The following is a 54,902-nucleotide window of genomic DNA, read 5'->3' on the forward strand; positions in this document are numbered from 1 at the left end:
GGCCGGCGCGGCGGCCGGCGACGCGGACCGGCGCGGCGCCTCCGGCTCGGAGAAGCGGTCGTGCGGCGCCTCGTCCAGCACCGCGTCGACGCCGGCCTCGACGTGGAAGTCGAGGTAGGAGAGGAGGTCGCGGCTGTCGGGAGCGTCGTGCGTCATCAGCCCGATGTGGCGGTTCCCGCGCCTGTGGACAACCACCGCGACACTGCGCGCGGCCCGCCCGCCCGGGCCGGCCACGCGCGCCGGCTTGCGCCCGGAGACACCTTGCGCCCGGAGACACGGCGTCGCACGGTCCCCAGATTGGAACGGCTTGAGGCCGCTCTAGATCGTTTATATGTGAACGATCACGCCGGGGCGAGGTCCCGCGGGCCGCAGGGGAGGATGTCGGGATGGAGTTGCCGGATCGCGAGGCGATGGACTTCGACGTGGTGGTCGTCGGGGCCGGCCCGGCGGGGTTGGCTGCCGCCATCCACCTGAAGCAGCTCGCCGCGGAGGCGGGTTCGGAGGTCTCCGTGGTGGTGGTGGAGAAGGGCGGCGAGGTCGGCGCCCACATCCTGTCGGGCGCGGTGATCGACCCGAGCGGCCTCGACCGGCTGCTGCCCGAGTGGCGCGAGGACCCGGACCGTCCGCTCAAGACCGAGGTGGTCAAGGACGAGTTCATGTTCCTCGGCCCGGCCGGCGGCATCGCCCTGCCGAACATCGCCTTCCCGAAGCTGATGAGCAACCACGGCAACTTCGTCGGCTCTCTCTCCAACGTCGCCAAGTACCTCGGCCGGAAGGCGGAGGAGCTCGGCGTCGAGATCTATCCGGGCTTCCCGGCGGCCGAGATCCTGTACGACGAGGCCGGCGCCGTGGCGGGCGTCGCCACGGGCGACCTCGGCATCGGCCGGGGCGGCGACCCGCGGGACGACTTCACCCGCGGCATGGAGCTGCGCGCCAAGTACACGGTGTTCGGCGAGGGCGCCCGCGGCTCGCTCACCAAGCGCCTGATCGACCGCTACCGGCTCAACCAGCACTCCGACCACCAGAAGTACGGCCTCGGCGTGAAGGAGCTGTGGCAGGTCAGGCCGGACGCGTTCCGGCCCGGGCTCGTGCAGCACACCATGGGCTGGCCGCTGCCGAACCGGGCCGGCGGCGGCTCCTGGCTCTACCACTTCGACGACCACCTCGTGTCGGTGGGCTTCGTCACGCACCTGAACTACGAGAACCCGACCCTGTCGCCGTTCGAGGAGTTCCAGCGCTTCAAGACCCACCCGATGATCCGGGAGGTGTTCGAGGGGGCCAAGCGCATCGGCTACGGCGCCCGGGCGATCATGGAGGGCGGCTGGCAGTCGGTGCCCAAGCTCGTCTTCCCGGGCGGCTGCCTCGTCGGCGACTCGGCGGGCTTCGTCAACGTGCCGCGCATCAAGGGCTCGCACAACGCGGTCCTGTCCGGCATCCAGGCCGCCGCGGCGATCCACGGGGCGCTCAGGGACGGGCGCGCGCAGGACGAGCTCTCGGATTACGAGCACGGCTGGCGCGCGAGCCCGATCGGCTACGACCTGAAGCGGGTGCGCAACGTCAAGCCGCTGTGGTCGCGCTACGGCACGCTGGTCGGCATCGGCCTCGGCGGCGTCGACATGTGGCTGAACGAGCTCGCCGGCCTGTCGCTGTTCGGCACGATGAGCCACGGCAAGCCGGACTACGCCTGCACCAAGCCCCTGAAGGACGTGAGGCCGATCAAGTACCCCAAGCCCGACGGGGTGCTGACCTTCGACCGGCTGTCCTCGGTCTACCTCTCGAACACCAACCACGAGGAGGACCAGCCGCCCCACCTCCAGGTCAAGGACGCTGCGCTCCAGAAGCGCTCGGAGCACGACGTCTTCGGCGGTCCCTCGGCCCGCTACTGCCCGGCCGGGGTCTACGAGTGGATCGAGGAGGGCGCCGAGCCCCGCTACCAGATCAACGCCCAGAACTGCGTCCACTGCAAGACGTGCGACATCAAGGACCCGAACCAGAACATCAACTGGGTCACCCCGGAGGGGCCGGGCGGGCCGAACTACATCAACATGTGAGCGCGGTCCCCGGAGTGCCGCGGGCGCTCCGGGGCCGGGCCGCCGGGAGCCGGGCCCGCGCGCCCTACCCGGCCGGCCGCGGCCCGTCGGGCTGGGCGTTGCGCGCCTCGGCGCATTTCGGGCAGAGCTGACGCTTGGCCGGGTAGGCCGCGACCGCCATGGCGCCGCCGAAGCTCACCACGTGGCCGCATTCCAGCACGTTCGCGACGCGCTGGTCGGGATCGTCCCGGTCGCCGGCCGGATAGCAGCGCACCGCCACCACGCGGCGCATCGGTATGTCGGAGGTCATGTCCGGGCCTCGTCGCCTCAGCGGGTTTCGGGAAGAGCGGTGCCCCGCGGCGGCCCGCCGGCCGCCCGCGACCCCGCGCGCGTCGCGGCGCCGTCCCCTAGCACGGGGACGGCCGCCGGGCCGGCCCGCATCGTGTCGCACGGCCTCACCGGCCCGCGAACCGGGCCGGGCGCTTGGCCAGGAACGCGTCGACGCCCTCGCGGAAATCGGCCGTGGCGGCGCAGGCCTGGAAGCTCTCGGCCTCGGCCGCGAGCTGCTCCGGCAGGGTCCGGTCGAGGGAGCCGCGCAGGAGCCGCTTCATCGCCCCGAGCGCGACCGTCGGCCCGTCGGCGAGGCGGTCGGCCAGCCGCTCGGTCTCGGCGGCGAGGTCGGCCGCCGGCACCACCCGGTTGACGAGGGACAGGCGCAGGGCCTCCGCGGCGTCGTAGGTGCCGCTCAGGAGGGCGATCTCCATCGCCTTGCGCAGGCCCACCACCCGCGGCAGCGACCAGCTCGCGCCGCCGTCCGCGCTGGTGCCGAGGCGGGTGTAGGCGAGCGTCACCGCGATGTCGTCGGCCGCGATGGCGAGGTCGGCCGCGAGCATCAGGCTCACGCCCGCCCCCGCGACCGCGCCGTGGACGCTGGCCAGGAGGGGCTTGTCCATGGTGGCGAGGACCTGGAGCGTCTCGTGGAACGGCGCGATCAGCCGGCCGATCACCGCCGGGGCATCGCCGCCCGCGCGCTGGAACGAGCCGATGTCCCCGCCCGCCATGAAGGCCCGGCCGCTCCCGGCCAGCACCACGGCGCGCACGCCGGCATCCGCCGCCACGTCCCGGGCGGCGGCCAGGAACTCCCCGACCATCGTCTGGTCGAGGGCGTTCAGCACGGCGGGCCGGTTCAGCGTCAGGGTCGCGACGGCCCCGCGGCGGGCGACCCGGAGGGTCGGCGCGTCAGGCGGCATGGGTGGCCTCCCGGTCCTCGGCGTACTCGGCGCGCAGCGCGCGCTTGAGGAGCTTGCCGGCGGTGTTGCGCGGCAGGTCGTCCCGGAACAGGATGCGCTTGGGCACCTTGAACGGCGCCAGGCCCTGCCGGCAATGGGCGATCAGGCCCTCGGCGTCGGCCTCGTGGCCGGGGCGCAGGACCACGACGGCCGTCACCGCCTCGATCCATTTCGGGTCCGGCAGGGCGATCACCGCCACCTCCGACACGGCCGGGTGGGTGAACAGCGCCTCCTCCACCTCCCGGCTCGCCACCATGGTGCCGCCGGTCTTGATCACGTCCTTCATCCGGTCGACCACGTAGAGGTAGCCCTCGGCATCCATCACCCCGACGTCGCCGGAGTGGAACCAGCCGCCCTCGAACGCCTCCCGGGTCTCCTCCGGCTTGTCCCAGTAGCCGACCATCAGCTGGGGCGAGCGGTGGACGATCTCGCCCTGCTCGCCGGGGGCGACGTCGCGCATCGCGGCGTCGACGACCCGGGTCTCGACGTTGAGCACGGGCCGCCCGGCCGAGGAGGGCCGGGCGTCGTGCTCCTCGGGCCGCAGCACCGTGGCGAGGGGGGCGATCTCGCTCTGGCCGTAGCAGTTGAAGGCCTGCGCCCCCGGCAGGCGCCGGCGCAGCTCCTCGAGCACCGGGACCGGCATGATCGAGGCGCCGTAATAGACGTGGCGCAGGGAGGCGAGGTCCCGCCGGGCGAAGTCGGGATGGCGCAGGAGGCTGATCCAGACCGTCGGGGGCGCGAAGAACGAGGTGATGCGGTGCTGCTCGATCAAGGCGAGGCACGCCTCGGGCGCCGGCGCCTCGATCAGGATCGTCGCGGCCCCGACCAGCATCTGGGGCATGGTGAAGCAGTGCATCTGCGCCGAGTGGTAGAGCGGCAGGGCGGCGAGGGCCCGGTCGTGGGGCCCGAAGCCGAGCTCGACGGTGCAGCTCAGGTACTCGGCGATCAGGCCCCGGTGGGTCATCATGGCGCCCTTGGGCGCCGCCGTGGTGCCGGAGGTGTAGAGGAGCTGCGCCAGGTCCTCGTCGCCGGCGGGCGCGTCGGCCGGCTCGGCCGCGGGAGCGCCGGCCGCCGTCGCGAGGGCGAGCACGTCGAGCCCCTCCCCGCCCGCGAAGGTCGCGCTCGCGAGCGCGCCGCAGGCCTCCGCCACGGTGCCGGCGAGGGCCGGGTCGTGGACCAGCAGGCGGGCGCCGGACTGCTCGACGATGTAGCGCAGCTCGCGCCCGGTCAGCGCGTAGTTGATCGGCACGTGGACGAGGCCGGCGCGGGTGCAGGCGAGCCAGAGCAGGACGTAGGCGTCCGAGTTGCGGCCGTAGGCGCCGACCCGGTCCCCCGGCGCGAGGCCGGACGCCGCGAGCCCGGCGGCGACCCGGTCGGCGGCGCGGTCGAGCTCGGCGAAGCTCCAGGCGCGGTCGCCGAAGGCCAGGGCCGGCCGCGCCCCGTGCCGTCGCGCCGTCCGCCGGAAGGCGTCCGCGATGGTGTTGCGGCGCGCCCGCGCGCCGACCGCCTCCCTGGCGACTTCGTGCCGTCCCATCCCGTCGATCCCTCCCGCCGCGCCGTTCGCCGCGGCGCTGCCGCCCGCGCGGTCCGGGCGGCAGCCTCGTGCAGAGACCGGCCGGATGCAAGCGGGGTCGTGATCGGCTCCCCCGGGGTCGTCATCCGGCCCCCGGGGTCGTCATCCGGCCCCCAGGGTGGCATCCTGGCGCCGCACAAGGGGGGAGCCCGCCATGACACCGGACGAGAACCTCGCGCGCCTCGGCCTCGCCCTGCCGGCAGTGCCCGTGCCGGTCGCCAACTACGTGCCCTACCGGCTCGTCGGGGACCTGCTCTACCTCTCGGGCCAGGGCCCGAAGCGGCCGGACGGCACGTACAGGCGGGGCCGGCTCGGCCGCGACGCCACGATCGAGGAGGGCTACGCCGACGCCCGCCTCGCGGGCCTGCAGCTCCTCGCGGTGGCGAAGGCGGCGCTGGGCGACCTCGGCCGGATCAGGGCCGTGGTGAAGCTCCTCGGGATGGTCAACGCCGAGCCCGACTTCGCCGACCACCCGAAGGTGATCAACGGCTGCTCGGACCTCCTGGTCGAGGTGCTGGGCGAGGCCGGCCGCCACGCGCGCTCGGCCGTCGGCATGGGCTCGCTGCCGAACGCCATGACGGTCGAGGTCGAGGCCATCCTCCAGGTGGGGCCGGGCTGAGCCGGAGACGCGCCCGTCGCGACGGCCGCGGCGGTCGAGCCTCCGGTCCGGCCGCGCCGGAACGAAGACCCGCGAGCGGCACCCGGGGGCCGCGCGGTCGGGTCTTGCCCCGGGCGCGCCCTCACGCGGCGGCGGCCGGGACCGCCGCCTCCCATTCGGGCCCCCAGACCTGCACGGCGTGGCCGGGGGAGACCTCGCGGTAGAGGCGCTCGGGCGGGACGTAGCCGACCGGCCGGATCGGGCTCTTGATCTCGTCGCTGCGCACCGCGTGCATCTGCCGGCGCCGGCCCGGGTCGGGCACCGGGACGGCGGCGAGGAGCTTGCGCGTGTAGGGGTGCTGGGGCGCGCCGAAGATCGCCGCGCGGGGGCCGATCTCGACGATCTCGCCGAGATACATCACGGCGACCCGGTGGCTCACCCGCTCCACCACCGCCATGTCGTGGGAGATGAACAGGTAGGCGAGGCCGAGGCTCGCCTGGAGGTCCAGCATCAGGTTGACGACCTGCGCCTTCACCGAGACGTCGAGGGCCGAGACCGACTCGTCGGCCACGATCAGCCGCGGCTCCACGGCGAGCGCCCGGGCGATGCAGATGCGCTGGCGCTGCCCGCCCGAGAACTCGTGGGGGTAGCGCCCCGCCATCTCGGGCTTGAGGCCGACCCGGCGCAGGAGGTCGGCGGCCCGGTCGCCGGCCTCGCGGCGGGAGGCGAGCCGGTTGATCAGGAGCGGCTCGGCGATGGCCGCCCCGACGCTCATGCGCGGGTCCAGGCTCGCGAACGGGTCCTGGAAGATCATCTGCATGCGCCGGCGCCGCTCGCGCAGGTCGGCCGGGGCGAGCGCGAGGATGTCCTCGCCGTCGAGGAGCACCGAGCCCGAGAGCGGCTCGATCAGCCGGAGCACCGAGCGGCCGGTGGTGGACTTTCCGCAGCCCGACTCGCCGACGAGCGCCAGGGTCTCGCCGGCGCGCAGGGAGAAGGACACGTTCTCGACGGCGTGCACCCGGCCGCGCACCCGCGACAGCAGGCCGCCGCGGATCTCGAAGCGCGTGGTCAGGTCGCGCACCTCGAGCACCGGGCGCCCCTCCGGCGCCACGGTGTCGGGCATGTCGGGCACCACCTCGGGCTCCCCGGTGACCCGGTCGACGATCGGGAAGCGCGTCGGGTGCGGGCGGCCCCGCATGGAGCCGAGGCGCGGCACGGCGGCGAGCAGGGCCCGGCTGTAGGGGTGGGTCGGGCGGCGGAAGATGTCGTCCGTCGGCCCGCTCTCCACCGCCCGCCCGTCGACCATCACGACGGTGCGGTCGGCGATCTCCGCCACCACGCCCATGTCGTGGGTGATGAAGAGGACCGACATGTCCTCCTCGTCCTGGAGCAGCTTGATCAGGTCGAGGATCTGGGCCTGGATGGTGACGTCGAGGGCGGTCGTCGGCTCGTCCGCGATGAGGAGCTTCGGCCGGCAGGCGAGCGCCATCGCGATCATCACCCGCTGGCGCATGCCCCCCGAGAAGCGGTGGGGGTAGTCGTGGACCCGCGAGGCCGCGCCCGGAATGCGGACCTTGTCGAACAGCCGCACCGTCTCGGCCTCGGCCGCGGCCCGCGACAGGCCGCGGTGCAGCATCAGGGCCTCGGCGATCTGGAAGCCGACGGTGAGCACCGGGTTGAGGCTCGTCATCGGCTCCTGGAAGATCATCGCGACGTCGTCGCCCCGGATGCGCCGCATCGCGGGCTCGGGCAGGCCCAGGAGGTCGCGGCCCTCGAGCAGGACGCGGCCGCCGATCCGGCTCGAGTCCCGCGGCGTCAGCCGCATGATCGAGAGGGCGGTCACGCTCTTGCCGGAGCCCGACTCGCCCACGAGGGCCACGGTCTCCCTCGGGCCGATCTCGAAGGAGACGCCGTGCACCACCGGGCGCCAGGCGCGCTCGACGCGGAACGCGACCGTGAGGTCCTGGACCGAGAGGATCGGGGTCATGGGGCGCTCGCTCACAGGACGCGGCGCGGGTCGAGGGCGTCGCGCAGCCCGTCACCGATGAAGTTGATCGACAGGACCGTCAGGAAGATCGCGGCGCCCGGGAAGAGCGCCCAGTGGGGGGCGACGTCGAGGTGGTCCTTGGCGTCGAAGAGCAGGCGGCCCCAGGTCGGGATGTCGGGCGGGAAGCCGAGGCCGAGGAAGGACAGGGTCGATTCCGCGATGATCGCGGCCGAGACCTCGATCGTCGCCGCGACGATCACCGGCCCGATCGCGTTCGGCAGGATGTGGCGCGTGACGAGGTGCCAGGCGCCGGCGCCCTGCGAGCGGGCGGCCTCGATGAACTCCTTCTCGCGCAGGGACAGGAACTGGGCCCGCACGAGCCGGGCCACCGGCATCCAGCGCAGGCCCCCGATCACCACGACGATCATCACGAACACCCCGCCCTCGAGGCCGAAGACCTGCTTCAGGCGGTCGCGGAACAGGTAGATCACGAGGAGCAGGAGCGGCAGCTGCGGCAGCGACAGGAACAGGTCGGTGAGCCACATCAGCGCCGGGTCGAGGAAGCGGCGCGACATGCCGGCGACGGCGCCCACCGCGACGCCGACGACCGTCGCCACCGCCATCGCGGCGAAGCCCACCGCCAGCGAGATGCGCCCGCCGGAGATCATCCGGGCGAGCAGGTCCTGGCCGAGATCGTCGGTGCCGAACGGGTGCTGCCAGGACGGTCCCTGCAGCATGGCCGAGAAGTCGATGTCGTCGATGGCGACCGGCCAGAGCAGGCCGCCGACGAGCACCCCCATGACCAGGACCGCGAGGACGAGCACGCTCACGACCGCGAGCCGGTGACGCCGGAAGCGCCGCCAGGTGTCCCGGCCCGACGCCGCCGGGGCCGCGACCGGGGCCGCCTCAGCGGAAGGAGATGCGAGGGTCGAGCCAGCCATACAACAGGTCCGCGACGAGGTTGAACAGGACGACGAGGCAGGCGAACACGAAGGTCACCGCCATCACGACCGGCGTGTCGTTGGCCAGCATGGCGTTGATGAGGAGCGAGCCGATGCCCGGCACGCGGAAGATCTGCTCGGTCACGATGGCGCCGCCGAACACCGCCGGGATCTGGAGCGCCACCAGGGTGACGACCGGGATCAGGGCGTTGCGGGCGATGTGGCGCAGGGTCACGGCCCCGTCGCTCAGCCCCTTGGCGCGGGCCGTGGTGACGTAGTCGAGGCGCGCCACGTCGAGGACCGAGGCGCGCACGTAGCGGGTGTAGGAGGCGGCCTGGAAGAAGCCCAGCACCGCCACCGGCATGATCGCCTGCCGGACGTGCTCCCAGTACCAGTGCCAGCCCGTCGCCGCGACGTCGGCCTGGTAGACGAAGGGCAGCCAGTCGAGCTTGATGCTGAACAGGAGGATGAACAGGAGGCCGGTGAAGAAGGTCGGCAGCGAGAAGCCCACGAAGGCCAGCGTGTTGGCGACCTGGTCGAAGACCGAGTAGGGCCGGATCGCCGCCAGGATGCCGACCGGCACCGCGATCAGGAGCGCCAGCACCTGGGACGAGCCGACGACGAAGAGCGTGGTCGGCAGGCGCTGCAGGATCAGGTCGTCGACGTCGATCCGGCTGGCGAAGGAGAAGCCCCAGTCGCCGTGCAGCATCGCCACGAGCCAGCGCAGGTAGCGCACGAGGAGCGGATCATCGAGGCCGAACTTGAGCCTGAGCGCGGCCCGGACCTCCGGCGGCACGTTGGGATTGCTCGCCAGCTCCCCGAACGGGTCGCCCGGCGCGAGCGCCAGGACGGTGAACAGGATCAGGCTGATCCCGACGAGGCTCGGGATCGCGATCAGGAGCCGCCGCAGCAGGTAGGCGCCCATCCCCTGTCCTCACGCCTCCTTGTACCAGTCGGAGAGCAGCCAGAGGGAATTGTCCCAGCCGCTGAGCGGCGCCTGCAACTTGGCGTTCAGCGCCGAGACCTGCGCCCGGTGGAGGAGCGGCAGGACGTACTCGGAGACCACGACGTCGTTCATCTTGATGAACAGGGCGGCCCGCTTCGTCAGGTCGAGCTCGGTCTGGGTGGCCCGGTAGAGGGCGTCGGCCTCGGGGTTGCGCATGCGGCAGATGTTGCGGCCCTGCCACTTGTTCTCCTTGGTGGCGGCCTCCCACGAGACGAATTGCAGCATGAACACGGCCGGATCGGCCTGGGTCATGTTGACCGTGTACATCTCCATGTCGGCGTAGAAGTGCGGGAAGGTGTCGGGGTTCGCGACGTCCGAGGAGAAGAAGACCGAGCCGGGGACCGACTTCAGCTCCATGTCGATGCCGGCCTTCTGGGCAGCCTGCTTGACGATGGCCTGGGTCTTCTGCCGGGGGGCGTTGATGGAGGTCTGAAAGACGAACTTCAGCGCCTTGCCGTCCTTCGCCCGGATGCCGTCGGCGCCCTTCTTCCAGCCGGCCGCCTCGAGGATCTGGGCCGCCTTGTCGACGTCGAAGGCGAACGTGGTGTTGGGCGAGCGGAAGCGCTCGGGGCCGTTGAGGATGTTGGCGGTCGCCCGCGCGGTGCGGCCGTAGATGAACTGCTGGGTCGCGGCGCGGTTGACGATCAGGTTCATGGCCTGGCGCACCGCCGGGTCCGCGAAGGCGAAGTGCTTGGTCTTGAGCGAGGCGCGCTCGCCGTCGACCTCGGCCGTGGGATCGGTGGCGTTGAGCAGGATGAACTCGACGTTGCCGCCGTACGAGATCGCGATGCGCCCGCGCCCCCCGGCCTCGAACCGCTTCAGGATCTCGTCCTCGACCTGCATGTTCCAGGCGTAGTCGTACTCGCCGGTCTGGAGCACGGCGCGGGCCGCCGAGACCGCGTCGCCGCCGCCCTTCATCTCGACGGAATCGAAGAACGGGCGGCTGGGCACGTGGTAGTCGGGGTTGCGCTCGCCGCGCAGGATGTCGCCCGGGCGGAATTCCTGGAACCGGTAGGGGCCGGTGCCCACGGGCGCGAGGTTCGCGGGCGCGTCGCGGGACTTCTCGCCCGCGTAGGCGGAGAAGAGGTGCTTGGGGATGATCATGCCGGCCGTCGACACGAAGGCGTCGGCCCAGAACGGCGTCGGCTTGTCGAACACGACCTTGACGGTGAGGTCGTCGACCTTCTCGACCTTGATGTCCTTGTAGGTGCCGAGCGTGACCGCGGCGGTGGCGGGGTTGCCGGCGTACTCCCAGTTGAACACCACGTCGTCGGCCGTGAAGGGCTTGCCGTCGTGCCACTTCACCCCGGGCTTGAGCTTCCAGGTCACCGAGCGGCCGTCCGCCGCGACGCCGCCGTTCTCCGTCGAGGGCACCTCGGCGGCGAGGATCGGCAGCAGGTTGCCGTCGTCGTCCCAGGCCGCGAGCGGCTCGTAGAAGATGCGCGAGCCTTCCTGGTCCTTGGTACCGACGGCGAAGTGCGGGTTGATCAGGGTGGCGGCCTGCCAGAACAGCAGCTTCAGCGGCCCCCCGCCCCCCGCCTTGACGGGCTTGTAGGCGGTGCGGACATCCGCCGCCATGGCGACGCCGTTCTGGGCCAGCATCATGCCGGCCATGGGGGCCGTGAGGCCGAGGGCGAGCATGCGCCGGACGAAGCCCCGGCGGGACATCCGGCCGTCCTTCACGTCGGCGATGAGCGTCCGCAGGTCCCGCTCTGTCATGTCCTGCTTCCTCATGGGAAAATTCCCCTCTCGCCTGCCGTGCCGCGCCGCCAGCATCGCTGCGGGTGCGGGCGTCCGCAAGCCATCTCCGCGCGGCGGGCGAGGTATTCGCAAGTTGCGCGCCACGCCCGCGCCGGCCGCCTGGGCAAACCGGCCCGCGCCCTGCATACCCTCGGGCCCGGCGGAGCGCCCCGGCACGCCGTCGCGCAGGGCCGGCCGGCCGCGCCCGAGAGCCCGGAGAGGAGCCCGAGATGGACAACCGCAACGCGCTGTGGCGGCACGTCGACGCCCACACGGACAGGCTGGTCGCGCTCAGCGACCGGGTCTGGGGCATGCCGGAGGTCTGCTACACCGAGGCCCGCTCGGCCGCCGAGCACGGCGCCGAGCTGCGCCACCAGGGCTTCCGGGTGACGGAAGGGCTCGCCGGCATCCCGACGGCCCTCGTGGGCGAGGCCGGCGAGGGCGGGCCGGTGATCGCGTTCCTGGGCGAGTACGACGCGCTCCCGGGCCTGAGCCAGGAGGCCGGCGTGGCCGAGCACCGCCCCGTCGAGGCCGGCGGCCACGGCCACGGCTGCGGGCACAACCTGCTCGGATCGGCGGCACTGCTCGCCGCGACCGCCGTGAAGGACTGGCTCGCCGAGACCGGCCTGCCCGGGCGCGTGCGCTACTACGGCTGCCCGGCCGAGGAGGGGGGCGCGGCCAAGGCCTTCATGGTGCGGGAGGGCGCCTTCGCGGACGCGGACGCCGCGATCTCGTGGCACCCGTCGAGCTTCTGGGAGGTGACGCCGCCGCTCTCCCTCGCCAACACCCGGGCCGACTTCGTGTTCGCCGGCCGCGCCGCCCACGCGGCGGCCGCCCCCCACCTGGGGCGCAGCGCTCTCGACGCCGTCGAGCTCATGAACGTCGGCGTCAACTACATGCGCGAGCACATGCCGAGCGACGCGCGCGTGCACTACGCGCTCCTCGACGCCGGCGGCATCGCGCCGAACGTCGTCCAGGCCCGCGCCCGGGTGCGCTACTCGATCCGCGCCCGCGACCTGCCGGGGATGCTCGAGCTCGTGGAGCGGGTGCGCAAGATCGCGGAGGGCGCCGCGCTCATGACCGAGACCCGCGTGGAGATGCGCATCGTGAGCGCGGTCTCGAACGTGGTCGGCAACACGCCGCTGGAGCAGGCCCTGCACGGCGTGATGGAGGAGCTCGGGCCCCCCCACTTCGGCGACGGGGACCGGGCCTTCGCCCGGGCGATCCAGGAGACCCTCTCGCCGCAGGACATCGCGGCGGTCTACCGCACGATCGGGCGGCCGCCCTCCGACGCCCCCCTCGCCGACTTCCTGGTGCCCCTCGACGCGCGGCGCAACCCGGCGATCGGCTCGACGGATGTCGGCGACGTGAGCTGGGTCGTCCCCACGGTCCAGGCGCACGCCCCGACGGTCGCGGCAGGGACGCCCTTCCACACCTGGCAGGTGGTGGCGCAGGGCAAGGCGCCGGCCGCCCACAAGGCGATGGTGCAGGTCGCCAAGGCCATGGCGGCGACGGGGGCGGCCGTGCTCACCGATCCGGCGCTCCTGGCCGCCGCGAAGGCGGACCTGAGGGCGCGCACGGAGGGCGGCTACGTCTCCCCGCTGCCGCCCGAGGTGAGCCCGCCGCTGACGATGTCCCTCGGGTGAGGGCCGCCTTCCGTCCCCGCGCCGGGCCGCCCTGTCCCCGCCCCGTCGCCGCGCCGGGCGGCCCAGGCCCTCAGAGCGTCGCCAGGACGCCGCCGTCGACGTAGAGGATCTGCCCGTTGACGAAGTCGGAGGCCGCGGAGGCGAGGAAGATCGCGGCCCCTTGCAGCTCCTCGACCCGGCCCCAGCGGCCGGCCGGGGTGCGCGCCTTGAGCCAGGCGTCGAAGTCGGGGTTGTCGATCAACGCCTGGTTGAGGGGCGTCGCGAAGTAGCCGGGGCCGATCCCGTTCACCTGGAGCCCGTGGCGGGCCCAGTCGGTGCACATGCCCTTGGTCAGGTTCTTCACGGCGCCCTTGGAGGCGGTGTAGGGCGCGATCCCGGCCCGGGCGGCCTCGCTCTGGAGGCTCGCGATGTTGATGATCTTGCCGCGCCGGCGCCGGATCATGTGCCGCGCCACCGCCTGCCCGACGTAGAACACGCTGTCGAGGTTGATCCGCATCAGCTCGCGCCAGGTCTCCACCGGGAAGTCCTCGAGCGGCATGCGGCGCTGGATGCCGGCGTTGTTGACGAGGATGTCGAGGGGGCCGATCTCCGCCTCGATCCGCGCGACGCCGGCCGCGACGGCGGCGGGATCGGACACGTCGAACGCGGCCGCCCGGGCGTCGAGGCCCTGCCGCCGCAGGCCGTCCACCGCCGCCTCGAGCTTCGTCGCGTCGCGGCCGTTCAGCACCAGGGCGGCACCGGCGCGCCCGAGCCCCAGGGCGAGGGAGAGCCCGATGCCCTGGCTGGACCCCGTGACGAGGGCGCGCCGGCCCGTCAGATCGAACAGTGCAACCGACACGGCGTCCCTCCCGGCAGCGCCCGCCGAGCCGTCGCCGGACCCGTGCGATTGCGCTTCTGCCGGGAAGGAAGCAGGCTACCGATCCAGAAGCAAGAGGACGGCCCCGGCCGGGCGCGCCCCGGAATCCGGGGCCCGGGAGGAGCATTCCGATGACGCTCGCAGCGCGCATCCACGCCGCCAGGGACCTGCGGATCGAGCCGGTCGTCCTCCGCGAGCCGGAGCCCGACGAGGTCGTGGTCGCGCTCGGCGCCGGCGGCATCTGCGGCTCGGACCTGTCCTACTACGGCAAGGGCCGGGTCGGCGACTTCTCCCTGCGCGAGCCCATGGTGCTCGGCCACGAGGTCGCCGGCACCGTGGCCCGGGTCGGGGCGGCGGTCACGGCCGTCAGGCCCGGGGAGCGGGTCGCGGTCGACCCGAGCCGCCCGTGCCGGGCCTGCGACTTCTGCCGGGCCGGCCGCTCGAACCTCTGCCGCTCCATGCGGTTCTTCGGCTCTGCGGCGGTCTTCCCGCATGTCCAGGGTGCCTTCAGCGAGGAGTTCCTCGCCCGGGCCGACCAGTGCGTGGCGGTCCCGGACGCCATGCCGATGCGGGTGGCGGCCTGCGGCGAGCCCCTGGCGGTGGCGCTGCACGGGGTGCGCCGGGCGGGCGAGCTGCTCGGCCGCCACGTCGTGATCGCGGGCGCGGGCCCGATCGGGCTCCTCTGCCTGATGGCCGCGCGCCTCGCCGGCGCCCGGCGGGTCGTCTGCACCGACCTCGCCGCGGCCCCCCTCGCCATCGCCCGCGAGATCGGCGCCGCCGAGACCGTCAACGTCGCGGAGGCGCCCGAGCGCCTCGCCGCCTACGAGGCCGACAAGGGCACGTTCGACGTGGCCCTGGAGGCGACGGGCTCGCCCGCGGCGCTCGCCTCCCTGTTCCGGGTGGTGCGGCCGGGCGGGCGCGTGGTGCAGCTCGGCATGATGCCGCCGGGCGACATCCCGGTCCCGGCCAACCTCCTGATGGCCCGCGAGATCGACTTCGTCGGCGCCTTCCGGTTCCACGAGGAGTTCCGCACCGCCGTGTCGCTCCTCGCGGCCGGGCGCCTCGACGTCGGCCCGATCCTCTCGGCCGAGCTGCCCATGGGCCGGGCCGGCGAGGCCTTCGCGCTCGCGGGCGACCGGAGCCGGGCGATCAAGGTCCACCTCACCCTCTGAGAGGGAGGGTGATCGGCTTCAGGCTGGCCCTGCGGGAGACGGCCGCGCCTCCCGCGCGGGCGGGTCCGGCGCCCGGGGGCGAGGCGCGGCGCGCCCGGGCGGCGCGGTGCTCTCGGGAAGCGCGCGGGCGCGAGGTGACCGCGCGGTGACGCAGGGTAGCGCGCCGGCGCGCGGTGCCCTATGAGCGCAGCGCCCCCGCCCGGCACCCCCAGAGGCCTCCCGTTCCCTCCCGCATGGCCATCGTCTTCGACAGGGTGCGCGCGTCGCGCCACGGCCGGCCGGTCCTGCACGAGACCGCCCTGACCCTGCGCGAGCGGCGCATCGGCGTCGTCGGCCCGAACGGGTCGGGCAAGAGCAGCCTCGCCCGGCTGATCAACGGCCTCCTGCTGCCGGATGCCGGAAGCGTGCGGGTCGACGGCCTCGACACCCGCGCCGACGCCCGGGCGGTGCGCCGCAGGGTCGGCTTCGTGTTCCAGAACCCGGCCGACCAGATCGTGTTTCCGGTCGTGTCGGAGGATATCGGCTTCGGCCTGCGCAACCTCGGGCTGGCGCGGGGCGAGATCGCCGCCCGGTCGGCGGCGGTGCTGGAGCGCTTCGGCCTCGCGCACCTCGCCGAGCGGCCGAGCCACGCCCTGAGCGGCGGCGAGAAGCAGATGGTGGCCCTCGCCGCCGTGCTGGTGACCGAGCCCGCGATCGTGGTCTTCGACGAGCCGACCACGCTCCTCGACCTGCGCCACCGCAACCGCGTCCGCGCGGCGATCGCGGGCCTCGCCCAGACCGCCATCGTGGTCTCGCACGACCTCGCCCTGCTGGAGGGGTTCGAGCGCGTGCTGGTGATGGACGCGGGCCGGGTCGTGGCCGACGACGCCGCCGAGCCGGCGCTGCGCTGGTACGTGGACCACCTGTCGTGACCCTCCCGCTCTACGTCCCGGGCACGACGCGCCTGCACCGGGCGCCCGCCGGCCTCAAGCTCGGCCTCCTGTGCGGGGCCGGGATCGCCCTCGTCCTGACGCGAGAGAGCCTCGTCCTGGCGGGCGCCGCGCTCGCCGGCGCGCTCCTGCTGCGGGCCGCCGGCGCGCCCCGGGAGAGCCTGCGGCCCCGGCTCGCGGGGCTCGCCGGGGTGCTCGCCGCGGTCGGGCTCGCGACCGGGCTCCTCGACGGCTGGGACGCCGCGCTCGCGGCGTGCCTGCGCGTCCTCGCCCTGGCGCTGCCGGCCCTCGCCGTGACCCTGACGACGCGCGCCTCCGACCTCCTCGACGCGATGGAGCGGGCGCTGCGACCCCTGGAGCGGCTCGGCCTCGTCCAGGCCGGCCGGGTAAGCCTCGCGGTCGCGCTGGTGCTGCGCTTCGTGCCCGAGATCGCCGGCGAGGCGCGGGCGATCCGCGAGGCGCAGGCCGCCCGGGGCGTCCGGGCCGGGCCGGTCGGGCTGGTGGTGCCGCTGATCGTGCGCACCCTGGCCCGCGCCGACGCCGTTGCGGAGGCCATCGACGCCCGCGGCTACCCGCCCGACGGGGAGCCGTCCCGCCCGGCGCCGGCCGCCGCGCGACCGCGGCCCGAGACCCCGCCGCGCACCCCGCCCGAAGGAGGCAGCCCCGCATGACGACCCGTGACCTGGTGCTCACCGCGCTGTTCGCGGCCCTGATCGTGGCGCTCGGGCTGATGCCGCCCGTGCCCGTCGCGGGGCTGCCGGTGCCGGTGACGCTGCAATCCCTCGGGATCATGCTGGCGGGGCTGATCCTCGGGCCGGTGCGGGGCGGCCTCGCGGCGGCGCTGGTGGTGCTCCTCGTGGTGCTCGGCCTGCCGGTGCTCTCCGGGGGCCGGGGCGGGTTCGGGGTGGTGGTGGGCCCGACGGGCGGCTTCCTCCTCGGCTGGGTCCCGGGGGCCGTCGTGACCGGCTGGATCGTCCGGCGCTGGGCGCCCGGCCCCTGGCGCCGGCGCGAGGCGGCCCTGGCGCTCCTCGCCGGGCTCGCCGGCGGCATCGGGGCGGTCTACGCGGTGGGGATCCCGTGGCTCGCCGCCGTCACCGGCATGGGCCTGTCGCGGGCGCTCCTCGGCAGCGCGGTGTTCGTCCCCGGCGACCTGATCAAGGCGGTGGCGGCCGTGCTCGTGGCCCGGGGCGTGCGGCGGGCCTACCCGATCGAGATGCGCTGAGGCCCGCAGCGGGGCCGGACACGCGCCGCGGCGGGCGACCCGAACCCGGGGGGCGGCTCGGCCGTTGACGGGGGCTGCCCCCAGGAACGGACCCGATCCCGCGTTGCTCCGCGTCCTCACCTACAACGTCCGCCGCTGCCTCGGCACGGACGGCCGGCTCAGCCCGGAGCGCATCGCCGCGGTGATCGCCGCCTGCCGCCCCGACGTCGTGGCGCTCCAGGAGCTCGACGTCGGCCGGCGGCGCACCGGAGGCGTCGACCAGGCCCAGGCCATCGCGGACCGGCTCGGGATGGGGTCGCACTTCCACCCGGCGCTCCAGGTGATGGAGGAGCGCTACGGCGACGCGATCCTGACCGCCCTGCCGTCGCGGCTCGTGCGGGCGGAGGGCCTGCCCGGCCTCGCCCGGCGCCCGGGCCTGGAGCCCCGGGGCGCCCTCTGGGCCGCCGTGGCGGTCCGGGGCCGGGAGGTGCAGGTCATCACGACCCATCTCGGCCTCGACCGGCGCGAGCGCCTGGCCCAGGTGTCGGCCCTCACCGGCCCGCGCTGGCTCGGCGACCCGGCCTGCCGGGCGCCCGTCGTGCTCCTCGGCGACCTCAACGCCGTCCCGCTCTCGCGGGCCTACCGGCACCTCGCCGCCCGCCTGACGGATGCCGAGGGCGGGCCCTTCGGCGGCTGGGCCCGGCCGACCTTCCCGGCGCGGCTGCCCGCCCTGCGCCTCGACCACATCTTCGTCGGCGGCGGCATCGTCTCGCGGGGGATCCGGACCCTGCGCGCCGGGGAGGCCCGCCTCGCCTCGGACCACCTCCCGCTCGTGGCCGACCTCGCGTTCGCCCCGCCCAGGCCCGGCCTCGCCGCCGCCCCGCTGCCGGCGAGGCCGGCCAACCCCGATGACGCAGGATCCCACGGACGTGCCTGAGACGAACGAACCCGGGACGAAGCCCGCCGGGCCGGGCCGCCGCCGGCGCTGGACCCTGATCGTCGCGGTCCTGAGCGTCGTGCTCGGGGGTTACCTCCTCGCCCGCACCCTCGGCGGCTACAGCCTCGACCAGCTCGTCGCCTCGGTCCGGGCCCTGCCGGCCGGGCGCCTCGCCGCCGCCGGGGCGTTTGCCGCCGCGAGCTACCTGTGCCTCTGCGGGATCGACTGGCTTGCCCTGCGGGCGGCGGGCCGGCCCCTGCCCTTCGGCCGGGTGGCGCTCGCGGCCTTCATCAGCCTGTCGCTCGGCCACAGCATCGGCCTCGCGGGCCTGAGCAGCGGCGCCATCCGGTACCGCTTCTACACCCGCTGGGGCCTGGGCACGGGGGACGTCGCCCGGGTGGTGCTGTTCTGCGGCGTCACGGTCGGGCTCGGGCTGATGGCCCTCGGGGCGGTGGCGGTCCTGGCCGACCCGGGCCTCGCCCGGGAGGTCACGGGCCTCGGGCGCCCGGCGGTCCTGGCCTCCGGCCTCGCCTGCGCGGGAGGCGTCGCGCTCTATCTCGGCCTCGCCGCGAGGCTGCGGGCGCCGCTGCGCATCCGGCGCTGGTCGATCGCCTTGCCGCCGCTGCCCCTGGCAGCGGCGCAGGTGGGGCTCGGCGCGCTCAACTTCGCCCTCGTCTCGGCCTGCCTGCACCAGGCGCTCGCGGCGGTCTCCGACGTCGGCTTCCTCGGCGTCGTCTCGGTGTTCGTGATCGCCAACGCGGCGGTGCTGATCACCCACGTGCCGGGCGGCCTCGGGGTGATCGAGAGCGTCGTCGTCCACCTCCTGCCGAAGACCGACGTCATCGGGCCGCTGATCGCCTTCCGGTTCCTGTACTTCCTGGTGCCGCTGGCGCTCGGGCTCGCCGCCTTCGCGGTGACGGAGGCGGTCTTCCGCTGGCGCGGGGCCGGCGCCCGGCGCGGCTTCGCCTGGCGCGCCACGTCGGCGTGAGCGGCCTCACGCCGTCCCGAACGGCCGCTCCGGATCGAGGAGGTCGGTGCTGAGCAGGGGGTCGAGCAGGCCCTCCTCCTCGGGCACCTCGCAGACGCGCAGGGACCGGGGCCCTCCCTTCAGGCGCGCGATGGCGCGGATCAGGGAGCCCTCCCGGCGGATTGCCTCCTCGACGGCGGCGGGCGTCGCGCCGAGGTGCTCGGCGAGGAGCTGGTCGCGCAGGCCCCGGATCGCCCGGCGGGCGGCCGCGTCGTGCCCCTCGACGGCGAGGTCGCACTCGGTGTCGAGGGCGACCGAGCGGTTGTTGAGGTTCGACGAGCCGATGCGCAGGAAGCGGTCGTCGACGATGACCAGCTTGGCGTGCACGAGCACCTCGCAATCGGCCTCCGCCCCAGCCTCCGCCGCGGGGCCGGCGCCCGGCACCACCGGGTAGGCGACGAACAGCCGCCCGAAGCGGTCGGCCGCCCGCAGGCGCCGCAGGATGCGGTCCCGGGGCGTGCCCATGGCGACGCGCTCCGTGAGGTTGTGCGAGCGCCGGGTGAGCACCACCACGATCTCGGGTCCCTCCGGCGCCGCGAGGTGGCGCGCCAGCACCTCGGCCACGAAGGTCGCGGTGAGGTACTGCGCCTCGAGGTAGATCGCCTCGCGGGCCCCCGCGAGCGCCCGCCCGGTCAGGGCCGCGGCCTCCTCGACGGACGGCTCGCCGGGCAGGGCCGGCATGGTGCGGGCGATGGCGACGGCGGCGTCCGTCATCAGGGGCGCGAGGCCCTCGGGCCAGACCGGCGGGGCGCCGGTCACGGGGGCGAGGACCTCGCCGGTCGCCGCCTGCCAGCGGGCGCGGGCGAGTTCGCCGAGAGAGCGGGCCGCCTCCCCGTCGACGGCCATCTGGAGGTCGTGGACCGGCGGGTAGGGCGTGCCGTCCGGATCGACCCGGAGGGGGTCGTCGGCGGCGTGCGCGGGCGTGTCCCAGCGCGCCACGGTCAGGTCCATGCCGCCCACGAAGGCGATGCGGTCGTCGATGCAGACGAGCTTCTGGTGATGGGCGGCGTAGATCGGATGGTGGCTGTCGAGCCGCACGGCGATGCGGGGATGCGCCTCCCAGTCGGTGCCGAACAGGAGCGGCAGCGCCGCCCCGGGCCCGTGCACCGTGGCGACGCTCCAGACCAGCACGCGGATCTCGAGCGCGGGCCGGCGCGCCGCGAGGTCGCGCAGGAACGGCCCGAGCGGCGGGGAGACGTCGGGCCCTGCGTCGTGGCGCAGGCGGATCCGGCCGTCGAAGTCCCAGCCGACGATCAGGACGGCGCGCTGCGCCCGGCTCAGGGCCTCCTCCAGCCGCGCGAAGTAGGCGGCCGCGTCGATCAGCACCGCGACGCGGTCGGCCCTGGCGACGCGCCAGCAGGTGCGGCCGGGTTCGAACAGGGTCGGGCGCGGGGCGAGCGCCGGTGCGTCGTCACGCGCGGGATCGCTGGTCATGGGCGCTCGCACCATCCTGTTCGCTGCCGGGGCCGGGTGCCGCAACGGCTGGCCGGCCCGCCGGTTCCATGCCGGGCCCGCCGGGACGATCCGGGCCTGCCGCCCGGGACCGCCCGCAATCAGCCGCGCGCCGCCCGCCGGTCCGCGTGCCACCCCGTTTGCCGGTCCCTTCGCCGGTTCACTTGCCCTTGCCGGGCAGCACCGAGGCGAGGACCTGGCGGGCGGTGTCGGCGATGAGGTGGCCGCCCTTGGGATCGCCCTTGACCAGCATCGACATGAAGCTCCTGGCCTGGTCGACGGTGATGTGGGGCGGCAGCGGCGGCACCTCGGGGTCGGTCTTGACCTCGAGCACGACCGGGCGGTCGCTGGCGAGCGCCTCGTCCCAGGCCGCCCCCATCCGGGCGGGGTCGTCGACGTAGATCCCCTTCAGCCCGATCAGCTCGGCGAACTTGTGGTAGGGCACGTTCGGGATCACCTGGGTCGCCTCGAACTTCGGGTCGCCCTCCTGCACGCGCTGCTCCCACGTCACTTGGTTCAGGTCCTCGTTGTTGAACACGCAGCAGATCCAGGTCTTGTTCGACCAGTCCTGCCAGTACTTCTGCACCGTGATCAGCTCCGCCATGTTGCTCATCTGCATCGCACCGTCGCCGACCAGCGCCACCACGGGCCGGTCGGGATGCGCGAACTTGGCGGCGATGGCGTAGGGCACCGCCGCCCCCATCGAGGCGAGGCCCCCCGACAGGGACGCCATCATGCCCCGGCGCATCTTCAGGTCCCGGGCGAACCAGTTCGCGCACGAGCCCGAATCGCTCGTCACGATCACCCGCTCGGGCAGCCGGGGCGACAGCTCCCAGGTCACGCGCTGCGGGTTGACCGGGTTCGCCATCGCCATGGCGCGGGCCTCCGCGTCCGTCCACCAGGCCGCCACGTTCCGCTCGATCGTCGCGCGCCAGGCGGTGTCGGTCTTCTGGTCGAGCAGCGGCAGCAGCGCCCGCAGCGTCTCGGCCGCGTCGCCGACCAGGGGCACCTCCATGGGGTAGCGCAGGGACAGCATGCCGGGCTCGCGGTCGATCTGGACGCCGCGGGCCTGCCCGACCTTGGGCAGGAACTCCGAGTAGGGGAAGCCGGAGCCGATCATCAGCAGGGTGTCGCACTCGTTCATCAGCTCCCAGCTCGGCCTGGTGCCGAGCAGCCCGACCGAGCCCGTCACCCAGGGCAGGTCGTCGGGCAGCGCCGCCTTGCCGAGCAGCGCCTTGGCGGCCCCGGCCTGGAGGCGGTCGGCCACCGCGATCACCGCGTCGGTGGCCTGGAGCGCGCCGGCGCCCACGAGGAGCGCCACCCGCCGGCCGGCGTTGAGCACGGCGGCGGCCCGCTTCAGGTCGACCTCGTAGGGCACCACCTTCGGGTCGGTGTAGCCGACGCCGGAATGCACGGTGCCGTGCTTGCGCGGCGGATCCTCGTGGGGAGCGTCCTGGAGGTCGTTGGGGAAGACCAGGGCCGTGACCCGGCGCTCGCCCTTGGCGATGCGGATGGCGCGGTCGACGAGGTGGGCGGTCTGGGCGGGGGTGCTCGCCTGCTGGACGTAGGCGCCGGCCACGTCCTTGAGCATCGCCACGAGGTCGAGCTCCTGCTGGTAGTGGCCGCCGAGGGCGTTGCGGGCCTGCTGCCCGGCGATGGCGAGCACCGGCATGTGGTCGAGGCGGGCGTCGTAGAGGCCGGTGAGGAGGTGGGAGGCGCCCGGCCCGGAGGTGGCGATGCAGACGCCGAGCTCGCCCGTGAACTTGGCGTAGGCCGAGGCCATGAAGGCCGCCATCTCCTCGTGGCGGGCCTGGACGAAGCGGATTCCGTCCTGCGAGCGGTTGAGGGCGCCGAGCAGGCCGTTGATGCCGTCGCCCGGGTAGCCGAAGACCGTGGTCACGCCCCAGTCCGACAGACGCCTCCAGAAAAAGTCGCCGACCGTGTCAGCCATGGGCCAGGATCCTCGTGCGGGCAGGTGGAGCGCCGACGCGCCGCCGCGACGGGGCCGGCCGGGGCGCACGCCTGTCGTCGCCCGGGCGGTTCGCCCGGGCGAACGCCCGACCAACCCTTCGGCGACGGGCCGGTTCCGGCCCCGCCCCGGTGCCCGCCCGGGCGGCGGCCTGACCGGTGCCCGCCTGGCCAGCGGCCCCGGTGCCCGCCGGGCCCGCGGGCGCCGGTCAGGCCGCCAGCCGCGCCGGGAGGGCCGCCACGGCCGGCAGGCTCGCGAGCGCGGGCCTGGCGAAGAGGTAGCCCTGGAACAGCGTGATGCCGGCCGCCCGCAGGACCGAGAGCTCCTCCTCGGTCTCGATTCCCTCGGCGATCACCGCGACGCCGAGGGCCCGGGCCATGCCGACGACGCCCGCCACGATGGTCTGGCGGGCCGGCGAGGAGGCGATCCCGCGGATCAGGTCCATGTCGAGCTTGATCAGGTCGGGCTGGAAGCTCGCCAGCAGGTTCAGCCCGGCGTAGCCGGCGCCGAAATCGTCGATCGCGGTCACGAAGCCCCGCTTGCGGTAATCGGCGATGATGCGCTGGACGTGCGCCACGTCGACCATGCGCTCGTTCTCGGTGAACTCGAACATGATCTGCCGGTGCGCGAAGCCGACCCGGCGGGCCGCCTCGAGGGTGGCGCGGATGCAGGCCGCCGGCTCGTAGACGGCGTTCGGCATGAAGTTGATCGACAGCTTGGTGTTCGGGTCCAGGAACAGCGTGCCGGCGAGCTCGATCGCCTTGGTGCGGCAGGCCTGGTCGAACTTGTAGCGGTTGGCCTCCGTCACCTGCGACAGGATGGTGCCGGCGCCCTGACCCTCGGTCCCGCGCACCAGCGCCTCGTAGCCCCAGATGCGGCCCCGCTCCAGGTCGACGATCGGGTGGAACGCCATCGTGAAGGCGAAGGGCAACGTCTCGTCGCTCCTGCACGCCTCGCAACCGGCCCGCCTGTCCATGCCCGCCCCTCCGCGTATGCTCCACGACAGGTTCACACGGAATATCTTCTCATCTGGTGAATCGACGGCCGCTCATCCGACGGACCGGGGGCCGGCGCGGCGCCCCAAGGCCGGCCCGACCCTGCGGCAGGCGGCCCGATCGACCGGCCGCTTCTGTCAGGGGCGGGCCGGCGGGACGGAGTTGACCCACAGCACCACCGTCCGCTCCTCCCGCGACGGGTTGCGGTAGCGGTGCGGGCGCCGGCTCGCGAACCGGAAGCTGTCGCCGGGATCGAGCCGGAGCGTGGTCTCCTCGACCGAGAGGACGAGCCGCCCCTCCATCACGAGGCCGGCCTCCTCGCCGTCGTGGGCGAAGAACGCGTCCCCGGTGCCGGCGCCGGGCTCGAGGTGCATCAGGAACAGGCTCAGGGAGCCCTCCGCCCCGGGGCGGGTCAGGAGCTGCTTGGCGATGCCCGAGCGCCAGAGCGACAGCGCGGCCCGCTCGCCGGCCCGCGTGACGATGGGGTCGGGCTCGGGTGCGGGCGCCTCCCCGAACAGGGCCGCGAGCCCGACCCCGAGCACGTCGGCGATCAGCGCCAGCACCCGCAGGGAGGGCGAGGACAGGCCGCGCTCGACCTGGCTCAGGAACCCGATCGAGAGGCCGGCCGCCCCCGCCACGGCCTTGAGGGGCAGGCCGCGGGCCCGCCGCAGCGCCCGCAGGCGATGCCCGACCGCGAGGTCGGCCGCCGCCTGCCCGTCTCCCTGTCCGCCGCCAGCGTGTTTCATGTCCGTGAAATCGGATTGCGCGGTGCAGCGAATTATGCCCTGATGTTCATGTCAATGAAATTTGCCCGGCGCTCCGCGAGACCGGCGGCCCGGCTAGAGGAGCACGACGATGAGGCGTCTGGTTCAGGCCGCGGCCGCGGCGCTCGCGGGGGCCGGCGCCGTGCTCGTCGCGGCGGGCGCGGTCCCGGCCGCCGCGCAGGGCACCCTGAAGGTCGGCTCGACGCCGACCGGCATCCCGTTCACCTTCCTCGACACCAAGACCAACACCATCCAGGGCGTGATGGTGGACGTCATCACGGCCGTCGGCAAGGAGGCGGGCTTCGCGGTCGCCGTCGAGCCGCTGCAATTCTCGACCCTGATCGCCGCCCTGACGGCCCGGAAGATCGACGTCATCTCGGCCGCGATGTTCATCACGCCGCCCCGCAAGGAGGTGATCGCGTTCTCCGAGCCGGTCTACACCTACGGCGAGGGGCTGATCGTGGCGAAGTCCGACACGAAGGAGTACGCGGCCTTCGCCGACCTGAAGGGCGAGACGGTGGGCGCCCAGGTCGGCACCGCCTTCGTCGAGCCCCTGAAGGCGTCGGGGCTGTTCTCCGAGGTGAAGATCTACGACACGATCCCCGACCTGATGCGGGACGTGAATTCCGGCCGCCTGAAGGCCGGCTTCGCCGACAGCCCGATCCTCGCCTACAACATCAAGCTCGGCATGTTCCCGAACCTGCGCCTCGTCGACGGCTACAAGCCGATCGTGATCGGCTCGGTCGGCATCGGCGTGCGCAAGGACGATCCGGCCCTGCGCACCAGGATCGACGAGGCGCTCGCCAAGCTCAAGCAGAGCGGCGACCTCGCCAGGATCCTCGAGAAGTGGGGCCTGAAGCCCGCCGTGAACCCGTCCTGACCCCGGCGTCATGGAAGGCTTCCTCGCCGACGCCCGGGAGTTCGTCCCGATCCTGCTCCAGGGCGTCCAGCTCACCATCCTGATCACGATCGGCTCGCTCGTCGTCTCGACGCTGCTCGGCCTCGTCTGGGCGATGATGCGGGTCTCGGGGGTGCGGCTGCTCTCGGGCTTCAGCGCCCTGTTCATCAACGTGATCCGGGGCATCCCGATCATCGTGCAGCTCTTCTACATCTACTTCGTGCTGCCGGATTTCGGCATCGCGCTCACCGCCGTGCAGGCCGGCGTGCTCGGCCTCGGCCTCGCCTACTCGGCCTACCAGGCGGAGAACTTCCGGGCCGCCATCGAGGCGATCGACCGGGGGCAGATCGAGGCGGCGCAGACGATCGGCATGGGCTGGTGGCTCACCATGCGCCGGGTCGTGCTGCCGCAGGCGTTCCGGGTCGCCCTGCCGCCCTACGGCAACGTCATGATCATGATGCTGAAGGATTCCTCGCAGGCCTCCACCATCACGGTGGCCGAGCTCGCCCTCCAGGGCAAGCTGATCGCGTCGGCGACGTTCAAGAACACCAGCGTGTTCACGCTCGTGGCCCTGATGTACCTGGTGCTCAGCCTGCCGCTGATCCTGGCCGTGCGCCACTTCGAGATCCGGGCCCGGCGGCGATGATCGCGCTCGAGGACGTCCGCAAGTCGTTCGGGGCGCTGCCGGTGCTCAAGGGCATCACCGCGCGGGTCGAGAAGGGCGAGGTGGTCTGCATCATCGGGCCGTCGGGCTCGGGCAAGTCCACCATCCTGCGCTGCATCAACGGGCTCGAATCCTACGACGGCGGCACGATCCGGGTGAACGGCCAGCGCGTCGACCGGGCGAGCGGCACGATCCGCAGCGTGCGGGTCCAGGTCTCGATGGTGTTCCAGCGCTTCAACCTGTTTCCCCACCGCACGGCCCTGGAGAACGTGGTCGAGGGGCCGATCTACGTGAAGGGCGAGGCCCGGGCGGCGGCCCTCGAGCGCGGCCGGGCGCTGCTCGCGCGCGTCGGCCTCGCCGGCAAGGAGGACGCGCACCCGCCCGAGCTCTCGGGCGGGCAGCAGCAGCGGGTCGCGATCGCCCGCGCCCTCGCGATGCGGCCCGACGCGATCCTGTTCGACGAGCCGACCTCGGCCCTCGACCCCGAGCTCGTCGGCGAGGTGCTGGGGGTCATGCGGGCGCTCGCCCTCGAGGGCATGACCATGGTGGTAGTGACCCACGAGATGGGGTTCGCCCGCGAGGTCGCCGACCGGGTGCTCTTCCTCGACCACGGCGTCATCGTCGAGGAGGGCCCGGCCCGCGACCTCCTCAACCGCCCCCGGCACCCCCGCACGCAGGACTTCCTGCGGCGCGTGCTCCACCCGCTCTGAGCCGGCCGTCGTGGGATCGCGCGCGCCCGCGCCGCGAGCGTCGTGGCCGCCCCGCGGGTCCGCCCATCCCCCCCGCGCCGCGCCGCAACGCGGGCGCGCCCGGGGCCGCCCCATGACCGAACCGTTCCCGCTCGGCCCCTCCCTGTGGGCCACGACGGCCCCGCCCGCCCCCCCGACCGAGCCCCTCGGCGCCTCGGGGCGCGCCGACGCGGTGGTGATCGGCGGCGGCTTCTGCGGGCTCTCGACGGCGCTCCACCTCGCCGAGGCGGGCCTGAGGCCGGTGCTCCTGGAGGCCCGCGAGATCGGGTTCGGCGGCTCGGGCCGCAACGGCGGGCAGGTGATCCCGGGGCTGAAGCACGACCCGGACGAGCTCGTCGCGCGGCTCGGGCCGGAGCGGGGCGAGCGCCTCGCCGCCTTCGCGGGCGGCTGCGCCGACACGGTCTTCGACCTGATCGCCCGGCACCGGATGGCGGTGCCGCACGTCCGCACCGGCTGGATCCAGGGCGCCCACACCCCGGACGGCCTGCGCCGGGCCGAGCGCCGCGCCGCGCAATGGGCCCGCCGCGGCGCCCCCGTGCGCCTGCTCGACAAGCCGGAGACCGACCGGCTGCTCGGCACCGGGCGCTACCTCGGGGGCTGGCTCGACGCGCGCGGCGGGGCGATCCAGCCCCTCGCCTACGCCCGCGGCCTCGCCCGGGCGGCCCTGGCGGCCGGCGCCCGGATCCACACCGGGACGCCCGTGACCGGGCTGTCGCGGCAGGGCGCGACCTGGACGGTGCGCACCGCCGGCCCGAGCCTCGCCACCGAGCGGGTGGTGCTCTGCACCAACGGCTACACGGGCGACCTGTGGCCGGGCCTGCGCCGGACCGTCGTCGCGGCCAACTCCTTCCAGGTCGCGACGACGCCGCTCTCCGACAACCTGCGCGGCTCGATCCTGCCCGAGGGACAGGTCTCCTCCGACACCCGCAAGCTGCTGCTCTACTTCCGCCTCGACCACACCGGGCGGCTGCTGATGGGCGGGCGCGGCCCCTTCCGGGAGCCGCGCGGGCCCGGCGACTGGGCCCACCTGGAGCGCATCGTCGGCCGGATGTTCCCGCGCCTCGCGGGCATCGGCTTCGATCACCGCTGGTGCGGCCGGGTCGCGATCACCCGGGACTACCTGCCCCACCTGCACGAGCCGGAGCCGGGCCTGATCGTCGACATCGGCTGCCAGGGCCGGGGCGTCGGCCTGCAATCGAGCCTGGGGCGGGCCATCGCCGCCTACGTGGCGCGGGGCGACGCGGACGCGCTGCCCCTGCCGCTCAGCCCGATCCGGCCGCTGCCCCTGCACGGGCTGCACCGGCTCTACGCCTCCGCGCTGGTCGCCTGGTACCGCCTCAGCGACGGCGGCCTGTGAGGCCCCCGCGCGCAGGCCTCATCCCGGGCCCACCACCGTCCTGATCGCGAAGCTCGACTGGATGCGCGCCACGCCCGGCAGGCGCGACAGCACCTCCTTGTGCAGGCGCTCGTAATCGCCCGCGTCCCTGACCTCGATCCGCATCAGGTAGTCCGAGAGGCCCGTCATCAGGTAGCAGTCGCGCACCTCCGGGCAGCGGCGCACCGCCGCCTCGAAGCGGTTCAGGAACTCCTCCGTCTGCCGGTCGAGGGTGATCTGCGTCAGCACGACGAGGCGGCCGTCCGCGCCGGCGTCGTCGACGAGGGCGGTGTAGCCGCGGATCACGCCGCTTGCCTCGAGCAGGCGCAGGCGGCGCAGGCAGGCCGAGGGCGACAGCCCGATTTCGGCCGCGAGGGCCGCGTTGCTGATGCGGCCGTCCCCGCGCAGGACCCGCAGGATGCGCCCGTCGATCTCGTCCCGCACCGCCATCGGCAGATCCTGTCCTGTCGCCGCAGATCCGTGCGCGCGCGCCCATCCTATCGCAGAACCTGCGGCGGAGAGGCGGGACATTCGGCGATCGTTGCGCGAGGATGCGCGCCTCGACCGACGCGCCGGGTCGGGCCCCGGGAGGCTGGCGCGGCAGGACTGGATCTCCGCGATGCGCGTTCTCATCCTCGGCGGCGGCGGCGTCGGCGTCACCTCGGCCTACTACCTCGCGCGGGCGGGCCACGCGGTCACGGTCCTCGACCGGCAGCCGGGCGCGGGCCTGGAGACGAGCTTCGCCAACGCGGGCCAGGTCTCGCCGGGCTACTCGGCGCCCTGGGCGGCGCCCGGCATCCCCGTGAAGGCGATGAAGTGGCTGATGATGCGCCACCGCCCGCTGGTGCTGTGGCCGCGCCTGGAGCCGCGCCTCTACGGCTGGCTCGCCCGCATGCTGGCGAACTGCACCGAGGAGGCCTACCGGCGCAACAAGGGCCGCATGGTGCGCCTCGCCGAGTACAGCCGGGACGCCCTGCGCGACCTGCGCGCCGAGACCGGCATCGCCTACGACCACCGCGAGAAGGGCACGCTCCAGCTCTTCCGGACGGCCCGGCAGCTCGACCATGTGGGCGACGACACCGGGGTGCTCGACGCCTACGGCGTCGCCTACGAGGTGCTGGACCCGGCGGGCTGCGTCGCCGCCGAGCCGGCCCTGGCGCGGGTCTCCGGCACCTTCGTGGGCGGCCTGCGGCTGCCGGGCGACGAGACCGGCGACGCGCACCTGTTCACGCAGCGCCTGGCGGCGCTCTGCGAGGGCCTGGGCGTCGCGTTCCGGTACGGCGTGACCGTCGCGGGCCTGCGGCGGGACGGCGCGGGCATCGCCGGCGTCGTGACGGGCCACGGCGAGGTCCTGACCGCCGACGCCTACGTGGCCGCCATGGGCAGCTACACCCCGGCCCTGCTGCGCCCCCTCGGCATCGACCTGCCGGTCTACCCGGTGAAGGGCTACTCGCTGACCCTGCCGGTCGCCGACCCGGCCACCGCCCCGGTCTCGACCGTGATGGACGAGACCTACAAGGTCGCCATCACGCGCCTCGGCGACCGCATCCGGGTCGGCGGCACGGCGGAGCTCGCGGGCTTCAGCCAGGCCCTGCGCGGCCCGCGGCGGGCGACGCTGGAGCGCTCGCTCGGCGATCTCTTCCCGGACGGCGGCGACGTGGCGGGCGCCCGGTTCTGGACCGGCCTGCGCCCGATGACCCCGGACGGCACCCCGATCGTCGGGGCGACGGCCTGCCGGAACCTCTACACCAACACCGGCCACGGCACGCTGGGCTGGACCATGGCCTGCGGCTCGGGCCGGCTCCTCGCCGACCTGATCGGCGGCCGGGCCCCGGAGATCGCCCACCAGGACCTCGCCGGGGCGCGCTACGCTCGGGCCGCGTGAGGCGGCCGGCGCCAGGGGCCCCGGAGCCCGGGTCCGTGGCGGCCTCGCGCCCGCCCGCCGGCCGCGCCGCGGACCCGGCACGCCCCCTGGCCCGGGCGCCCCCGGTCCCTTAAGGGAGAACCCGGACAGGGGCGCACGGCATGGCAGCGTGGGTGGCGGGTGTCGACGGCTGCCCGGGCGGATGGGTCGCGGCGCTCCAGGCGCTCGACGCGCCCGAGATCCGGGTCCGGGTCGTGCCCGACCTCGCGGCGGTCTGCGACGCCCCGGAGGCGCCCGCCGTGGTGGCGGTCGACATCCCGATCGGCCTGCCCGAGCGGGTCGGGACCGGGGGCCGCACCGCCGAGGTGCTCGTGCGCGCCCTCCTCGGGCCGCGGCGCAACGCGGTGTTCCCGACCTCGGCGCGCGCCGTCGTGTACGCGGCGGACTACGCGGCCGCCATCGCGCTGTCGCGCCGGCCGGACACGCAGCCCTTCGCGCCCTCGCCGCCCGCCAACGCCATCGTGCCGCGCATCCGCGCGGTGGACCGGCTGCTGCGGGCCCGCCCGGGGCTCGTGGCGCGGGTGTACGAGGTGCATCCGGAGCTCGCCTTCGCGAGCCTCAACGGCGGGGCGCCCCTTGCCCACGCCAAGCGCACCCCGGAAGGCGCCGCCCAGCGCCGGGACCTCCTCGCCCGGGCGGGCCTGCCGCCGGGGCCGCGCCCCCGCGGCGCCAAGTCCGACGACCTCCTCGACGCCCTCGCGGCCCTCGCGGTGGCCCGGGCCATCGCCCGGGGACGCGCCGTCCCGTATCCCGACCCGCCGGAGCGCGACGCCCACGGCCTGCCGGCCGCGATCTGGACCCTCTCACCCGACGAGACCCCGCCATGACCGACCTTCCGACCCGCGAGATCGCCCGCGCCCTGGTGTTCGACCCGCAGGACCGCCTCCTGCTGATCGCCTACGAGGCGGTGCGCGACGTCGATCCGGCGCGGCCCGGCGCGCGGGCGTTCTGGTTCATGCCCGGCGGCGGCATCGAGGCCGGCGAGACGCCGGAGGAGGCCTGCCGGCGCGAGCTCGAGGAGGAGATCGGCGTCCGGGACGCTCCCCTCGGTCCCCTGGTGGCGCGCTGCGACGGCCCGTTCACGCTGTTCTGCCGGCCCCGGATCGCCCACGAGCGCTACTTCGTGGTGCGGCTGCCGGACGACCGCATCGACACCGCGCGGCTCGCCGAGACCGAGGACAACCCCGTGCTCGGCACGCGCTGGTGGTCCCTCGACGAGCTCGCCACGACCCGCGAGCGGATCGAGCCCGCGGGCCTCGCCGCCCTGGCGCGCCGGCTCGCGGCGGGCGAGGCCGTGACGGAGGTCCGGCTGGCGTGGGGCGACGGCGCGGCGTAAGCGGGAGCGGCTCGCCTCTTGCAGGCGGCCGACAACGACCTCGCGAAGGGACGGACGATGTTCCCGCAGATGCTGACGGAGGGCTACCGCGCCTTCCTGGACGACCGCTTCGTGCGCGAGCAGGGGCGCTACGCCACGCTGGCGGAGGGGCAGAACCCCGAGATCCTGGTGATTTCCTGCTGCGACAGCCGGGTCTCGCCGGAGGTAATCTTCGATGCGCGCCCCGGCGAGCTGTTCGTGGTGCGCAACGTCGCCAACCTGGTGCCGCCCTTCGAGACCGGCGGCGAGTACCACGGCACCTCCGCGGCGCTCGAATACGCCGTGCAGGCGCTGAAGGTGAAGCACATCGTGGTGCTGGGCCACGCCCGCTGCGGCGGCGTGCGGGCCTTCGCGGACGACGCGGCGCCGCTCTCGTCGGGCGACTTCATCGGCCGCTGGGTCTCGCTGATCCGCCCGGCGGCCGAGACGCTCGGGACCGAGCGCGGGCCCGACTACCTCGAGCGGCTCGAGTACGCCACGGTGGCCAACAGCCTGCGCAACCTGATGACGTTCCCGTGCGTGCAGATCCTGGTCGAGCGCGGCCGGCTCCAGCTCCACGGCGCCCATTTCGGCATCGCCACGGGCGAGCTGAGGGTGCGCGACCCGGAGACCGGCGCCTTCCGCCTCGCCCTGCCGGAGGGCGTCCCCGGCCGCACCCGCCTGATCCGCTGCCAGGACGAGGCCGGGAGCGGCGGCTGACGGCCGCCCCGCCGGCGGGGCCCGGCCGCGGCGCGCCCGCCCGCGCCCGCCCGGGGAGCCCCGCCGCCCCTAGAGCCGATCCTGGATCTTGCGGGCGAGGGCGCCCAGGCGCTGCTCCAGCAGGCCCGGGACCTCGCAGACGTAGGTGAGGGACTGGCTGCGCTCCTGGAAGATGCGCTTGTCCCAGCTGAACTTGGTCTCGAGCTCGGCCAGCTCCCTGGTGTCCGGCACGTCCGGGGAGGTCTTGACCTCGCTGATCCGGCCGGCCTCGTCCCGGATCCGCTCGGCCATGATCCGCTGGCCCCGGGCGTAGCGGCCGATGCCGGCCACGACCTTGTCGCGCTCGCCGTTGAGCACCTCGAACACGCCGGCGAAGACCCGGGTCAGGCGCGCGGCCCTGTCGGGACCGGCCTTCTGCGCGAAGGCGTCGAGGAGCGCGTCCGCCTCCTCGAGCGGCAGCCGCCGGGAGGCGATCTTCTGGGCGAGCAGGGCGGCGTCGGTGTCCTCGCCCCAGGCGGCGAGGGCCTGCGTCGGGTCCGGCCCGGTCCAGACCGCGCCGGGGCCGAGGGTCGAGACCTTGCGCTGGGCGCAGGGCCAGTCGGCCTCGGGCCTGGGCTGGGACCGCGCCGGCGGGGCCGCCAGGCAGGTGGTGGCGAGGAGGGCCGTGACGAGGAGGGTGCGGGTCATCGTGCGTCTCGTGTCAGGGTCGGGCCGGCCCGGCTGAGGCGGCCCGGCCGGGCCGGCCTCGGCGGGCCGGGGTCGCGCCGCCTCAGCCGGCCTCCCCGGCCGGGCCGCCGCGGCGCGCGAGCAGGCCCCGGCCGGGGTCGTAGGCCGCGACGGCCAGGATGAAGAACAGGAGCCCGGTGCCAACCACCACCGCGCAGGCGAGCGGGTTGAAGGCCCCGTAGAGCGCGAAGCGCACGAGCTCGACCGCGTGGGTGAACGGGTTCGCCTGGCAGATCCAGTAGAGCGTCGCGCTCGATTCGTTGATGCGCCAGAGCGGGTAGAGCGCCGAGGAGGCGAAGAACATCGGGAAGATCACGAAGTTCATCACGCTGGCGAAGTTCTCGAGCTGGCGCACCAGGGAGGACAGGAACAGCCCGATGGCGCCGAGCATCAGCCCCGCGGCGAGGAAGGCCGGCAGGGCCGCGAGGTAGCCGAGCCACGGGATGTCGGTCTCGAAGAACGCCGCCACGGCGAGGAAGACGTAGGCCTGGATCAGCGAGACCGCGACGCCCGCGACGAGCTTGGCGAGGAGCAGGCTCCAGCGCGGATAGGGGCTGGTGAGCAGCACCCGCATCGAGCCGACCTCGCGGTCGTAGACCATCGAGAGCGAGGATTGCATGCCGTTGAAGAGCTGGATCATCACGGCGAGGCCCGGCACCACGTAGACCTCGTAGAGCACGTAGGTCTCGTAGGGCGGCGTGATCGACAGCCCGAGGGTGTTGCGGAACCCCGCCGCGAAGATGAACAGCCAGACCAGCGGCCGCACCAGGGCGGAGAAGAATCGCTCCTTCTGGTTGAAGAAGCGCAGGAGCTCCCGGCGCACGATGCCGGCGAGGCAGATCCCGTAGCCCCGCGCGTCGAGCCGGCCCCGCACGGCACCCGCCGGGGCGGCCCGGGGCGGCAGCGGTGAGGCGGCGCCGCTCACGCGACCCGCCTCGGGCCGGAGGCCGTCATCTGCCGGAACGCGGTCTCGAGCGAGCCCGACGGCTCGCTCAGCGCCCCGGCGAGGCCGCGGGCGACGATCCGGCCCCCGTGCAGCACCACGATGCGGTCCTGGGGCTGGATCTCGTCGAAGATGTGGGTCGCCCACAGCACCGACAGCCCCTCCTCCCGCACCAGAGCGCGCACGATCGCGACGATGTCGGAGCGGGAATCGAGGTCGAGGCCCACCGTCGGCTCGTCGAGGAGCAGCAGGTCCGGCCCGTGGATCAGCGCCCGGGCGATCTCGATGCGGCGCGACTGCCCGCCCGAGAGGGTGCGGATCTTGTCGTCGCGGCGGTCCATGAGGCCGACCCGGTCGAGCAGGGCCGCGATCCGCGCCTCGGCGGCCTTGCGGGCGATGCCGTGCAGGGCCGCGTGGTACAGGAGGTTCTGGCGCACCGTCAGGTCGGTGTCGAGGGTGCGGGCCTGGAACACCACGCCGAGGCGGGCGAGCGCCCGGGACGGCTCGCGGTCGAGGTCGTGGCCGAACAGGGCCACGCGGCCCGCCTGGCTGGCATAGAGGCGGGTCACCACCGCGAACAGCGTGGTCTTGCCGGCCCCGTTCGGCCCGAGCAGGGCCACGAACTGGCCCTGCGGCACCGCGAGGGAGACGTCGTCGAGGGCCGCGCGGGCCCCGAAGCGGTGGCTGACCCCCTCGACGGCGAGGGCCGGCGCGCCCGCCCCGCCCGCGCCCGCGCCGCCGCTCGCGCCCGGGCTCATCGGCCCAGCGCCTTGCGGGCCGCCCGGACGGCGTCCAGGCACTCGTCGAACTCGCCCTCCCCCTGCTCGCGCTCGGCGACCCGCAGGGACCTCCTCAGGCCGCGCTGGAGCGGCTCGGCCGGCCCCTTGCCGAGCTCCTCCCGGATCATCGCGATGCCCTCCCGGCAGGCGGACGCGTCGTCGGCGCGGGCGGGGCTCGCCGCGAGGAGGAGGAGGCCGGCCAGGGCGCGGGGCTGCGGGCGCATCGTCGGTGGGGTTCCTGAGGCGGGGTTCCTGAGGCTCGGGGCTGATGTAGGTCGGGACGGCGCCCTTTGGAACGTGGACTATTTCACGATGAACCGGCCCGTCATGCCGCGGCCCTCCAGGCCCTGGACCGACCACGGGAACTCGCCGGCCCGGACCGTCACGAACTCGACCGCGATCGTGCCCTGGTCGTCGAATTCCAGGTGGTGAGGGGGCCCGGCCATGTGCACCTCGAGGTGGTTGATCACGATCTGGTTCATCCACACGCCGCGGAAGAACTCGCCGGCGAAGAGCTTGTACTCCTTCTGCCCCTTGGCGGTGATGCGCAGCCGGTAGGCCTTGCCGGCCTCCATCTCGATGTCCCGGACCGGGACCGCGTAGTCGTTGTCCTCGGCGCCGAGCACGAGCTCGGGCAGGTCGGTGCGGCCCCGGGTCAGGTCGCCGGCGCCGGCCGGGGCGGCGGGAAGGACCGCCGCGAGGGAGGCCGCGAGGAGGAGAGCGGCGGCGGGGCGGGAGGGCGGGCGCATCGTGAAACGTTCCGTTCGGGGGGCGGGGCGTGAGGGGCGGGCTCACCGGGGCGAGACGGCGACGCCCCAGGGCAGGAGGCCGACCGGGATGCTCTTGAGCACCTTCAGCGCCTCGACGTCGATGACCGAGACGTCGTTCGAGCCGCCGTTGGTGGTGAAGAGCTGCTTCTGGTCCGGCGTGAAGGCGAGCTGCCAGACCCGCTGGCCGACCGGCAGGTACTTCTCCACCGCGTAGGTCCGGGCATCGACGACGGCGACCCGGTTGGCCGGGCCCAGCGCCACGAAGGCGCGGGCGCCGTCCCGGGTCAGGCGCACGCCGACCGGCTGGATCTGCTCGTCGGTGACGCCCGGGATCTTGAAGGTGATCTTGCGCACCACCTTGCGGCTGGCGACGTCGATCACCGACACGGTGCCGCCCACCTCGGCCGAGACCCAGAGCCACTTGCCGTCCTGGCTGAACTCGGCGAAGCGCGGCCGGGCGTCGACCAGCACGTTGTCGATCACCTGGAAGGTCTTCGTGTCGATGAAGTGGGCCATGTTGGTGGTCTCGGAGGTGTTGACCAGGACGGTCCCGTCCGGGCTCAGGCCCATGCCCTCCGGCTCGACCCCGACCGGCACCTCGGCCACCACCTTGTTCTTCTCGATGTCGAGCACGGTGACCTGGCTGTCGTCCTCGTTGGCGATGTAGAGCGGGTTGCCGGACGGGTGCGCGATGAACTGCTCCGGGTCGGGCCCGGAGCGCAGGGAGCGCACGATCTTGCCGGTGGCCGTGTCGATGACGTCGATGCGGTCGTCGTCGCTCGCGCAGACGTAGAGCAGCGTGCCGTCCCGCCCGACCGTGATGCCCCGGGGCCGCCGCCCGACCGGCCAGGTGGCCGTCACCTGCATGGTCGCGGCGTCGATGACGCTGACGGAGTTGCCCTTCTCGTTGCTGACGTAGACCGTGACGGCGCCGGCCGGCCCCGCCGCCAGGAGGCCGAGGGCCAGGCCGGCCAGGGCTCCGCCGCGCCGCGCCGGGCGCGCGCCTCTCCACCGGTATCGGCTCATCCGTTCCCCTCCCTGGTCGTCGCTTCGTCCGCGTCTATCTGGCGCCGCCCCCGCCCCGCGGCGACCTCCGGCCGGGGCGGCCGGCCGCCCTCACGGCGGCGGGAGCCGGCACTGCGTCTCCGGGAGGTCGATCCCGAGCGTGTCGAGCGGCGTGCGCTGGTGCAGGTAGCCCTGCTCGGGCGCCACCGCCACCAGGGCCTGGGGCTGCACCAGCAGCATCGGCTGGCGAAGCTGGCGGTCCCAGGGCCGGAAGCTCAGGGGCACACCCTTGTAGCCCGGCAGGGTGAAGGCCGGATCGGCCAGGATCGCCCGGATGGCGGCCGGGTCCGTGGTCCTCTTCTGGAACGCCGCCTCGCCCACCGCCCGCACGGCGGCCCAGACCTGGTAGTCGAGGGGGCGCATCAGCCGCCCGGCGAGGCGCCGGAACCGGTTCTGGGCCTGCGCGGCGCCCCAGACCTCCAGGGTCGGGTGCCAGGTGGCCGGGGTGAGTCCCTGCGTGCCGGCGACGGGCCTTGGATCGACGGTGTGGAACGGCACGTAGTCGCCGAAATCGCCCGCCTCGTCGGCCACCACCGCGACGTCGTAGTCGAGCCCGCGGGTGAAGACGAGCGCCTCGGACCGGGTCGGGGTGTCGCCCCGGGCCTTCGCGAGGGGCCCGAAGGTCCAGGGCTTCTCCGCGGCGAGCTGGAGCCCGAACTTGCGCGCCGAGCGCCGCAGCGCCTCGGCCCAGAGCTTGTCGGCGTCCTGCGGCCCGACGATCAGGAACAGCTTGCGCCAGCGCATGAAGGCGAGGAACTGCGCCAGGGCGTCGGTCTGCATCGCCCGGCTCGGGGCGACGTGGAACAGGTTCGCCCGGCAATCCGCCCCGCGCAGGCGGTCGTCGGGGGCGGCGGCGTTGAAGAGGACGACGCCCTCGCCCTTCAGGGCGTCGGCGACCGCCAGCACCTCGTCGGCGGGCAGCGCCAGCACGATGAAGCGCAGGCCCCGCGCCGCCATGGCGCGCGCGGCCGCGACGGGATCCCGCACCTCGCCCTCCGGCGTCTCGCCCGGGCGGGCCGTGCCGAGCGCCGCCGCGTCGAGGGCGTAGGCCTGGCGCACGAAGCGCCCGGTGGTCGTGTTGTCCTGGATCGCGAGCCGCGCCCCCGCCAGCCCCTCGTCCTCGGGCACCGCCTGGGCGTCGTAGGAGGACGGCGCCGGGGCCGGGCGGTAGATCAGGCCGACGCGGATCTCGCCCGGTGCGGCCGCGGCGCTAGGCCCGGCCACGGCGCCCGGTGCGGCCGCCGGCGCCGCCTCGCCCGGGGGCGGCGCGGCGGTCTGCGCCGGGGCCGCCGCTCCCGACGCCGCCCCGAGCAGCGCGGCGAGCGCCAGGGCGGCGCGGGGGGAGATGACGCGGCGAAGGTCGGGCATGCGGCGCCACGCTATCAGGATTTCTCTCAAGCCCTCAACGCCTTATCCATAAGCGAAGTCTAAGAGGCCGGCCTCCCCGCCTCCCCCGAAAGTCCGAGAGGCCGGGCCGGCACTCCCGCGTTGCGCCGGGGCGCCCCGCCATGCAAGGGTCCCGGGTGATGCTGGTCGCCCGCGCCCTGTCCGTCCTCGCCCTCCTGCTGTCCGCGGCGGCGGCCCTGGCCGCGCCCGAGGCCGCGCCGTCCCGGAGGGCGGCCGTGTTCGGCATCGAGCTCGCCGAGCCCGGCGCGGTCGGCCTGCGCCCGCTGCGGCCCGAGGACGCGCGCCGCCTCGCCCTCGCCACCGCGACCCTCGAGCGGGAGGTGGCGGCCGCCGGGACGCTCGCCCCCGTCGACCTCGGGTCCCAGGCGGCGGCGATCCGCCGGGACGCGCCGCTCTACAAGTGCGAGGGCTGCGCCGAGCGGATCGCCCTGACGGCGGGCGCGGCCCTGGCGGTCTACGGCTACGTCCAGCGCAACGCCAACCAGCTCCTCAACCTCACCATCACGATCACGGAGGCCGACAGCGGCAAGGTGCTGCGCGGCGGCCAGGTGGTGATCCGGGGCGACACCGACGACACCTGGCTCCACGGCGTGCGCTGGCTGGTGAAGAACCGCCTGCTCGCGGAGCCGCTGCCGAGCCGGTCCTGAGCGTGCCCGATCCCGTCCCTCCCGGCCCCGCGCGCCCGCCGCGGGTGCGCCTCCTCGTCAGCGTGCGGGACGCCGGGGAGGCGGCCCGGGCCGCAGCCGCCGGCGCCGACCTCGTCGACGCCAAGGATCCCGGCCGCGGGGCGCTCGGCGCCCTGCCGCCCGCCGCCGTGCGGGCCATCGTGGCGGCCGCCCGGGGGGCGCAGACCAGCGCGGTCGCGGGCGAGCCGCGGGACGCCGCCGAGGCGGAGGCCCTGCTCGCCGCCCTCGCGGACAGCGGCGCCGGCTACCTGAAGGTCGCCGTGCCGCCGGACCTCGACCTCGCCGGCCTGCGCCGGCCCGCCGGCCCGCCCGTGATCGCGGTCCTGTTCGCCGAGGACGCGCCCGGGGCCGCCCGCGTGCCGGCGCTCGCCGCGGCGGGCTTTGCCGGCGCCATGATCGACACCCGCAGCAAGGACGGGCGCCGCCTCACCGACCACCTCGGCCCCGCCCACCTCGCCGCCTTCACGGCGGCCTGCCGGGCGGCCGGGCTCCTGTCGGGCCTCGCCGGCTCCCTGGCGCTCGACGACATCCCGGTCCTCGCCCCGCTCGCCCCAGGCTATCTCGGGTTCCGGGGCGGGCTCTGCGCGGGCCGCGACCGCCGGGCCGGCCTCGATCCCGACCGGATCGCCGAGGCCGCGCGACGCCTCGCCGCGGCGGCGCGGCACCCGGCGGCGGCGTAGGGAGACGGGATGACGCCCGGATCTCGGCAGGCCCTCGAGACGTGCCCGGCGGACGTGCGGCGGGAGCCCGCGGCCGGCGCGGGCCCGTGGACGCCGCCCGGCCGCGCCCTCAGCGTGGTGAAGGTCGGCGGCAGCCTGGCCGCGGACGGCCCGCGGCTGCGGGCGCTCCTGCGGGCCCTCGCCGAGGGCGCCGAGGGCCCGGCCGTGCTGGTTCCGGGCGGCGGCGGGCTCGCCGACGCCGTGCGGGCCGCCCAGGCGGCCCTCGGCTTCCCCGACGCCCTCGCCCACCGCCTCGCCCTCGACGCCATGGCGGGCATGGCCCGGATCCTGGCGGCCCTCGAGCCGCGGCTCGTGGTCGCGGCCGACCCCGCGGCGGCGCTCCGGCGCGGCGCGGTGCCGGTCTGGGACCCCGGCGGGCTCAAGGACGGCCGGCCCGGCCTCCCCGAGACCTGGGACGTCACCTCGGACAGCCTCGCGCTCTGGCTGGCGGCGGAGCTCGGGGCCGCCCGCTGCCTGATCCTGAAATCCGCCGACGCGCCGGCCGGGGCGGGGCCGGCGGAGCTCGCGGCCTGCGGGCTGGTCGACGCGGCCTTCCCGGCCCTCGCGGCGCGGTTCGGGGGCACGATCCTGGTCCGGGGCCCCGGCGCCGAGCGGGTGTGCCGGGGCCCGGCCGCCCCCGGCCGGGGGCGCGCCGCGTGAGCGCCGGCCCGCCCCGCGAGCACCTCGTCTTCGTCACCGGGCGCCTCGCCAGGGGGCGGCTCGAATCGATCGCCGCGGGCCTGCCGCCCGAGCGCTTCGCCTGGAGCATCGCGGATGCGGGCGTGAAGGTGGCGGCGCTGATGACGGAGGAGATCATCCGCCGCCGCGTCGCCGTGCCGGCGGGGGCCACCCGGATCATCCTGCCGGGGCGCTGCCGGGCCGACCTTTCGGTCCTCGCGGCGCATTTCGGGCTCCCGGTCGAGCGCGGGCCGGACGAGATCGTCGACCTGCCGGCCTATCTCGGCCTCGCCGGCCGGCCCGTCGACCTCACGCGGCACGACGTCCGCATCTTCGCCGAGATCGTCGATGCGCCGCGCCTCGCGCCGGACGCGATCCTGGCCCGCGCCCGCGACCTCGCCCGGCGCGGCGCCGACGTGATCGACCTCGGCGGGCTGCCGGACACGCCCTTCCCGCACCTCGCCGACAGCGTGCGGCTCCTGAAGGCCGAGGGGCTCGCCGTGAGCGTCGACTCGTTCTCGGCCGACGAGTTGCGGGCGGGCGCCGGGGCCGGGGCCGACTTCCTCCTCAGCCTCAACGAGGACACCCTCGACCTCGCCTTCGAGACCGGGGCGGTGCCGGTGCTGGTGCCGGTGCGGCCCGACGACCTCGCCTCCCTCGACCGGGCGATCGACCGGATGCAGCGGGCGGGCCTGCCCTTCCTGGCCGACCCGATCCTGGAGCCGATCCATTTCGGCTTCTCGGCCTCCCTGGTGCGCTACCACGAGACCCGCCGCCGCCACCCCGACATCGCCATGATGATGGGCACCGGCAACCTGACCGAGCTCACCGAGGCCGACAGCCTCGGCGTCACCGCGATGCTGCTCGGCATCTGCTCGGAGCTCGCCGTCGGCAACGTGCTGATCGTGCAGGTCTCGGCCCACACCCGCCGCACCGTGGAGGAGCACGACGCGGCGCGCCGGGTGATGTACGCCGCCCGGGCCGACGCGGCGCTGCCCAAGGGCTACGGCCGCGCCCTCCTCGCCCTCCACGACAAGCGCCCCTACGTGCAGACGCCCGAGGAGATCGCGGCCCTCGCGGCCGCGGTGCGCGACCCGAACTACCGCGTGGCGGTGGCGCAGGACGGCGTCCACGTCTACAACCGCGCCGTCCACGCGGTCGGCACCGACGCGATGGCGTTCTTCGCCGACCTCGACGTCGCCGGGGACGGGGCGCACGCCTTCTACCTCGGCGGCGAGCTGGCCAAGGCCGAGCTCGCCTGGCGGCTCGGCAAGCGCTACGTGCAGGACGAGCCGCTGCGATGGGGCTGCGCCATGGACGCGGAGGGCGAGGACACGACCCGGTTCAAGGCGCCCGGCGCCACGCGCCAGCCCGGCGGCGGGAAGTCCTGACGTGCCGCTGATCCTCGAGACCATCGTCACCACGCGGGCGCCCGGCGGGGACCTGCACCTCGTGCCCTTCGGGCTGATCAGGGAGGGCGAGGACTACGTCGTGGCGCCGTTCCGGCCCTCGCCGACGATTCCCAACCTGGAGCGCGTGCCGTACTTCGCGGCCGCCGCGCCCTCTGACGTCCGGGTGATCGCCGGCTGCGTCACCGGCCGGCGCGACTGGGCGACCGTGCCGTGCCGCGCGATCCCGGTGCCGCGCCTCGCCGCGGCCTTCGGCCACATGGAGCTCGAGGTGGTGGAGCACTGGGACGATCCCGTGCGGCCGCGCTTCCGCGGCCGGGTGGTGCACGCGGAGGGCCACAGGCCGTTCCTCGGCTACAACCGGGCGCAGGCGGCGGTGCTCGAGGCCGCGATCCTGTCGACGCGGCTCGAGCGGCTGCCCCCGGAGGCGGTGCTGGCGGAGCTGCGCCACCACCGCACCGCCATCACGAAGACCGCCGGGCCCGCCGAGCGCGAGGCCTGGAACTGGATCGCCGCGAAGGTCGAGGCCGCCCTCACGCCGGCGGGACTCGCGGTCGATGATGCCTGAGAGGAGACACCCCATATGAAGCGCATGTCCGCGGGCGCCGTCGCGACGGCGGCCCTCGTCGCCGCGACGACCCTCGTCGTCGCCCTGGCGCCCCGCGCCGCCGAGGCGCACGGCCCGACCCGCAAGAAGGTCGAGGAGACCGTCTCCATCAACGCCGCGCCCGACAAGGTCTGGGCCGTCGTCGGCAACTTCCAGGACATGAGCTGGCTGCCGCCGGTGGAGAAGACCGAGGGCCGGGGCGGCAACGAGGTCAAGGCCACCCGCACCCTGACGCTGAAGGGCGGGGCCACGGTCGAGGAGGAGCTCTACAAGTACTCGGCCGAGCAGCGGAGCCTGTCGTACCGGATCAACAAGGTCGACGTGAAGGTGCTGCCGGTCAACAACTACTCCTCGACGATCAAGGTCGAGCCGGCCGAGGGCGGCGGGTCGCGGGTGGCGTGGGACGGCGCGTTCTACCGCGGCTACATGAACAACGACCCGCCGCCCGAGCTGAACGACGAGGCCGCCGTCAAGGCGGTCTCGGGGCTGTACCGGGCCGGCCTCGACAGCCTGAAGGCGCGGCTCGAGAAGGGCGGCTCCTGACCGGCCGCGTCCGGCGCGTGACCCGCCCGGATCCCGCCCGGCGCCGCGCCGGGCCCCGCCGCCCGGTCCGCGCCCGGACCCTGCTCCGCCGGGCGCTCCTCCTGGCGCTCCTGGCCGGGGGCGCGCCGGTCCCGGCCGGGCCGGCCCGCGCCGAGGAGGCCTTCGTCACGGCGCAGAATGCCGACGCGGTCGACGTGATCGACCTCGACGGCCTGCGGGTGGTGGCGACGATCCCGGTGCCGGGCGCCCCGGCCGGCATCGCCCTCTCGCCCGACCGCAGCCGCGCCTACGTCACGGCGCCGGAGGGCAAGGCGCTGGTGGTGATCGACGCCGCCGCGCGCCGCGTCGAGAGAACGGTGCCGCTCGGCGGCGGCCCCCTCGGCGTGGGCGTGAACCCGGTGAGCGGCGCGGTCTACGTCGCCGACTGGTACGCCCGGCGCCTGTGGCAGGTGAACCCCGGCACGCTCGCGGTGGAGGCCGAGATCGCGGTCGGCACCTCGCCCTCGGGCCTCGCGGCGACGCCCGACGGGCGCTGGCTCGTGGCCGCGGACCGCGACGACGACGCCCTCTCGCTGGTCGACACCGCGACGCGGCAACGGGTCGCGGTGATCCCGGTCGGCACCCGGCCCTTCGGGGTGACCGTCGCGCCGGACGGCGCCCGCGCCTACGCGGCCAATGTCGGCTCGAACGACGTCTCGGTGGTCGACCTCGCGGCGCGCCGCGAGATCGCCCGGGTTCCGGTGGGCGAGCGCCCCTACGCGGTGGCGCTCGCGGGCGGCCGGGCCTTCGTCACCGACCAGTACGGCGGCACCGTCAGCACCTTCGACACCGCCACCCTCGCGCCGGGCCCCCGCCTCACGGTCGGCGACTACCCGGAGGGCATCCAGGCGAGCCGCGACGGCCGGCGCGTCTACGTCGCCAACTGGGAGTCGAACACCCTGAGCGTGATCGACGTCGCGGGCCTGAGCGTGACCGCGACGGTGAGGACCGCGGACGGGCCGCGGGCGTTCGGGCTGTTCGTGCGGTAGCGCCCGGGCGGTGCCGGGCGCCTTCCGGTCGCGCCGGCTACCGTGCGCCTTTGACGAGATCGAAGATTTCGCGATAGGATTGAACCCGGAACACATCCCTGTTCAGCACAGAGTCCGAGTAATCGTAATCGGAAATTTCCGACAGCAGCCGGTCCGTCGTGTTGCTGAGATCTCGGACACCGCGCCACATCACGAGCTGACCATGATTGTCCGCGATGGTGCGGAAATCGAACTGCTGGATGAAGGATTCGACGAAGAAGACGAGCTTGTAGACGTCGCCCATCCAGGCGCTGTCCGCGTTGTTGAACTTGCGTCGGATCGCGAAGCACTCGTCAGGATCTCTCAGGCCGGCTTCGTAGGAATTGGGAAGCACGTCGTCGATGATGATGACGCCACCGTCGTTGAGCAGGACGATGGAGTTGAGCAGATCCCGCAGCGTCTGCTCGTAGGTATGAAGGCCGTCAAGATAGATCACATCGAACTTCGGGCCCTTGCCGTACTGCGCGAAGAACGCGTCGCTCGTACAGCTGTGGTAGTGCGACCCGTCCGCCGTCGGTGAGGCCGGAACCTGGAACAGGAAGTTCGGATCTACGGCGACCTTCGTCCCCGCCCGGAGGGCATGGAATGTTACACCCTGACTCACCCCAACTTCGAGATACCGCGCGGCCGGAAACAGATCGATGATGGGCTGGATGACTTCGGGTCGTTCCATTGTTCATGTTCCTCAGAGCAGGATCGGTCAGGTCGGACATCACAGTCGCGCCGCCTCTACGGCACGGAGGCAATAACCTGACGCAGCACGTCGACGTCAATCACGAAATCATCCAAAAATGGCTCGGGCACCTTACCTTCTCGCGCCCCGTAGATCGCGTGGTAATCGTGCGACATCGTGGCCGCCAGATCCCAGTAGAAGGGCTCATACCAATCAATCGGAGATAGATATATGATCTTGGATTTTGGAGGCGAAAATATCGTATTCGCCATTGCCGCACACATCACGCCCACGATCACGTCAGCCGCAGCGAATAAGTTCATTTGTTCATGAAAACTCAATTTCTCTGGATCAACAATAGTGAAGCCCAAACCTTCGAGCAGAGAAGCCACGTCGGAATTGTTGAGGAGCCGGCGGTAACGTGCGGCGTCGCGTTCGACGAACAACCGCTTTTTCGGAGACGGGTTGGCAGGCTTACTCCCTTCTGCAATTGATCGAGCGAAATCCATTGCAAATCTATTTTTAATGAATGGATGGAAGCTGACAGGCGTCACGTAATGAAGCGTCGGAAAATGCACGACGTCATTTGGGCTGACGAATTTGAAATCGACTTCGGCACCGGATATGACCGAGCGAAGAGACTCAGTTTTGACGGCGTCGATTGCAGACCCAAAGCTATCAAGTACAACCGTACACGGATGCTCGATCTGCTGCAGATACTTACCTCTCGGCAAATCGTCTATAAGCCAGTGTCCATAATTGCTGCTACCAACAGATCCAATATATAAATAGATGCGTGAACTGTCGTCGAGAGTAACACTGACATTCGGATTCGCATTTTCGAAGTCTAAATGGTGCGTCCAAGCTCTATCATTACTTCTGTAAGTTTCATGCAGGACATCGAGACCTTCATGAGCCGGACGATATATGACGCCTTTGTAGAGATAGCAGTTTTCAATCGAAAGAGCGATTGATTGCGGCGCGACCTGATGCGTCTTTGCAATATAGTTATTGTTATCCCGGACCTGCGTCCTGAATTCTTCGGTACTGCCATATATGTTGAAATCGGCCGCAGGCCGCGTCGCGTTCTTGAACAAAACGCCTTCAAGCTTAGCGGGAGACGGCGACAAATGGTTCAATTGAAAACAGTCGCCGATACTGACGACATCGTCGTAGTAACCGCCGCCATTATAAATTAAATCTGGAAATGCGATCAGGTGCTTCATTGCCTATCCATCAGCTTCCAATCTTACGTCGGTGCTGGCCCGCGCTACGATTCAATCAACTAGATATCTGAAAATACGCCGCGAGGAAATGCCTCCCCAAGATAAAGAATCAGGCACTTGTACTGCAATCCAACCGATCCATATCACGCCAGGATACGCCGACACACAATTGCTTGGTTGACCCCTGATGATGTCGCAATCTCCTCGCAACTGCGCCAGCGTGGCGAACGCATCACACCAGGAAGCCTGATCGCAGTGCGTACCATCATGGTCAACCCCCTGTGCCTGGAAGCGCGCGTTCCAGGGCTTCAGTCCCGCCGCGACGCTGTCTCGGCATCCCCGCCGTATGATGCAGGTGGGGCCTCGTCGGATCGTCGCCCACGGAACCGTGGCGGTGCCAGCCGCGCCGTCGGTGTGAGCCTTGAACGCCGCGAAGATGGACTCGGTCGGATCGAGGTCGGGACGGCGAAGCGGGACATCGCGCAAAGGCCGCACGTTGCCGCGCGACGACAGACGGCCCTCGCGCGCCTTCAACCGGCTTGGACACGACGCGATCCAACTTACATTTCTTGTATCCAATCGAGGAACCGATGAAATCGCTCAAGATCGATGTCGTACTCGATCTCACCATCGGAGTTTCTTTGATCTCGCGTCGAGAACGACGCAAGACGATGTGAGCGAAGTCCAGCCAAAGATATTTGGACATAATTCACTGGTGGTATGGTGCCGACGAATGCGCCGCCTGGTGAGAATATCGTGTTATGCAGTGCAGATCCCGCCTCTCCGATTACTTTATGTGCGTTCGAAAATATATTAATCTGCTGCAGCCAATCATACTCCTCTGGACAGATTATTTTATATCCCTTCTCCTCAACCGTTTTTAGCACTAGATCTTCGTTCTTGAGGTAACGCCTTGTACTGCTCGTTGTATGTCTCTGTTTGTGGCGAGATATGTAAATATTTCCGCTACAATCTTCGGTGTAACCCTGAGCATTCCTGGCCTGCTGTATTGAATAATTAACAAATTCATTCATCATATGATGGAAAAAATGCGCGCGATGAAGCATTGTGGGAATCACTGCTCGGTCGATCTGAAGATTATCCTGATAGTAGTCGTAGAATATAAAATTCTCATCGGAATATGAGAATAGATCTTTCATCATTCTCAAGGCCCATGGCGGCGTGAGTAATGGTAAAAGTATTTTGAGCTCCGCGATATCTTTCTTTAGATATGTTTTGGCAAGCCAAAGCCGAGGAATATAATCCAGCAACCAATGACCGTAGATCAGAGGTGCTTCAGCAACAATGATCAATACCGGCTCCTCAATCCGTTTGTCATTGAGCTTTGGATTCGGCAGAATATCGTTGCGGCGGCTCTCCCTGATCATGCCATCGACGTAAGGCAGCATGATACTGGAACGATTCAGCAATTTTCCATCTTTGAAGATATATCCACTGCCACGAAGAGTGATGTTACTGGCAGTAAAAAAACCGATTGGCGCGGTTTCTCCATGGAGCGTCTTTCCGGCCGCAGCGAAGTTGATCTCGCTGACAGGAGCGTCGTCTTGGACGACCATTGTTGCTTGACCTGATATATCAGTGTTTGAAATAATAATCTCATTGACACTATCTATTGGATATATTAGCTTTGATATATTGCTGTCATGTTGCCTAACAACCTCATAATCTGAAAAATATGCAATATCGTCCATCGCTCTACCAGCCTCGCACTCATAAGGAGACAGGCCTCAGGGTCGGGGCCGCAGAGCATATACCCGTACCCTCGCCAGATCCTCAACTCCCGCCTGGCGGCGAGACGACTCATGCGGCAGCGCCGCATCAACCTGCACTTCCGGAAGGTTCGAACCCTCACCGCAGCAATTTGCTGGAAAGGCGCGGCGGCGCGCATCCTCTGGCCGCACGCGCCGCGCTCCACAGCGCCTCCGATTGGTCTCAAACAGCCGTTACCCGCATGGGATGGGGCAGCTCGTGCAGCAGAGCGGCCGCGGCATTCCGTCGGCGATGACCGCCGCCGGGCGACGGGTATGGGCAATGCAATCTCGATCCTCCTCCATCATCGAAGTCCAGTTGCAGGTGCTGTCCGCCCTCATCCTGCGCGACATACGCACGCGCTTCGGCCGGACGATGTGGGGCTACAGCATCGCCGTCATGTGGCCCTGCGCGCACATCGTCGTGCTGTTCACGCTGATGGCGATCCGCCACATGCCGACGCCTCTGGGCGACAGCCTCGTTCTGTTCATCCTCACGGGAGTCACGCCGTTCATCGTTTTTCAGTACATGTCACGCAAGATCATGGAATGTATTGGAACGGGTCGACCGCTCATCTATTTTCCGCAAGTCAAAGTTCTTGATTTGCTAATGTCCAGAATGGTGGTTGAGTTCTGCACGGCATGCATGAGCATCTTGTTGGCGTTCCTCATCGTCTTCTCACTTGGGATTGATGCGACGCCGGTGGATCCTTACCAAGCCGCGCTCGCATTCCTGGCCTCGATCCTGTTCGCGATTGGCATCGGCGTTATCAACGCGAATATCGCAACCGTCTTCCCGCCGTATCAGATCGGCTTCGTGCTCGTCATCATTCTTCTCTACGGGTTGAGCGGTGTTTTCTACCTGCCGGAGGGCCTCCCGCAGGTGCTCTACGACGCCATTGCCTGGAATCCGATGATGCAGCTGATCGTCTGGTTCCGGTCCGCGTTCTACGCGGGCTACGGCGAGAGCGTGGCACGGTCCTACGTGGTTCTGTTGTCGGGGGCGCTGATCGTGATCGGGCTCCTGTGGGAGCGGTTCCTCACGAAGCGCTTCCTCACCTGAGGCGGGCTCAGCCCGGCGCCGTCCCCTCGCCCGGGGCCAGGTCCGCGACCCCGGCGAGGATGCGCCGCAGGTCCTCCCGGGCCGTCGCGTCGAGGGGCGCCTGCGGGGGGATCGGCGCGCCGACCTCGAAGCCCTGCAGCGCGAGGCCGGCCTTGATGCAGGCGGCGAGCTGGTAGCGGGCGAAGGCCTGGTTCACCGGCCAGAGCCGGCGCTGGAGCGCCATCGCGCCGGCCCAGTCCCCGGCGCGTGCCAGGGCGTAGAGGGCGACGCTCTGGCGCGGCACGAGGCAGGCCGGGCCCGCCATCCAGCCGACGCCGCCGAGCAGCATCACGCAGGCCGGGATGTGCGAGGAGGCGGCGAAGACCTGCATCCGCCCCTCGGTCTCGGTCAGGATCGAGAGCAGCCGGCCGGTGTTGGTCGAGGCGTCCTTGATGTAGCGGATGTTCGGCACCCGTGCGAGGCGCCGGATCAGCGGCAGCGACAGGTCGGCGCGCTGGAAGCTCGGGTTGGTGTAGAGCACGACCGGCCCGTCCACCGCGGCCGCGACGGCGCCGAAATAGGCCGCGATGCCGTCGTCCGAGACCGGGAAGTAGGCCTCCAGCGTCGCCATCACGCCGTCGGCCCCCCGCGCCATCAAGCTGCGGGCGAGCGCCACCGCCTCCGCGGTGCTGGTGGCGGCGACGCCCGCGATCACCGGCACCCGGCCGCGGGCGGCCGCCACCACGGTCTCGACCACCTCCTCCTTCTGCGCCCGCGTCAGGTAGGCGAACTCGCCCGTCGAGCCGAGGGGCGTCAGGCCGTGGACGCCGGCCGCGATCAGGTGCTCGACGAGGCGCGTCAGCACCGGCCGCATCACCCGCCCGTCCGCATCCACCGGAGAGACCAGGTAGGGAAAAACGCCGTGCAGGGCGGGAGCGGTCACGCGCGGGGCTCCTGGGCGGGGGGTTGCACGCGTCCGGGGATCGAGCGCGTCCGGAGCGGGGCCGCTCAGCGGCCGAGGCGGCGGTTGCAGGCGGCGTCGTACCCGCCGCCCGCCTGGGTCCAGCGCTGGCCGCCGTTGCCGGTGCCCGCCTGCTTGTTGGCGCGATACTGGTCGAGGCAGGTGAGGCGGCGGGCGAGGCCCGCGGGCCGCCCGGCGTAGCGCGGCGCGACGGCGGCCGGGTAGCGGGCGCCGTCGACGCCCGGTCCGGGCGGCGCCGGCAGGGGCCGGGAGGGAAGGTTCGACGCGAACGGGTTGCTCACGGTGCCCTGGGCCGCCGCCGGCCCGGCGAGCAGGAGGGGCAGCGCGCAGGCGGCGCGGGCGAGACGACGCCCCACGGGCCCGGCCCTACAGGCCCGCGGCCTTGCGCAGGGCCTGGTTGATGCGGTCCTGCCAGCCCGGTCCCTCGGCCTGGAAATGGTCGAGCACCTCGCGGTCGAGCCGCAGCGAGACCATCTCGCGGGCGTTCGGCAGCACGGGCCGCGCCGGCGCGGCCGGGGCGGGGGCCGCCTCCGGGGCCTTGCGGGTCACGGCCTTGAACGCCGCCTCGGCGGCCTGCCGCGGATCGCTGCCGCGGCGTGGTCTGTCAAATGCCATCAGGTCCCTCGCTCACGCGCCCCCGACCTCAGCCCTAGCACGCCCGGCCCGCGGGCGGGAGCCCGGACGCGAAAAGCCCGTCGGCGACGACCGACGGGCCTTGCAGGCAGGGTCCACGTTCCAGGGTTCGGGTTGTCGCCAATGGCACGGTTCTCAACGATGGCCGCATCCGCGGCCCCGCGCCGATCCGGCCCGCCCTGGAGCCACTATCCCTGTCGCGACCGGTCCGGTGGCGTGTCCTGGTCACCGGCATCGGTCCGTGTCGCGGGGGAGCTGCGGCCTTGTGATCGCATGGCGGACCCTCCTCGAGATCGACTCGACGGGGCATGCTGCGCCCCGAGCCGGCGGGGGTCAAGGGGGTGCGCAAGAGGGTGCGGGAGAGGCGCCGCGGTCCCGCGCGCCGGGCCGGCGCCGGGGCGTCAGACCACGTGCAGGATCGCGTCCTTCACCACCCGGGCGACGATGTCGCAGGTGAGCTCGCTCGCGGCGCTGTGCGTCACCTGCCGGTCGTCGTGGTCGTGGTCGAGGAGCGGGTCGCAGGCGCTCGCGAGGAAGTAGCCCGCATCCGTGATGCTCATCACGTAGACCGCCGAGGCGCGCCCGGACCTGCGGTTGATGAGCATGAACTGGCAGTAGGCCTGCTCGAAATCCGGGCGGCCGCGCAGGGAGGGGCCGCGCTCCACCAGCACGCCGTGGGGCGCCAGCTGCTCGGTGGCGGCGTGCAGCACCTCCGCGGCGATGCCGTGCAGCAGGGCCACGCGCCGGGAATCCTCCGGCGTGAGCGGCTCGGAGGGGCCCTCCTCCGCCCTGGCCTCCGCCTCCCGCCTGCGGCGCTGCTCCTCGAAGAAGGTCCCGAAATCCGACAGCGTGGTCTGCTGGCAGCGCGGCGCCGCCGGGGCATCGAGGGCCGTCCCGCTCTCCGTCATCGCAACGCGCTCCATGCCCGCCCGCGGGGTGGCCGCCCGCGGGGCGCCAGCTTAACCCCGGCGCGCGCCGCGGCAAGCCGGCCCCGCGGCGGGGCGCCGGCACCCCGCGGCGGGGCGCCGGCATCCCGCAACGGGCGGCCGGCGCCCCCCGGCCGGGATCAGGCGGCCTCCCGGGCCCGGCGGTGCTCGTAGGCCTTCAGGTGGGTGTAGGCGAGGGAGAGGTGGGGCAGGGCCTGCTCGGGCGCCGCGGCGCGGCCGCGGCGGATCAGGTCGCCGACGATGTGGTCGGCCTCGATCGGCGCGCCGCGGGCGATGTCGCGCAGCATCGAGGCGGTGAAGGCCGAGTCCTCCGCCGTCAGCGTGCCGCGGCTGCTCTCAAAGAACCGTTCGCGCGGGGGATAGCCCTCGCCCGCCGCGACGCCGCGGCACTCGTCGAGGAGCCCGAGCATCAGCGCGCGGCCGCCGGGCGCCGCCACGATGTCGCCGACCGCGCCCCGCATCAGGCAGGTGCCGCAGGCGAGCGCGGCCAGGAACACCCACTTCTCCCACATCTCGAGCAGGATCCTGTCGCTGAGGCGGGCCGCGAAGCCGGCGCCCTCCAGGGTGCGGGCGATCCGCCCGACCCGCTCCGAGCGGCTCCCGTCCCGCTCGCCGAAGGTGAGGGCGTGCAGGTCGCTCAGCTGCACGATCTCGCCCTCCGGGCCCAGGGTCGCCGCGATGGCGCAGGAGCCGCCGAGCACCCGCTCGGGCCCGAAGCGGGCGTCGAGCGCGTCGAGATGCGCCATCCCGTTGAGGATCGGCAGCACCGCCGTCCCGCTCCCCACGGCCGGCGCCACCGCGGCGGCGGCGGCCTCGAGGTCGTAGGCCTTGCAGCTCAGGAGCACGAGGTCGAAGGGATTCTCGATCCCGTCCGCCGTCACGGTCGCGGGCGCCGGAAGGTGCAGGTCGCCGAGGGGGCTGCGCACCACGAGCCCGTGCGCGGCCAGCCGCGCGGCCCGGGCCGGCCGGACCAGGAAGGTCACGTCGCGGCCGGCCGCCACGAGCCGCGCCCCGAAATACCCGCCGGTCGCGCCGGCCCCCACCACGAGCACCCGCATCCCGCCTCCTCCCGCCGCGCCCTGCCGGGCAGCCGCGGCTCGCCTTGCCCTGCCGCGCAGCCGCGGCTTGCCTTGCCTTGCCTTGCCGCCCGCGAGCTTCGCATTCTCCGCGTCTTCGTCCAAGGTGCGGGCGGGCCGGGCACGGGAGCGAGGTGCGGGATGCGGGTGCGGGATCTGCTGGGGCGTCTCTCGGGGTCGTCCCGGGGCCTCCTCGACGTCTGGACCCGGCGCACCCTGTTCCTGATCGGCGGCATCGCCGTCGGGGGCGCCGCCGTCATGATGGCCGCCCTCGCGGACGCCGCGCAGGCGGCGTTCCGGGCGGTCCTGGCGCTGTCGCCCCTGATCGCGCTCGGCCTGACGCCGCTCGGCTTCGCGCTGGCGGCGCTCCTCGCCCGGACGGTGTTTCCGAACTCGCAGGGCAGCGGCATCCCGCAGGTGATCGCGGCGCGCCACATCGAGGACCCGGCCGCGCGCCACGGCCTCGTCTCGCTCCGGGTCGCCGTCGGCAAGATCGTGGTGATGACCCTCGGGCTCGCGTGCGGCGCCTCGGCGGGCCGCGAGGGCCCGACCGTGCAGGTCGGCGCCGCCCTGATGGCGGCGGCCGGGCGCCTCGCGCCGGAGCGGCAGGGCGGCCTCCTCCTGGCCGGGGGCGCCGCCGGGGTGGCGGCGGCCTTCAACACGCCCCTCGCCGGCATCGTGTTCGGGATCGAGGAGCTGAGTCGGGCCTACGAGTCGAAGACCTCGAGCCTCGTCCTCGGCACCATCATCGCGGCGGGCCTGACCTCCCTCGCCCTCGTGGGCAACTACACGTATTTCGGCTCGACCGGCGACACCCTGCCGTTCGGCCGGGCCTGGGCAGTGGTGCCGGTCTGCGGCGTCCTCGGCGGCCTCCTCGGCGGCCTGTTCAGCCGCATCGTCATCGCGGTCGGGCGCGGCCTGCCGGGCGCGGCGGGGCGCCTCGTCGCGGCGCGCCCGGTCGCCTTCGCGGCCCTGTGCGGCCTCGGCGTCGCGCTCTGCGGCCTCGCCACGGACGGGCACGCCTACGGCACCGGCTACGAGCAGGCCAAGGCGCTCCTGCACGGCACCTCGGACACGCATCCGTGGTTCGCCCCGGCGAAGTTCGTGGCCACGACGCTGTCGTCGATCAGCGGCATCCCGGGCGGCCTGTTCGCGCCCTCGCTCGCGGTCGGGGCGGGCCTGGGCGCCGAGTTCGCCCGGCTCTTCGCCGACGTGCCGGTCGGCGCCCTGGTGCTGGTCGGCATGGTGGCCTACCTCACGGGCGTCCTGCAGGCGCCGATCACCGCCTTCGTGATCGTCTCGGAGATGACCGAGAACCACGCCCTGGTGATCCCCCTGATGATCACCGCCGTGATCGCGGACGCGACCTCGAAGCTGGTCTGCCCCGAGGGGCTCTACCACGCCCTCGCGGCGCCGATCGTCGCGCGCCTGGCCGGGCCGCGGCCGCCGGGAGCGTGAGGCTCGAGGGCGGCGCCCGCTCGCGCCGGAACCCCGGGCCTCCGTCGAGCGGCGGCGGCCCGGCGCCGGGCGGGAAGCGTCAGAGGGGCTGGACGCCGAGTTCCAGCAGGCGCCGGTTGTGCGCGGCCCAGAGGCGCAGCATCTCGGCGAGGAGGCCCGGCTTGGCGGCGGGCGCGGTCTGGGAGCGGGACGGGACGGGGGTCGGCGCGAGAGAGGCCATGGCTCACATTCCGGAGTTGGAGATGCGGGAGCTCTGCGGCTCCCTGTCCCGCAAGATGGCCATCGTGCTGCGCCGCAGCAATCTCCGTTGCCGCAGTTGCGTTATGCGCTGTCGACATGCGGGCGATGGATCGGCGCCGGATTGCCGCTATCGCATGCAGATTGTGCCTAGCTGACGCCCAGCCGGGCGCGCGGATCCGCGGCTTGCCCGAGACGGGTTCGCCCGCGGCGCTCGGCGCAATGCCGTGCCGCGGGGTTTGATGTTGCAGTGCAGCACGCTCACGCGTTGGTGGCGCCCGGATCGGCCTCGGTCATCACCGAGCCCAGGATGCGGGCGCGGGACTGCTCGAGGGTGGCGCAGGCCTCGCCGAGGGCCTGGGTCGAGGTCCGGCCCCACTCCGCCACCATCACGACGCCGTCGAGCAGCGGCGCGAGCGCCAGGATGCCGGGCGTCGCGCCCACCGGCGGCAGGTCGACGATGAGGACGTCGTAGGTGCCGAGGAGCGTCGTGAGGAGCGCCTCCATGGCGGGCGAGCCGAGCCAGTGCAGCGAGGGCGCGGGGCCGTCGAGCACGAGCGGGAGCAGGTCGCAGCCGTCGCCGACGGCGACGACGGAGCGCCGCCAGGCCTCGTTGCGGCAGGATTCCTGCCGCACGCCCTCGTGGCGCCCACCCTCGTGGCGGCTGCCCTCGATGCGCAGGATCTCGCCGGCCCGGCCCTCGATGCGGCCGAACTCGACGGGGCCGCGGGTGCCCGTGGCGCTCATGGCCTCGAACAGCCCGGAGACGGCGTCCGGCGCGAAGGTCCGGCTGATCACCGGATCGGTGATCTCGGCGTCCACGATGAGCGTGCGCGATCCGGCCGCCGCGTAGAGCCGGGCGAGCTCGACCGCCGCCATGGCCTTGGTGGGCCCGCTCGGCCGGACCGCCGCCGCGAGACCGATGCTGCGCACCGGTGCCGCGTGCCCGGCCGCCGTGAGGGCGAGCCGCGTCCATTGCAGGCCGTCGACGAGGCCCGCGCAGAGCCGCGCCTGCTCGGCAGGGTCGAGTCCCTGCCGGCCGCCGCCCGCGGGCACCCGGCCCCAGCGCGGGCGCCGCCGCGTGATCCAGCCGATGCAGTCGCGCCCGGTCGCGCTCCGGAGCTGGCGCCGCGTCCGCGTCCGCCCGTCGAGCAGGAGGCCGGCGAGGCCGATGCCGATGAACAGGCCGGCCCCCGCCGCGGCCCCGGCCGGGACCGTGATGCGCAGGCCCGGCGACGAGCGGTGGAGCGGGCGCGTCGCGGTCGTGATCACCCGGGAATCGAGCACCGGGGCGCTCTGGCGCTGCATGGCCTCGGCCATGACGACGAGCAGGCTCTCGTAGACCTTGCGCGAGGTCTCGGCCGCGGATTCAAGCTCCTCGAGCGTGCCGGGCTCGTCGTCCGCCGGGGCCACGACCCGGGGGGGAGCGGCCTGGCCGCCGCCGGAGGCGTCGGCCTCCTCGCGCCGGTCGCTGCGGCGCCGGATGCGGTAATTGTGCGTGGCCCGGAACTCCTGCACGGCCCGGATCGCCGCGTTCATCTGGGCGCGGAAGCGGTCGACCCGCTCGTTGAGCCAGTCGGTGGCGAAGCGGGAGGCCTCGACGCGGGCCTCCATCTTCTCGCGCAGGAACGCCTCCACGACGGTGTTGACGATCGTGGCGGCCT

At 73.0% G+C, this 54,902-nt stretch carries 56 protein-coding genes (1 of these 56 running past the window's edge); 26 read left to right on the top strand and 30 right to left on the bottom strand.

Annotated features, from left to right (window positions below; genetic code table 11):
- Positions 1–386 precede the first annotated feature (386 nt).
- On the top strand, positions 387–2,051 hold the full coding sequence (locus DT057_RS12590; RefSeq protein ID WP_128562451.1) for an electron transfer flavoprotein-ubiquinone oxidoreductase: 1,665 nt from the start codon (positions 387–389) through the stop codon (positions 2,049–2,051).
- A 64-nt stretch (positions 2,052–2,115) separates the two neighbouring features.
- Here the strand turns inward: DT057_RS12590 and DT057_RS12595 are convergent, their stop codons facing one another.
- From DT057_RS12595 to DT057_RS12605, 3 genes are all read right to left on the bottom strand, one after another.
- Positions 2,116–2,340 carry a hypothetical protein gene (locus DT057_RS12595; RefSeq protein WP_128562452.1) on the bottom strand — a complete coding sequence of 75 codons (225 nt, stop codon included), beginning with the start codon at positions 2,338–2,340 and terminating at the stop codon, positions 2,116–2,118.
- A 145-nt stretch (positions 2,341–2,485) separates the two neighbouring features.
- Positions 2,486–3,280, bottom strand: coding sequence for an enoyl-CoA hydratase/isomerase family protein (locus DT057_RS12600; protein WP_128562453.1), 795 nt, complete (start codon positions 3,278–3,280; stop codon positions 2,486–2,488).
- The gene (locus DT057_RS12605) at positions 3,270–4,853 is read right to left on the bottom strand and encodes an acyl-CoA synthetase (protein ID WP_128562454.1); all 1,584 of its coding nucleotides are present in this window, start codon (positions 4,851–4,853) and stop codon (positions 3,270–3,272) included. The genes DT057_RS12600 and DT057_RS12605 overlap by 11 nt, the downstream gene beginning before the upstream one ends.
- 193 nt (positions 4,854–5,046) lie before the next feature.
- Between DT057_RS12605 and DT057_RS12610 the strand changes: the two genes are divergently transcribed.
- Complete coding sequence (locus tag DT057_RS12610; protein WP_128562455.1) at positions 5,047–5,511, top strand: RidA family protein; 465 nt, start codon at positions 5,047–5,049, stop codon at positions 5,509–5,511.
- A 121-nt stretch (positions 5,512–5,632) separates the two neighbouring features.
- On the opposite strand, the gene DT057_RS12615 is transcribed toward DT057_RS12610, so the two are convergent.
- The 4 genes from DT057_RS12615 to DT057_RS12630 are packed head-to-tail and all read right to left on the bottom strand — an operon-like array spanning position 5,633 to position 11,143.
- Positions 5,633–7,477 carry an ABC transporter ATP-binding protein gene (locus DT057_RS12615; protein ID WP_128562456.1) on the bottom strand — a complete coding sequence of 615 codons (1,845 nt, stop codon included), beginning with the start codon at positions 7,475–7,477 and terminating at the stop codon, positions 5,633–5,635.
- Positions 7,478–7,488: 11 nt separating this feature from the next.
- Positions 7,489–8,418: an ABC transporter permease gene (locus DT057_RS12620; protein WP_128562457.1), complete on the bottom strand. Its 930-nt coding sequence runs from the start codon at positions 8,416–8,418 to the stop codon at positions 7,489–7,491.
- Positions 8,384–9,343 (bottom strand): ABC transporter permease, encoded by a 960-nt coding sequence (locus DT057_RS12625; RefSeq protein ID WP_128562458.1) that lies wholly within the window; start codon positions 9,341–9,343, stop codon positions 8,384–8,386. Before DT057_RS12625 ends, DT057_RS12620 begins: the two co-directional genes overlap by 35 nt.
- Before the next feature lie 9 nt (positions 9,344–9,352).
- On the bottom strand, positions 9,353–11,143 hold the full coding sequence (locus tag DT057_RS12630) for a peptide ABC transporter substrate-binding protein (protein WP_128562459.1): 1,791 nt from the start codon (positions 11,141–11,143) through the stop codon (positions 9,353–9,355).
- Positions 11,144–11,394: 251 nt separating this feature from the next.
- Here DT057_RS12630 and DT057_RS12635 point away from each other — a divergent pair, with 251 nt between their 5' ends.
- On the top strand, positions 11,395–12,810 hold the full coding sequence (locus tag DT057_RS12635) for an amidohydrolase (RefSeq protein ID WP_128562460.1): 1,416 nt from the start codon (positions 11,395–11,397) through the stop codon (positions 12,808–12,810).
- Positions 12,811–12,880: 70 nt separating this feature from the next.
- Here the strand turns inward: DT057_RS12635 and DT057_RS12640 are convergent, their stop codons facing one another.
- Positions 12,881–13,648: an SDR family oxidoreductase gene (locus tag DT057_RS12640; protein ID WP_128562461.1), complete on the bottom strand. Its 768-nt coding sequence runs from the start codon at positions 13,646–13,648 to the stop codon at positions 12,881–12,883.
- 149 nt (positions 13,649–13,797) lie between these two features.
- Between DT057_RS12640 and DT057_RS12645 the strand changes: the two genes are divergently transcribed.
- The 6 genes from DT057_RS12645 to DT057_RS12670 all read left to right on the top strand — a co-directional run bounded on the left by DT057_RS12645 (position 13,798) and on the right by DT057_RS12670 (position 18,893).
- Complete coding sequence (locus DT057_RS12645; protein WP_128562462.1) at positions 13,798–14,838, top strand: L-idonate 5-dehydrogenase; 1,041 nt, start codon at positions 13,798–13,800, stop codon at positions 14,836–14,838.
- 233 nt (positions 14,839–15,071) lie between these two features.
- Positions 15,072–15,749 carry an energy-coupling factor ABC transporter ATP-binding protein gene (locus tag DT057_RS12650; RefSeq protein WP_128562463.1) on the top strand — a complete coding sequence of 226 codons (678 nt, stop codon included), beginning with the start codon at positions 15,072–15,074 and terminating at the stop codon, positions 15,747–15,749.
- Positions 15,746–16,438: an energy-coupling factor transporter transmembrane component T family protein gene (locus DT057_RS12655; protein ID WP_128562464.1), complete on the top strand. Its 693-nt coding sequence runs from the start codon at positions 15,746–15,748 to the stop codon at positions 16,436–16,438. Before DT057_RS12650 ends, DT057_RS12655 begins: the two co-directional genes overlap by 4 nt.
- Entirely contained in the window at positions 16,435–16,989 is a 555-nt protein-coding gene (locus DT057_RS12660; RefSeq protein ID WP_128562465.1) for a biotin transporter BioY, read from the top strand. Before DT057_RS12655 ends, DT057_RS12660 begins: the two co-directional genes overlap by 4 nt.
- Positions 16,990–17,092: 103 nt before the next feature.
- Positions 17,093–17,905, top strand: coding sequence for an endonuclease/exonuclease/phosphatase family protein (locus tag DT057_RS12665; protein ID WP_128562466.1), 813 nt, complete (start codon positions 17,093–17,095; stop codon positions 17,903–17,905).
- Positions 17,898–18,893 (top strand): lysylphosphatidylglycerol synthase domain-containing protein, encoded by a 996-nt coding sequence (locus tag DT057_RS12670; protein WP_238313462.1) that lies wholly within the window; start codon positions 17,898–17,900, stop codon positions 18,891–18,893. Before DT057_RS12665 ends, DT057_RS12670 begins: the two co-directional genes overlap by 8 nt.
- Positions 18,894–18,899: 6 nt before the next feature.
- On the opposite strand, the gene DT057_RS12675 is transcribed toward DT057_RS12670, so the two are convergent.
- The 4 genes from DT057_RS12675 to DT057_RS12690 form a co-directional block, all read right to left on the bottom strand.
- Entirely contained in the window at positions 18,900–20,366 is a 1,467-nt protein-coding gene (locus DT057_RS12675; RefSeq protein ID WP_128562468.1) for a phospholipase D-like domain-containing protein, read from the bottom strand.
- A gap of 178 nt (positions 20,367–20,544) precedes the next feature.
- Complete coding sequence (locus tag DT057_RS12680; protein ID WP_128562469.1) at positions 20,545–22,335, bottom strand: thiamine pyrophosphate-requiring protein; 1,791 nt, start codon at positions 22,333–22,335, stop codon at positions 20,545–20,547.
- 226 nt (positions 22,336–22,561) lie between these two features.
- The gene (locus DT057_RS12685; protein ID WP_128562470.1) at positions 22,562–23,329 is read right to left on the bottom strand and encodes an EAL domain-containing protein; all 768 of its coding nucleotides are present in this window, start codon (positions 23,327–23,329) and stop codon (positions 22,562–22,564) included.
- Between the two features lie 156 nt (positions 23,330–23,485).
- Entirely contained in the window at positions 23,486–24,094 is a 609-nt protein-coding gene (locus DT057_RS12690; RefSeq protein WP_128562471.1) for a cupin domain-containing protein, read from the bottom strand.
- A gap of 109 nt (positions 24,095–24,203) precedes the next feature.
- Here DT057_RS12690 and DT057_RS12695 point away from each other — a divergent pair, with 109 nt between their 5' ends.
- The 4 genes from DT057_RS12695 to DT057_RS12710 all read left to right on the top strand — a co-directional run bounded on the left by DT057_RS12695 (position 24,204) and on the right by DT057_RS12710 (position 27,780).
- Positions 24,204–24,992, top strand: a complete 789-nt coding sequence (locus DT057_RS12695; RefSeq protein WP_128562472.1) for an ABC transporter substrate-binding protein — start codon at positions 24,204–24,206, stop codon at positions 24,990–24,992.
- A gap of 10 nt (positions 24,993–25,002) precedes the next feature.
- Positions 25,003–25,656, top strand: coding sequence for an amino acid ABC transporter permease (locus tag DT057_RS12700; RefSeq protein WP_128562473.1), 654 nt, complete (start codon positions 25,003–25,005; stop codon positions 25,654–25,656).
- On the top strand, positions 25,653–26,384 hold the full coding sequence (locus DT057_RS12705; RefSeq protein ID WP_128562474.1) for an amino acid ABC transporter ATP-binding protein: 732 nt from the start codon (positions 25,653–25,655) through the stop codon (positions 26,382–26,384). The genes DT057_RS12700 and DT057_RS12705 overlap by 4 nt, the downstream gene beginning before the upstream one ends.
- Before the next feature lie 112 nt (positions 26,385–26,496).
- Positions 26,497–27,780, top strand: a complete 1,284-nt coding sequence (locus DT057_RS12710; protein ID WP_128562475.1) for an NAD(P)/FAD-dependent oxidoreductase — start codon at positions 26,497–26,499, stop codon at positions 27,778–27,780.
- Positions 27,781–27,798: 18 nt separating this feature from the next.
- On the opposite strand, the gene DT057_RS12715 is transcribed toward DT057_RS12710, so the two are convergent.
- Complete coding sequence (locus DT057_RS12715; RefSeq protein WP_128562476.1) at positions 27,799–28,248, bottom strand: Lrp/AsnC family transcriptional regulator; 450 nt, start codon at positions 28,246–28,248, stop codon at positions 27,799–27,801.
- A 169-nt stretch (positions 28,249–28,417) separates the two neighbouring features.
- Between DT057_RS12715 and DT057_RS12720 the strand changes: the two genes are divergently transcribed.
- From DT057_RS12720 to DT057_RS12735, 4 genes are all read left to right on the top strand, one after another.
- A complete protein-coding gene (locus DT057_RS12720; RefSeq protein ID WP_128562477.1) occupies positions 28,418–29,683 on the top strand; it encodes a D-amino acid dehydrogenase in 1,266 nt (421 codons plus the stop codon).
- A gap of 140 nt (positions 29,684–29,823) precedes the next feature.
- Positions 29,824–30,549: a DUF429 domain-containing protein gene (locus DT057_RS12725; RefSeq protein ID WP_128562478.1), complete on the top strand. Its 726-nt coding sequence runs from the start codon at positions 29,824–29,826 to the stop codon at positions 30,547–30,549.
- Positions 30,546–31,058, top strand: a complete 513-nt coding sequence (locus tag DT057_RS12730; RefSeq protein WP_128562479.1) for an NUDIX hydrolase — start codon at positions 30,546–30,548, stop codon at positions 31,056–31,058. The genes DT057_RS12725 and DT057_RS12730 overlap by 4 nt, the downstream gene beginning before the upstream one ends.
- Positions 31,059–31,115: 57 nt before the next feature.
- A complete protein-coding gene (locus DT057_RS12735) occupies positions 31,116–31,796 on the top strand; it encodes a carbonic anhydrase (RefSeq protein WP_128562506.1) in 681 nt (226 codons plus the stop codon).
- A 69-nt stretch (positions 31,797–31,865) separates the two neighbouring features.
- Here DT057_RS12735 and DT057_RS12740 read toward each other — a convergent pair whose 3' ends face one another.
- The 7 genes from DT057_RS12740 to DT057_RS12770 form a co-directional block, all read right to left on the bottom strand.
- Complete coding sequence (locus tag DT057_RS12740; protein WP_128562480.1) at positions 31,866–32,483, bottom strand: hypothetical protein; 618 nt, start codon at positions 32,481–32,483, stop codon at positions 31,866–31,868.
- A gap of 82 nt (positions 32,484–32,565) precedes the next feature.
- Positions 32,566–33,447: an ABC transporter permease gene (locus DT057_RS12745; RefSeq protein WP_128562481.1), complete on the bottom strand. Its 882-nt coding sequence runs from the start codon at positions 33,445–33,447 to the stop codon at positions 32,566–32,568.
- The gene (locus tag DT057_RS12750) at positions 33,444–34,223 is read right to left on the bottom strand and encodes an ABC transporter ATP-binding protein (RefSeq protein WP_128562482.1); all 780 of its coding nucleotides are present in this window, start codon (positions 34,221–34,223) and stop codon (positions 33,444–33,446) included. Before DT057_RS12750 ends, DT057_RS12745 begins: the two co-directional genes overlap by 4 nt.
- Positions 34,220–34,468, bottom strand: coding sequence for a hypothetical protein (locus DT057_RS12755; RefSeq protein WP_128562483.1), 249 nt, complete (start codon positions 34,466–34,468; stop codon positions 34,220–34,222). The genes DT057_RS12750 and DT057_RS12755 overlap by 4 nt, the downstream gene beginning before the upstream one ends.
- Before the next feature lie 78 nt (positions 34,469–34,546).
- Positions 34,547–34,993, bottom strand: a complete 447-nt coding sequence (locus DT057_RS12760) for a cupredoxin domain-containing protein (RefSeq protein WP_128562484.1) — start codon at positions 34,991–34,993, stop codon at positions 34,547–34,549.
- 42 nt (positions 34,994–35,035) lie between these two features.
- Positions 35,036–36,040 carry a YVTN family beta-propeller repeat protein gene (locus DT057_RS12765; protein ID WP_128562485.1) on the bottom strand — a complete coding sequence of 335 codons (1,005 nt, stop codon included), beginning with the start codon at positions 36,038–36,040 and terminating at the stop codon, positions 35,036–35,038.
- A 90-nt stretch (positions 36,041–36,130) separates the two neighbouring features.
- Positions 36,131–37,447 (bottom strand): ABC transporter substrate-binding protein, encoded by a 1,317-nt coding sequence (locus DT057_RS12770; protein ID WP_128562486.1) that lies wholly within the window; start codon positions 37,445–37,447, stop codon positions 36,131–36,133.
- A gap of 158 nt (positions 37,448–37,605) precedes the next feature.
- Here DT057_RS12770 and DT057_RS12775 point away from each other — a divergent pair, with 158 nt between their 5' ends.
- The 7 genes from DT057_RS12775 to DT057_RS12805 all read left to right on the top strand — a co-directional run bounded on the left by DT057_RS12775 (position 37,606) and on the right by DT057_RS12805 (position 43,156).
- The gene (locus tag DT057_RS12775; RefSeq protein ID WP_128562507.1) at positions 37,606–38,133 is read left to right on the top strand and encodes a DUF3280 domain-containing protein; all 528 of its coding nucleotides are present in this window, start codon (positions 37,606–37,608) and stop codon (positions 38,131–38,133) included.
- Between the two features lie 2 nt (positions 38,134–38,135).
- The gene (locus tag DT057_RS12780; RefSeq protein WP_128562487.1) at positions 38,136–38,852 is read left to right on the top strand and encodes a (5-formylfuran-3-yl)methyl phosphate synthase; all 717 of its coding nucleotides are present in this window, start codon (positions 38,136–38,138) and stop codon (positions 38,850–38,852) included.
- A gap of 9 nt (positions 38,853–38,861) precedes the next feature.
- Positions 38,862–39,551, top strand: a complete 690-nt coding sequence (locus DT057_RS12785) for an amino acid kinase family protein (protein WP_238313458.1) — start codon at positions 38,862–38,864, stop codon at positions 39,549–39,551.
- Positions 39,548–40,960 carry a DUF6513 domain-containing protein gene (locus DT057_RS12790; RefSeq protein WP_128562488.1) on the top strand — a complete coding sequence of 471 codons (1,413 nt, stop codon included), beginning with the start codon at positions 39,548–39,550 and terminating at the stop codon, positions 40,958–40,960. Before DT057_RS12785 ends, DT057_RS12790 begins: the two co-directional genes overlap by 4 nt.
- A gap of 1 nt (position 40,961) precedes the next feature.
- Positions 40,962–41,546, top strand: coding sequence for a DUF447 domain-containing protein (locus tag DT057_RS12795; RefSeq protein WP_128562489.1), 585 nt, complete (start codon positions 40,962–40,964; stop codon positions 41,544–41,546).
- Between the two features lie 15 nt (positions 41,547–41,561).
- Complete coding sequence (locus DT057_RS12800; RefSeq protein ID WP_203236260.1) at positions 41,562–42,128, top strand: SRPBCC family protein; 567 nt, start codon at positions 41,562–41,564, stop codon at positions 42,126–42,128.
- Between the two features lie 80 nt (positions 42,129–42,208).
- A complete protein-coding gene (locus DT057_RS12805; RefSeq protein WP_407068102.1) occupies positions 42,209–43,156 on the top strand; it encodes a YVTN family beta-propeller repeat protein in 948 nt (315 codons plus the stop codon).
- A gap of 37 nt (positions 43,157–43,193) precedes the next feature.
- Here DT057_RS12805 and DT057_RS12810 read toward each other — a convergent pair whose 3' ends face one another.
- The 3 genes from DT057_RS12810 to DT057_RS12820 all read right to left on the bottom strand — a co-directional run bounded on the left by DT057_RS12810 (position 43,194) and on the right by DT057_RS12820 (position 46,806).
- Positions 43,194–43,868, bottom strand: a complete 675-nt coding sequence (locus tag DT057_RS12810; protein ID WP_128562490.1) for a class I SAM-dependent methyltransferase — start codon at positions 43,866–43,868, stop codon at positions 43,194–43,196.
- A gap of 56 nt (positions 43,869–43,924) precedes the next feature.
- Positions 43,925–45,094: a glycosyltransferase family 61 protein gene (locus DT057_RS12815; RefSeq protein WP_128562491.1), complete on the bottom strand. Its 1,170-nt coding sequence runs from the start codon at positions 45,092–45,094 to the stop codon at positions 43,925–43,927.
- 560 nt (positions 45,095–45,654) lie between these two features.
- The gene (locus DT057_RS12820) at positions 45,655–46,806 is read right to left on the bottom strand and encodes a glycosyltransferase family 61 protein (protein ID WP_128562492.1); all 1,152 of its coding nucleotides are present in this window, start codon (positions 46,804–46,806) and stop codon (positions 45,655–45,657) included.
- 277 nt (positions 46,807–47,083) lie between these two features.
- Between DT057_RS12820 and DT057_RS12825 the strand changes: the two genes are divergently transcribed.
- Entirely contained in the window at positions 47,084–47,926 is an 843-nt protein-coding gene (locus tag DT057_RS12825; RefSeq protein WP_238313456.1) for an ABC transporter permease, read from the top strand.
- A gap of 7 nt (positions 47,927–47,933) precedes the next feature.
- Here DT057_RS12825 and DT057_RS12830 read toward each other — a convergent pair whose 3' ends face one another.
- From DT057_RS12830 to panE, 5 genes are all read right to left on the bottom strand, one after another.
- Positions 47,934–48,848 carry a dihydrodipicolinate synthase family protein gene (locus DT057_RS12830; protein ID WP_269153030.1) on the bottom strand — a complete coding sequence of 305 codons (915 nt, stop codon included), beginning with the start codon at positions 48,846–48,848 and terminating at the stop codon, positions 47,934–47,936.
- 65 nt (positions 48,849–48,913) lie between these two features.
- Positions 48,914–49,243: a hypothetical protein gene (locus DT057_RS12835; protein ID WP_128562493.1), complete on the bottom strand. Its 330-nt coding sequence runs from the start codon at positions 49,241–49,243 to the stop codon at positions 48,914–48,916.
- Between the two features lie 10 nt (positions 49,244–49,253).
- Positions 49,254–49,502, bottom strand: coding sequence for a BrnA antitoxin family protein (locus DT057_RS12840; RefSeq protein WP_128562494.1), 249 nt, complete (start codon positions 49,500–49,502; stop codon positions 49,254–49,256).
- A 419-nt stretch (positions 49,503–49,921) separates the two neighbouring features.
- The gene (locus DT057_RS12845; protein WP_128562495.1) at positions 49,922–50,428 is read right to left on the bottom strand and encodes a hypothetical protein; all 507 of its coding nucleotides are present in this window, start codon (positions 50,426–50,428) and stop codon (positions 49,922–49,924) included.
- 158 nt (positions 50,429–50,586) lie between these two features.
- The gene (gene panE, locus DT057_RS12850; protein WP_128562496.1) at positions 50,587–51,525 is read right to left on the bottom strand and encodes a 2-dehydropantoate 2-reductase; all 939 of its coding nucleotides are present in this window, start codon (positions 51,523–51,525) and stop codon (positions 50,587–50,589) included.
- A gap of 159 nt (positions 51,526–51,684) precedes the next feature.
- Between panE and DT057_RS12855 the strand changes: the two genes are divergently transcribed.
- A complete protein-coding gene (locus DT057_RS12855) occupies positions 51,685–53,001 on the top strand; it encodes a chloride channel protein (RefSeq protein WP_128562497.1) in 1,317 nt (438 codons plus the stop codon).
- 79 nt (positions 53,002–53,080) lie between these two features.
- On the opposite strand, the gene DT057_RS35470 is transcribed toward DT057_RS12855, so the two are convergent.
- Both DT057_RS35470 and DT057_RS12860 read right to left on the bottom strand, forming a co-directional pair.
- Positions 53,081–53,221 carry a hypothetical protein gene (locus DT057_RS35470; RefSeq protein ID WP_162501388.1) on the bottom strand — a complete coding sequence of 47 codons (141 nt, stop codon included), beginning with the start codon at positions 53,219–53,221 and terminating at the stop codon, positions 53,081–53,083.
- A gap of 278 nt (positions 53,222–53,499) precedes the next feature.
- Positions 53,500–54,902 carry the 3' portion of a Wzz/FepE/Etk N-terminal domain-containing protein gene (locus DT057_RS12860; RefSeq protein ID WP_128562498.1) on the bottom strand. Its footprint extends 610 nt past the window's final position, so the window shows 1,403 of its 2,013 coding nt (coding positions 611–2,013); its start codon lies off the right edge, out of view — the gene reads right to left on this strand; it ends in the stop codon at positions 53,500–53,502.

It is taken from the genome of Methylobacterium crusticola, assembly GCF_003574465.1.
Classification (GTDB): Bacteria; Pseudomonadota; Alphaproteobacteria; order Rhizobiales; family Beijerinckiaceae; genus Methylobacterium; species Methylobacterium crusticola.

Bases quoted from the DNA above. Each gene is read 5' to 3' on its own strand.
- DT057_RS12740 (WP_128562480.1), bottom strand. From the start codon at position 32,483: ATGACCCGCACCCTCCTCGTCACGGCCCTCCTCGCCACCACCTGCCTG.
- DT057_RS12770 (WP_128562486.1), bottom strand. From the start codon at position 37,447: ATGCCCGACCTTCGCCGCGTCATCTCCCCCCGCGCCGCCCTGGCGCTC.
- DT057_RS12755 (WP_128562483.1), bottom strand. From the start codon at position 34,468: ATGCGCCCGCAGCCCCGCGCCCTGGCCGGCCTCCTCCTCCTCGCGGCG.
- DT057_RS12690 (WP_128562471.1), bottom strand. From the start codon at position 24,094: ATGAAACACGCTGGCGGCGGACAGGGAGACGGGCAGGCGGCGGCCGAC.
- DT057_RS12700 (WP_128562473.1), top strand. From the start codon at position 25,003: ATGGAAGGCTTCCTCGCCGACGCCCGGGAGTTCGTCCCGATCCTGCTC.
- DT057_RS12720 (WP_128562477.1), top strand. From the start codon at position 28,418: ATGCGCGTTCTCATCCTCGGCGGCGGCGGCGTCGGCGTCACCTCGGCC.
- DT057_RS12650 (WP_128562463.1), top strand. From the start codon at position 15,072: ATGGCCATCGTCTTCGACAGGGTGCGCGCGTCGCGCCACGGCCGGCCG.
- DT057_RS12705 (WP_128562474.1), top strand. From the start codon at position 25,653: ATGATCGCGCTCGAGGACGTCCGCAAGTCGTTCGGGGCGCTGCCGGTG.
- DT057_RS12715 (WP_128562476.1), bottom strand. From the start codon at position 28,248: ATGGCGGTGCGGGACGAGATCGACGGGCGCATCCTGCGGGTCCTGCGC.
- DT057_RS12590 (WP_128562451.1), top strand. From the start codon at position 387: ATGGAGTTGCCGGATCGCGAGGCGATGGACTTCGACGTGGTGGTCGTC.
- DT057_RS12735 (WP_128562506.1), top strand. From the start codon at position 31,116: ATGTTCCCGCAGATGCTGACGGAGGGCTACCGCGCCTTCCTGGACGAC.
- DT057_RS12605 (WP_128562454.1), bottom strand. From the start codon at position 4,853: ATGGGACGGCACGAAGTCGCCAGGGAGGCGGTCGGCGCGCGGGCGCGC.
- DT057_RS12840 (WP_128562494.1), bottom strand. From the start codon at position 49,502: ATGGCATTTGACAGACCACGCCGCGGCAGCGATCCGCGGCAGGCCGCC.
- DT057_RS12635 (WP_128562460.1), top strand. From the start codon at position 11,395: ATGGACAACCGCAACGCGCTGTGGCGGCACGTCGACGCCCACACGGAC.
- DT057_RS12645 (WP_128562462.1), top strand. From the start codon at position 13,798: ATGACGCTCGCAGCGCGCATCCACGCCGCCAGGGACCTGCGGATCGAG.
- DT057_RS12815 (WP_128562491.1), bottom strand. From the start codon at position 45,094: ATGAAGCACCTGATCGCATTTCCAGATTTAATTTATAATGGCGGCGGT.
- DT057_RS12765 (WP_128562485.1), bottom strand. From the start codon at position 36,040: ATGAGCCGATACCGGTGGAGAGGCGCGCGCCCGGCGCGGCGCGGCGGA.
- panE (WP_128562496.1), bottom strand. From the start codon at position 51,525: ATGCGGGTGCTCGTGGTGGGGGCCGGCGCGACCGGCGGGTATTTCGGG.
- DT057_RS12675 (WP_128562468.1), bottom strand. From the start codon at position 20,366: ATGACCAGCGATCCCGCGCGTGACGACGCACCGGCGCTCGCCCCGCGC.
- DT057_RS12615 (WP_128562456.1), bottom strand. From the start codon at position 7,477: ATGACCCCGATCCTCTCGGTCCAGGACCTCACGGTCGCGTTCCGCGTC.
- DT057_RS12620 (WP_128562457.1), bottom strand. From the start codon at position 8,418: ATGGCTGGCTCGACCCTCGCATCTCCTTCCGCTGAGGCGGCCCCGGTC.
- DT057_RS12710 (WP_128562475.1), top strand. From the start codon at position 26,497: ATGACCGAACCGTTCCCGCTCGGCCCCTCCCTGTGGGCCACGACGGCC.
- DT057_RS12785 (WP_238313458.1), top strand. From the start codon at position 38,862: ATGACGCCCGGATCTCGGCAGGCCCTCGAGACGTGCCCGGCGGACGTG.
- DT057_RS12600 (WP_128562453.1), bottom strand. From the start codon at position 3,280: ATGCCGCCTGACGCGCCGACCCTCCGGGTCGCCCGCCGCGGGGCCGTC.
- DT057_RS12630 (WP_128562459.1), bottom strand. From the start codon at position 11,143: ATGACAGAGCGGGACCTGCGGACGCTCATCGCCGACGTGAAGGACGGC.
- DT057_RS12660 (WP_128562465.1), top strand. From the start codon at position 16,435: ATGACGACCCGTGACCTGGTGCTCACCGCGCTGTTCGCGGCCCTGATC.
- DT057_RS12845 (WP_128562495.1), bottom strand. From the start codon at position 50,428: ATGACGGAGAGCGGGACGGCCCTCGATGCCCCGGCGGCGCCGCGCTGC.
- DT057_RS12855 (WP_128562497.1), top strand. From the start codon at position 51,685: ATGCGGGTGCGGGATCTGCTGGGGCGTCTCTCGGGGTCGTCCCGGGGC.
- DT057_RS12680 (WP_128562469.1), bottom strand. From the start codon at position 22,335: ATGGCTGACACGGTCGGCGACTTTTTCTGGAGGCGTCTGTCGGACTGG.
- DT057_RS12595 (WP_128562452.1), bottom strand. From the start codon at position 2,340: ATGACCTCCGACATACCGATGCGCCGCGTGGTGGCGGTGCGCTGCTAT.
- DT057_RS12725 (WP_128562478.1), top strand. From the start codon at position 29,824: ATGGCAGCGTGGGTGGCGGGTGTCGACGGCTGCCCGGGCGGATGGGTC.
- DT057_RS12625 (WP_128562458.1), bottom strand. From the start codon at position 9,343: ATGGGCGCCTACCTGCTGCGGCGGCTCCTGATCGCGATCCCGAGCCTC.
- DT057_RS12685 (WP_128562470.1), bottom strand. From the start codon at position 23,329: ATGGACAGGCGGGCCGGTTGCGAGGCGTGCAGGAGCGACGAGACGTTG.
- DT057_RS12695 (WP_128562472.1), top strand. From the start codon at position 24,204: ATGAGGCGTCTGGTTCAGGCCGCGGCCGCGGCGCTCGCGGGGGCCGGC.
- DT057_RS12810 (WP_128562490.1), bottom strand. From the start codon at position 43,868: ATGGAACGACCCGAAGTCATCCAGCCCATCATCGATCTGTTTCCGGCC.
- DT057_RS12760 (WP_128562484.1), bottom strand. From the start codon at position 34,993: ATGCGCCCGCCCTCCCGCCCCGCCGCCGCTCTCCTCCTCGCGGCCTCC.
- DT057_RS12775 (WP_128562507.1), top strand. From the start codon at position 37,606: ATGCTGGTCGCCCGCGCCCTGTCCGTCCTCGCCCTCCTGCTGTCCGCG.
- DT057_RS12820 (WP_128562492.1), bottom strand. From the start codon at position 46,806: ATGGACGATATTGCATATTTTTCAGATTATGAGGTTGTTAGGCAACAT.
- DT057_RS12610 (WP_128562455.1), top strand. From the start codon at position 5,047: ATGACACCGGACGAGAACCTCGCGCGCCTCGGCCTCGCCCTGCCGGCA.
- DT057_RS12730 (WP_128562479.1), top strand. From the start codon at position 30,546: ATGACCGACCTTCCGACCCGCGAGATCGCCCGCGCCCTGGTGTTCGAC.
- DT057_RS12750 (WP_128562482.1), bottom strand. From the start codon at position 34,223: ATGAGCCCGGGCGCGAGCGGCGGCGCGGGCGCGGGCGGGGCGGGCGCG.
- DT057_RS35470 (WP_162501388.1), bottom strand. From the start codon at position 53,221: ATGGCCTCTCTCGCGCCGACCCCCGTCCCGTCCCGCTCCCAGACCGCG.
- DT057_RS12800 (WP_203236260.1), top strand. From the start codon at position 41,562: ATGAAGCGCATGTCCGCGGGCGCCGTCGCGACGGCGGCCCTCGTCGCC.